At 60.5% G+C, this 56,889-nt stretch carries 48 protein-coding genes; 26 read left to right on the top strand and 22 right to left on the bottom strand.

All coding sequences use genetic code 11. The annotated features are described in order from the left end of the window. The 3 genes from GSM73_RS02115 to nudK all read left to right on the top strand — a co-directional run. The coding region (locus GSM73_RS02115; protein ID WP_256676650.1) for a tripartite tricarboxylate transporter permease at positions 1-1,035 on the top strand (1,035 nt) is incomplete at its 5' end. 121 nt (positions 1,036-1,156) lie between these two features. Then, a complete protein-coding gene (locus tag GSM73_RS02110; protein WP_160891506.1) occupies positions 1,157-2,584 on the top strand; it encodes an FAD-binding oxidoreductase in 1,428 nt (475 codons plus the stop codon). Positions 2,585-2,679: 95 nt separating this feature from the next. Beyond that, positions 2,680-3,273 carry a GDP-mannose pyrophosphatase NudK gene (gene nudK / locus GSM73_RS02105; protein ID WP_047226655.1) on the top strand — a complete coding sequence of 198 codons (594 nt, stop codon included), beginning with the start codon at positions 2,680-2,682 and terminating at the stop codon, positions 3,271-3,273. Between the two features lie 71 nt (positions 3,274-3,344). Here the strand turns inward: nudK and GSM73_RS02100 are convergent, their stop codons facing one another. Beyond that, the gene (locus GSM73_RS02100; protein WP_178129654.1) at positions 3,345-5,558 is read right to left on the bottom strand and encodes an LTA synthase family protein; all 2,214 of its coding nucleotides are present in this window, start codon (positions 5,556-5,558) and stop codon (positions 3,345-3,347) included. Between the two features lie 280 nt (positions 5,559-5,838). On the opposite strand from GSM73_RS02100, the gene GSM73_RS02095 reads away from it, so the two are divergent. Together GSM73_RS02095 and GSM73_RS02090 are read left to right on the top strand one after the other, a co-directional pair. Further along, a complete protein-coding gene (locus GSM73_RS02095) occupies positions 5,839-6,741 on the top strand; it encodes a LysR family transcriptional regulator (protein ID WP_047226657.1) in 903 nt (300 codons plus the stop codon). Positions 6,742-6,866: 125 nt separating this feature from the next. Then, positions 6,867-7,493 (top strand): glutathione S-transferase family protein, encoded by a 627-nt coding sequence (locus GSM73_RS02090; protein WP_160891442.1) that lies wholly within the window; start codon positions 6,867-6,869, stop codon positions 7,491-7,493. A gap of 58 nt (positions 7,494-7,551) precedes the next feature. Here GSM73_RS02090 and GSM73_RS02085 read toward each other — a convergent pair whose 3' ends face one another. The 8 genes from GSM73_RS02085 to GSM73_RS02050 are packed head-to-tail and all read right to left on the bottom strand — an operon-like array spanning position 7,552 to position 16,555. After that, positions 7,552-8,682 carry a glycosyltransferase family 4 protein gene (locus GSM73_RS02085; RefSeq protein ID WP_047226659.1) on the bottom strand — a complete coding sequence of 377 codons (1,131 nt, stop codon included), beginning with the start codon at positions 8,680-8,682 and terminating at the stop codon, positions 7,552-7,554. Further along, positions 8,683-9,813 carry a glycosyltransferase family 1 protein gene (locus tag GSM73_RS02080; RefSeq protein WP_076383173.1) on the bottom strand — a complete coding sequence of 377 codons (1,131 nt, stop codon included), beginning with the start codon at positions 9,811-9,813 and terminating at the stop codon, positions 8,683-8,685. Beyond that, positions 9,804-11,171 carry a glycosyltransferase family 1 protein gene (locus GSM73_RS02075; RefSeq protein ID WP_160891440.1) on the bottom strand — a complete coding sequence of 456 codons (1,368 nt, stop codon included), beginning with the start codon at positions 11,169-11,171 and terminating at the stop codon, positions 9,804-9,806. The genes GSM73_RS02080 and GSM73_RS02075 overlap by 10 nt, the downstream gene beginning before the upstream one ends. Further along, positions 11,168-12,433: an ABC transporter ATP-binding protein gene (locus GSM73_RS02070; RefSeq protein ID WP_047226662.1), complete on the bottom strand. Its 1,266-nt coding sequence runs from the start codon at positions 12,431-12,433 to the stop codon at positions 11,168-11,170. The genes GSM73_RS02075 and GSM73_RS02070 overlap by 4 nt, the downstream gene beginning before the upstream one ends. After that, entirely contained in the window at positions 12,433-13,230 is a 798-nt protein-coding gene (locus tag GSM73_RS02065) for an ABC transporter permease (protein WP_047226663.1), read from the bottom strand. The genes GSM73_RS02070 and GSM73_RS02065 overlap by 1 nt, the downstream gene beginning before the upstream one ends. Then, positions 13,230-14,672: a mannose-1-phosphate guanylyltransferase/mannose-6-phosphate isomerase gene (locus tag GSM73_RS02060; RefSeq protein WP_076383175.1), complete on the bottom strand. Its 1,443-nt coding sequence runs from the start codon at positions 14,670-14,672 to the stop codon at positions 13,230-13,232. The genes GSM73_RS02065 and GSM73_RS02060 overlap by 1 nt, the downstream gene beginning before the upstream one ends. A gap of 3 nt (positions 14,673-14,675) precedes the next feature. Continuing rightward, positions 14,676-15,644, bottom strand: coding sequence for a GDP-mannose 4,6-dehydratase (gene gmd, locus GSM73_RS02055; protein WP_160891438.1), 969 nt, complete (start codon positions 15,642-15,644; stop codon positions 14,676-14,678). Further along, positions 15,641-16,555, bottom strand: coding sequence for a GDP-mannose 4,6-dehydratase (locus tag GSM73_RS02050; protein ID WP_076383176.1), 915 nt, complete (start codon positions 16,553-16,555; stop codon positions 15,641-15,643). The genes gmd and GSM73_RS02050 overlap by 4 nt, the downstream gene beginning before the upstream one ends. A gap of 425 nt (positions 16,556-16,980) precedes the next feature. Here GSM73_RS02050 and GSM73_RS02045 point away from each other — a divergent pair, with 425 nt between their 5' ends. The 7 genes from GSM73_RS02045 to GSM73_RS02015 all read left to right on the top strand — a co-directional run bounded on the left by GSM73_RS02045 (position 16,981) and on the right by GSM73_RS02015 (position 26,104). Then, on the top strand, positions 16,981-18,576 hold the full coding sequence (locus tag GSM73_RS02045; RefSeq protein ID WP_160891436.1) for a glycosyltransferase: 1,596 nt from the start codon (positions 16,981-16,983) through the stop codon (positions 18,574-18,576). Then, on the top strand, positions 18,570-19,862 hold the full coding sequence (locus GSM73_RS02040; RefSeq protein WP_107323165.1) for a glycosyltransferase: 1,293 nt from the start codon (positions 18,570-18,572) through the stop codon (positions 19,860-19,862). The genes GSM73_RS02045 and GSM73_RS02040 overlap by 7 nt, the downstream gene beginning before the upstream one ends. Further along, positions 19,859-20,734, top strand: a complete 876-nt coding sequence (locus tag GSM73_RS02035) for a bifunctional 2-polyprenyl-6-hydroxyphenol methylase/3-demethylubiquinol 3-O-methyltransferase UbiG (protein WP_160891434.1) — start codon at positions 19,859-19,861, stop codon at positions 20,732-20,734. Before GSM73_RS02040 ends, GSM73_RS02035 begins: the two co-directional genes overlap by 4 nt. After that, positions 20,731-21,885, top strand: a complete 1,155-nt coding sequence (locus GSM73_RS02030) for an acyltransferase (protein ID WP_076383180.1) — start codon at positions 20,731-20,733, stop codon at positions 21,883-21,885. The genes GSM73_RS02035 and GSM73_RS02030 overlap by 4 nt, the downstream gene beginning before the upstream one ends. Further along, complete coding sequence (locus tag GSM73_RS02025) at positions 21,879-22,694, top strand: class I SAM-dependent methyltransferase (RefSeq protein ID WP_160891432.1); 816 nt, start codon at positions 21,879-21,881, stop codon at positions 22,692-22,694. The genes GSM73_RS02030 and GSM73_RS02025 overlap by 7 nt, the downstream gene beginning before the upstream one ends. A 79-nt stretch (positions 22,695-22,773) precedes the next feature. After that, positions 22,774-23,967 (top strand): DUF3142 domain-containing protein, encoded by a 1,194-nt coding sequence (locus GSM73_RS02020; RefSeq protein ID WP_076383182.1) that lies wholly within the window; start codon positions 22,774-22,776, stop codon positions 23,965-23,967. Next, complete coding sequence (locus GSM73_RS02015) at positions 23,954-26,104, top strand: hypothetical protein (protein ID WP_160891430.1); 2,151 nt, start codon at positions 23,954-23,956, stop codon at positions 26,102-26,104. The genes GSM73_RS02020 and GSM73_RS02015 overlap by 14 nt, the downstream gene beginning before the upstream one ends. 69 nt (positions 26,105-26,173) lie before the next feature. Here the strand turns inward: GSM73_RS02015 and lpdA are convergent, their stop codons facing one another. Further along, positions 26,174-27,574 carry a dihydrolipoyl dehydrogenase gene (gene lpdA, locus GSM73_RS02010; protein WP_160891428.1) on the bottom strand — a complete coding sequence of 467 codons (1,401 nt, stop codon included), beginning with the start codon at positions 27,572-27,574 and terminating at the stop codon, positions 26,174-26,176. A gap of 166 nt (positions 27,575-27,740) precedes the next feature. Here lpdA and hflK (GSM73_RS02005) point away from each other — a divergent pair, with 166 nt between their 5' ends. The 5 genes from hflK (GSM73_RS02005) (at position 27,741) to cfaB (ending at position 35,065) form a co-directional block, all read left to right on the top strand. Beyond that, positions 27,741-29,702: a protease modulator HflK gene (gene hflK, locus GSM73_RS02005; RefSeq protein ID WP_160891426.1), complete on the top strand. Its 1,962-nt coding sequence runs from the start codon at positions 27,741-27,743 to the stop codon at positions 29,700-29,702. Continuing rightward, positions 29,699-30,736 carry a protease modulator HflC gene (hflC, locus tag GSM73_RS02000; RefSeq protein WP_160891425.1) on the top strand — a complete coding sequence of 346 codons (1,038 nt, stop codon included), beginning with the start codon at positions 29,699-29,701 and terminating at the stop codon, positions 30,734-30,736. The genes hflK (GSM73_RS02005) and hflC overlap by 4 nt, the downstream gene beginning before the upstream one ends. Continuing rightward, positions 30,733-31,785 carry a protease modulator HflK gene (hflK, locus tag GSM73_RS01995; protein ID WP_160891424.1) on the top strand — a complete coding sequence of 351 codons (1,053 nt, stop codon included), beginning with the start codon at positions 30,733-30,735 and terminating at the stop codon, positions 31,783-31,785. Before hflC ends, hflK (GSM73_RS01995) begins: the two co-directional genes overlap by 4 nt. Then, positions 31,782-33,725 (top strand): cation-translocating P-type ATPase, encoded by a 1,944-nt coding sequence (locus GSM73_RS01990; RefSeq protein WP_160891423.1) that lies wholly within the window; start codon positions 31,782-31,784, stop codon positions 33,723-33,725. Before hflK (GSM73_RS01995) ends, GSM73_RS01990 begins: the two co-directional genes overlap by 4 nt. A gap of 152 nt (positions 33,726-33,877) precedes the next feature. Next, the gene (gene cfaB / locus GSM73_RS01985; protein WP_047226679.1) at positions 33,878-35,065 is read left to right on the top strand and encodes a C17 cyclopropane fatty acid synthase CfaB; all 1,188 of its coding nucleotides are present in this window, start codon (positions 33,878-33,880) and stop codon (positions 35,063-35,065) included. A gap of 15 nt (positions 35,066-35,080) precedes the next feature. Here the strand turns inward: cfaB and cls are convergent, their stop codons facing one another. After that, a complete protein-coding gene (gene cls, locus GSM73_RS01980) occupies positions 35,081-36,520 on the bottom strand; it encodes a cardiolipin synthase (protein ID WP_047226680.1) in 1,440 nt (479 codons plus the stop codon). Positions 36,521-36,661: 141 nt separating this feature from the next. On the opposite strand from cls, the gene GSM73_RS01975 reads away from it, so the two are divergent. Continuing rightward, entirely contained in the window at positions 36,662-37,183 is a 522-nt protein-coding gene (locus tag GSM73_RS01975) for a DUF3617 domain-containing protein (protein WP_139048682.1), read from the top strand. A 105-nt stretch (positions 37,184-37,288) separates the two neighbouring features. Here GSM73_RS01975 and GSM73_RS01970 read toward each other — a convergent pair whose 3' ends face one another. The 5 genes from GSM73_RS01970 to GSM73_RS26695 form a co-directional block, all read right to left on the bottom strand. Then, on the bottom strand, positions 37,289-38,164 hold the full coding sequence (locus tag GSM73_RS01970) for a metal ABC transporter substrate-binding protein (RefSeq protein ID WP_160891422.1): 876 nt from the start codon (positions 38,162-38,164) through the stop codon (positions 37,289-37,291). 11 nt (positions 38,165-38,175) lie between these two features. Next, on the bottom strand, positions 38,176-39,042 hold the full coding sequence (locus tag GSM73_RS01965) for a metal ABC transporter permease (RefSeq protein WP_047226683.1): 867 nt from the start codon (positions 39,040-39,042) through the stop codon (positions 38,176-38,178). Next, entirely contained in the window at positions 39,042-39,710 is a 669-nt protein-coding gene (locus tag GSM73_RS01960) for a metal ABC transporter ATP-binding protein (protein WP_076383190.1), read from the bottom strand. Before GSM73_RS01960 ends, GSM73_RS01965 begins: the two co-directional genes overlap by 1 nt. Further along, positions 39,707-40,603, bottom strand: a complete 897-nt coding sequence (gene folE2, locus GSM73_RS01955) for a GTP cyclohydrolase FolE2 (RefSeq protein ID WP_160891421.1) — start codon at positions 40,601-40,603, stop codon at positions 39,707-39,709. The genes GSM73_RS01960 and folE2 overlap by 4 nt, the downstream gene beginning before the upstream one ends. A gap of 127 nt (positions 40,604-40,730) precedes the next feature. Beyond that, positions 40,731-41,123 carry a glutamine synthetase gene (locus GSM73_RS26695; protein ID WP_076383192.1) on the bottom strand — a complete coding sequence of 131 codons (393 nt, stop codon included), beginning with the start codon at positions 41,121-41,123 and terminating at the stop codon, positions 40,731-40,733. 163 nt (positions 41,124-41,286) lie between these two features. Here GSM73_RS26695 and zigA point away from each other — a divergent pair, with 163 nt between their 5' ends. Then, entirely contained in the window at positions 41,287-42,495 is a 1,209-nt protein-coding gene (zigA, locus tag GSM73_RS01950) for a zinc metallochaperone GTPase ZigA (protein ID WP_160891420.1), read from the top strand. Next, positions 42,495-43,145 (top strand): DUF1826 domain-containing protein, encoded by a 651-nt coding sequence (locus GSM73_RS01945; protein WP_160891419.1) that lies wholly within the window; start codon positions 42,495-42,497, stop codon positions 43,143-43,145. The genes zigA and GSM73_RS01945 overlap by 1 nt, the downstream gene beginning before the upstream one ends. On the opposite strand, the gene GSM73_RS01940 is transcribed toward GSM73_RS01945, so the two are convergent. Further along, positions 43,142-43,495, bottom strand: coding sequence for a hypothetical protein (locus tag GSM73_RS01940; protein WP_047226688.1), 354 nt, complete (start codon positions 43,493-43,495; stop codon positions 43,142-43,144). The two genes, GSM73_RS01945 and GSM73_RS01940, sit on opposite strands and share 4 nt — an antisense overlap. Before the next feature lie 27 nt (positions 43,496-43,522). On the opposite strand from GSM73_RS01940, the gene GSM73_RS01935 reads away from it, so the two are divergent. Then, positions 43,523-44,488 (top strand): GTP-binding protein, encoded by a 966-nt coding sequence (locus GSM73_RS01935; RefSeq protein WP_160891418.1) that lies wholly within the window; start codon positions 43,523-43,525, stop codon positions 44,486-44,488. A gap of 12 nt (positions 44,489-44,500) precedes the next feature. Here the strand turns inward: GSM73_RS01935 and GSM73_RS01930 are convergent, their stop codons facing one another. Beyond that, positions 44,501-44,923 carry a DUF3301 domain-containing protein gene (locus tag GSM73_RS01930; RefSeq protein ID WP_047226690.1) on the bottom strand — a complete coding sequence of 141 codons (423 nt, stop codon included), beginning with the start codon at positions 44,921-44,923 and terminating at the stop codon, positions 44,501-44,503. Between the two features lie 119 nt (positions 44,924-45,042). Here GSM73_RS01930 and pdxY point away from each other — a divergent pair, with 119 nt between their 5' ends. Next, positions 45,043-45,915: a pyridoxal kinase PdxY gene (pdxY, locus tag GSM73_RS01925; protein WP_160891417.1), complete on the top strand. Its 873-nt coding sequence runs from the start codon at positions 45,043-45,045 to the stop codon at positions 45,913-45,915. A gap of 39 nt (positions 45,916-45,954) precedes the next feature. Here pdxY and GSM73_RS01920 read toward each other — a convergent pair whose 3' ends face one another. After that, positions 45,955-46,440 (bottom strand): acyl-CoA thioesterase, encoded by a 486-nt coding sequence (locus tag GSM73_RS01920; RefSeq protein ID WP_047226692.1) that lies wholly within the window; start codon positions 46,438-46,440, stop codon positions 45,955-45,957. A 255-nt stretch (positions 46,441-46,695) separates the two neighbouring features. Here GSM73_RS01920 and GSM73_RS01915 point away from each other — a divergent pair, with 255 nt between their 5' ends. Continuing rightward, on the top strand, positions 46,696-48,459 hold the full coding sequence (locus tag GSM73_RS01915) for a cation:proton antiporter (RefSeq protein WP_139048673.1): 1,764 nt from the start codon (positions 46,696-46,698) through the stop codon (positions 48,457-48,459). A 22-nt stretch (positions 48,460-48,481) separates the two neighbouring features. Here GSM73_RS01915 and GSM73_RS01910 read toward each other — a convergent pair whose 3' ends face one another. From GSM73_RS01910 to uvrD, 3 genes are all read right to left on the bottom strand, one after another. Continuing rightward, positions 48,482-48,889, bottom strand: coding sequence for an SMI1/KNR4 family protein (locus GSM73_RS01910; RefSeq protein WP_003187120.1), 408 nt, complete (start codon positions 48,887-48,889; stop codon positions 48,482-48,484). A gap of 138 nt (positions 48,890-49,027) precedes the next feature. After that, positions 49,028-49,903 carry a Tim44 domain-containing protein gene (locus GSM73_RS01905; RefSeq protein ID WP_047226694.1) on the bottom strand — a complete coding sequence of 292 codons (876 nt, stop codon included), beginning with the start codon at positions 49,901-49,903 and terminating at the stop codon, positions 49,028-49,030. Positions 49,904-50,211: 308 nt separating this feature from the next. After that, the gene (uvrD, locus tag GSM73_RS01900; RefSeq protein WP_047226695.1) at positions 50,212-52,395 is read right to left on the bottom strand and encodes a DNA helicase II; all 2,184 of its coding nucleotides are present in this window, start codon (positions 52,393-52,395) and stop codon (positions 50,212-50,214) included. 260 nt (positions 52,396-52,655) lie between these two features. On the opposite strand from uvrD, the gene GSM73_RS01895 reads away from it, so the two are divergent. The 3 genes from GSM73_RS01895 (at position 52,656) to GSM73_RS26495 (ending at position 56,878) form a co-directional block, all read left to right on the top strand. Then, the gene (locus GSM73_RS01895) at positions 52,656-55,529 is read left to right on the top strand and encodes a bifunctional diguanylate cyclase/phosphodiesterase (protein WP_160891416.1); all 2,874 of its coding nucleotides are present in this window, start codon (positions 52,656-52,658) and stop codon (positions 55,527-55,529) included. Between the two features lie 140 nt (positions 55,530-55,669). Continuing rightward, positions 55,670-56,536, top strand: coding sequence for a transcriptional regulator HexR (hexR, locus tag GSM73_RS01890; protein WP_003187110.1), 867 nt, complete (start codon positions 55,670-55,672; stop codon positions 56,534-56,536). Positions 56,537-56,668: 132 nt separating this feature from the next. Next, a complete protein-coding gene (locus GSM73_RS26495; RefSeq protein WP_047226697.1) occupies positions 56,669-56,878 on the top strand; it encodes a PA3496 family putative envelope integrity protein in 210 nt (69 codons plus the stop codon). The last annotated feature ends 11 nt before the right edge of the window (positions 56,879-56,889 follow it).

The following is a 56,889-nucleotide window of genomic DNA, read 5'->3' as shown; positions in this document are numbered from 1 at the left end:
TCGCTGGTCAAAGGGCTGTTCGCCGGCGCCTTGGGCTTTGCCTTTTCAACCGTCGGGATCGCCCCGGTCGACGCCATTCGGCGTTTCACGTTCGACCTGCCGAGTCTTAACGGTGGCTTCGCCATGCTTACCGTCATGATCGGCATGTTTGCGGTCTCCGAAGTGCTGAAATTCGCCGAGAGCGCCCGCTCAAGCCACCGTGCCAAGCCACAGAACATCAGCATGAAAGGCGTGAAAGGGTTTGGTTTTTCCATCAAGGAGTTCATCAGCCAATTGCCGAACGCGACCCGCTCGGCGTTCATCGGCCTGGGCATCGGGATCCTGCCGGGCATCGGCGCTGGTACCTCGAACATTGTTTCCTACATCGCGGCAAAAAAGCGCTCAAAGCACCCGGAAGAATTCGGTAAAGGCTCCATCGAGGGCGTGGTTGCCAGCGAAACCGCGAACAACGCCGGTATTGGCGGTGCGATGATCCCGCTTCTGACCCTGGGTATTCCCGGAGACACCACCACGGCGGTGATGCTTGGCGGCTTCATGATTCACGGCATCCAGCCTGGCCCGCTGTTGTTCATCAGTCAGGGATCGCTGGTCTACACCATCTTTGCCGCGCTGATTCTGGCTTCGTTGCTGATGTTGGTGCTGGAGTTCTACGGACTGCGCATCTTCATCAAGTTGCTGGCGGTGCCCAAGCACATTCTGTTGCCGATCATCCTGGTGCTCTGCGTAGTCGGTGCGTTCGGCCTCAACAGCCGCATCTTCGACGTCTGGGCGGTGCTGCTGTTCGGCCTGATGGGCTATGGCTTCGTCAAAGGTGGACTGCCGATTGCGCCGTTCATCATTGGCTTCATCCTCGGCCCTATGGCGGAAACCAACCTGCGGCGCGGTCTGATGCTCTCGGATGGCAACTTCAGTGGTTTCCTCACCACGCCGATCTCGGCGGTCTTCCTGGCCCTCGCAGCGGCGTCTGTCTCCTGGCACCTGGTGACGGTGATCCGTCACAAGAAAAGTGCCGCCATTGAGCTGATGCGCAGCTAGTTCATCTCAATCGGTCGCTTCCACTGCTGCAACGCACGATGTGCGCTGCAGCAGCCGAATTCAAACGCCGGAGACAGTCATGCAAAACCCCAATTCTCTCTCTTCGGCCGATCTCGACCCGATGGCCTGGGAGACGTTGATCCAAAGCGTCGAGCAAGTGGTCGGCGCGGCGGGGCTGGTGCGTGATCCTGAACTTATGCACAGCTACCTGACTGACTGGCGTAACGCTTACCAAGGCCGGGCCGCACTGGTGGTGCGCCCGGCCACAACCGAAGAAGTGGCGGCGGTGGTGCGGCTTTGCCATGACGCCGGGGTTGCCTTGGTGCCGCAGGGCGGCAATACCGGATTGTGCGGCGGCTCGATCCCGGATTCGTCTGGTCGTCAGGTGGTGCTGTCGTTGACCCGGATGAAGCGCATCCGCGAAATCGACCTGGCCAATGAAACCATAACGGTCGAGGCCGGGGTGATTCTGCAGCAGTTGCAAGAAGCCGCTAGCCAGGCCGGTCGCTTGTTCCCGCTGTCACTGGGGGCCGAAGGCAGTTGCACGGTGGGCGGCAATCTGGCCACCAATGCCGGCGGCACGGCCGTGCTGCGTTACGGCAACATGCGCGAGCTGACCCTGGGACTTGAGGTGGTATTGCCGGATGGACGTGTCTGGCACGGCTTGCGAGGTTTGCGCAAAGACAACACCGGCTACGACCTCAAGCATCTATTCATTGGCTCGGAAGGTACGCTTGGGATTATCACGGCGGCGGTGCTCAAGTTGTTTCCGGCCACCCATAGCACGGCCACCGCTTGGGTCGCACTGCCCACGCCGCAGGCCGCGGTGGACTTGATCGGGCATATTCGCAGCCTCTGCGCCGACCGTCTGACGGGCTTTGAGATGATGTCGCGCCAGAGCCTGGAGTTCGTCCTGGATCATGTGGCTGGTTGCAGTGACCCCTTGCAAGGGCCGCACCCGTGGTACGCCCTGATCGAATTGCGCGACACGGTGCCCGACGCACCTTTGGACCTGTTGCTTGAAAGCGGCCTGGGCCATGCATTTGAGACCGGGTGGGTGATCGATGCCGTGATCGCCAGCAACCAGACTCAGGCTGCGGCATTGTGGGCTCTGCGCGAAGGTATTTCCGAGGCGCAGAATCATGAAGGTCCGAGCCTCAAGCATGACATCAGCGTGCCCGTCAGCCAGATTCCGGCGTTCATCGAGCGTACCGATAGCGCCTTGCAACAGGCGTTTCCCGGCGTACGCATTGTTTCTTACGGTCACATGGGGGATGGCAACCTGCACTACAACATCAGCAAGCCGCTGGGCCATGCCGATGCCCCGTTCAAGGCCCAGGAACAAGCGATCATGCAGGTCATCTACCAGATGACGAGCGCTTTCAATGGCAGCATCAGTGCCGAACATGGTCTGGGGCAAGCCAAGCCGGACGCGGCGGCCCATTTCAAGGATCCGCTGGAGATCGAGTTGATGCGTGCCATCAAGCACACGCTGGATCCGACCGGGTTGATGAACCCCGGAAAGGTGTTTGCCACCGGGCTGGAGTGATCGATCCTGCCTCTGCTAGCCTGCCTCAATCATGGCAGGCCGTCGGCCTTTAGGGCCACTCTGCCGCTTTCAGACACTGGACATGGAACGGCTGAATGACTCAGATAAGCACCAAAGATCGCGTGCGCATCAAGAAAGTCGAAGTGCTCTCGGACAACTGGTACGTGCTGCGCAAAACTACCTACGACTACCTCGGCCGCGATGGCCAGTGGCGCGAACTGGCCCGCGAGACCTACGATCGGGGCAACGGCGCGACCATCCTGTTGTACAGCAAGGCCAAGCAAACCGTGGTGCTGACCCGGCAGTTCCGCTTCCCGGCCTTCGTCAATGACCACGATGGTCTGTTGATCGAAACCTGTGCCGGCCTGCTGGATAACGACGACCCGCACACCTGCATCCGCAAGGAAACCCAAGAGGAAACCGGCTATATCGTCCAGGATGTACGCAAGGTGTTCGAGGCATTCATGAGCCCAGGGTCGGTGACAGAACGCTTGCATTTTTTTGTCGGCGAATACTTCGACGAAGATAAACAGCATGAGGGCGGCGGGCTGGAAGCCGAGGGCGAGGAGATCGAAGTGTTGGAGATGTCTCTCGACAAGGCGCTGGGCATGATCGAAACCGGGGATATCTGCGACGGCAAGACCATCATGCTGTTGCAGTACGCCAAGCTGCATGGGTTGCTGGATTAGCCTGCTTCATTGATCAATTCAGCCCAGGACGATGTAAGGCGCAGCGTAGGTCATTGGCTGCGCGATTTCATTCAACTGGACTGGGCGTCACTGTCTTCCTGGACGAGGTTCAGGTAATCCGAGGGTTCTGTCTGCTCCGGCAGTTCGGTCACGACACTGAAGTCACTGATTTCGATGGCGCCCACCCCGTGCCCCAGCAGATGGAAAGAGAAGGCCTTGCGGGGTTGCGGGTTATCGAAACGGATGTTCATCACCAGCGGCTGTTCGGGCGTCACCGCCACTTCCGTCGGCAGGTCGATCGCTACATCCTGCTCGAACTCTTTGGCCTTGAGGGAAATATAGGCCGCATTGTCCGGACCCAGGGCGCGGATGGTCAGGCTGACGCGGGTCTGTGAGCCCTTGGGCATCTCCAGGTATTGGGCACCGATCAGGTTGTCGGTCCAGTCGTTGGTGATCTGGGCCGGAAGCGGGATTTGATCGGCGCTGCCAAACTGATAATGCTGGTTGAGCGGTGTATGGAGCAGGGTGCGGTCCAGGGCCGTGGCCCGCGCGCTGATCAACCTGGCCCGTTGACCGCTGTATTGCCCGCCGTAAGTGGCGCGCTGCGTGATGAAACCTTCGCTGGTGTAATAGCGGCAGCGCTGCAGGAAATCGCATTCGGTGAAAGTGCTCTTGCCATCGTGGTAGCGCAGCTTGCCGTTGGTGAACGACATGATTTCCCGGCCCGTTGCGTAGTCCCGGAACAACGAGCGACCGGACAATGACTTGGGCACTTTGAAACCGAAGTAATCGAGGACCGAGGCGCTCAGGTCCACATGACCGTAGACCCCCGACTTGACCCGGGGCAATGGCTCCGGCGCCAATGTCAGGTTGAAACCCCAGGATGACGCCAGGCGTACATCGTCGATGCCGTGGGATTCGTCCGAGGTGATGATCACCAGGGTGTCTTTCAGCACGCCTTGGCGTTCCAGCCCCGACATGAAGCTGTCCAGTGCGTCATCCAGGTAACCGACGGCCGCCTGCTTGGTGGTGTCGTAGCGTTGCAGGTAGTCATCCGGCGCTGAGTAGGGCTGGTGCGTGCCCACCGTCAGCAGCGTAAGCATCCAGGGCTTCTTTGCCTTTTGCAGTTGCCCGACGTAATCCAGCGCGCCCTCGAAGAATGTCTTGTCGTCCTTGCCCCAAGGGAATTCCAGATAGGCAGGTTTGGTGAACCAGTCCATGCCCAGGGTGGTGTCGAAGCCGATGTGCGGCATGATCCGGTCCTTGGCCATGAACCGCAGGCCCGCACCTTGCAGGAAGTGCGTGGAGAACCCGTTGCGGCGCAACTGGGCCGGCAGGCAGGCCTGGTTGCGCCGGCTCAGGTTCAACATCTCGACGCCTTTGGGCGTGCCGTCGTCGAATTTGTCGTAGTCGCCACACAGCATCGAATACAGGCCACGAATGGTCTGATGGTTGTGCAGGACGTAGTCGGGTGTATTCATGCCGCGCTTGGCCCAGGCACTGAGGTGCGGCATCAGGTCCTCCTGATAGCTGCTTTTCAGGGCCTGACGGTTGACGCCCACGTAGGCGCCAGGAACGCCTTCCAGGGTGATGATCAGGACGTTGCGGGCCCGGCCCGGTGCAGGCAGGATTTTCTGGCCTTCAAGATCGAGCCGGGTAAGCCCCTCCATGGGCGGGGTTTGAACCACTGCATCATCTTCAAGCCATAGCTGGGTACGATCCTGCCCGGCGGCAACGGCTGCCGTGACGAGTTGGTGGGGAAGATTGAACAGGTTCCATTGGTCTGCCTCACTGGGTCGCCAGGTTTGCACCACACTGTGGCTCAGCAAAAGCACTACCGGCAGCGCCCAGGCGTGGCGCGGCAAGCGAGGCGCCATATACAACCGGCGGGGCCATTGGACGATCAGCCAGACCATCAACGCGACCAGTTGCACCCCTGCCAGCCAGGGATGGGCGAAGCCGCCGCTGGTGGAGTTTTCGACGAATTGCGGGTCGGTCAGGTAATGCAGGTCCGATGGGGTGGGCATGCGCCCGACAGCACTGACCAGTTCGATGCTGGCCAGCGTCAGCATGCTCCAGATCAGCAAAATGGGTAATGCCACCCACCAGGGACGACGGTAAAGCAGCACGACCAGCAACCCGCCCATGCCCAGGTCAGACAGATAGCCCAGCGGATCGGACCATCCCAGCGAGAGGCGCAGGCCCATGGGGATGATTAATACACATCCGGCCAGGGCGATGAGAGGGGCAAGGGGGTGCGTGAAGCCGCGGTAAAAAACATTCACAAAAAGGGGCCTTCCGATGGACGCCAGTCAGGCACGCATCTTGTGGACACGGGCTTGCGAGCAAGCCCGTGTCCACAAGACCTACGCCATGGTTCGAGTCATTAAGTTGTCATGAAAGTATGCTCGATGGTACCAAGCATAGTCGCAATTGACCGGGTCGATGTGCCGATGCCCGATCGCGTTGCGCTGTGGTTCGCTGGCGCAGCCCCCTACAATGGCGGTGCGGCGCTGATTTGAGGTGCGCAGCCAACTTGTATCAAGGTTTCTCATTGGGGGATGAATGGACAGGTTTCAGGAAATGCAGGTTTTTGTCGCCGTGGCCCAGGACTCCGGTTTCTCGGCGGCTGCGCGACGCCTGGGCCTGTCGGCGGCCAGCGTCACACGCGCCGTGGCGGCGTTGGAGCAGCGTATCGGTACGCCCTTGCTGGTGCGCACCACCCGCAACGTATACCTGAGCGAAGCGGGCCAGCGCTTTCTCGAGGACTGCCGCCGAATTCTGGCGGATTTGCAGGAAGCCGAGGATTCAGCGGTCGGCAGTCACGCCCAGCCCCGCGGGCAATTGACGATTACCGCCCCGGTGCTGTTTGGTCAGTTGTTTGTCACGCCGGTGCTGGTCGATTACCTGCAGCAATTCCCCGAGGTCGGCATCAATGCCTTATTGCTGGACCGTATCGTCAGCATGGTCGAGGAGGGCATCGACATTGCCATACGCATTGGCGAGTTGCCCGACAGCAGTCAGCACGCCGTGCGTGTGGGTGAAGTACGACGGGTGGTTTGCGGTTCCCCTGATCTCTTCGCTCGCCATGGCCGACCCGCACACCCGCAGGATCTGGAGCACATGCCGGTAGTCGCCTCATCGGCCACCGGTCAGATCAGAAACTGGACGTTCATCGACGCAGGGCAACCGCTCTCTGTGCGACCCGCGCCGAGACTGGTGGTCACGGCCAACCAGGCCGCAATCACGGCGGCCTGTCAGGGGTTGGGGTTGACTCGGGTCTTGTCTTATCAGGTGGCGGGCAACGTTGCCAACGGGGAACTGGAGATCGTTCTGGCTGACTTCGAACTGCCGCCCCTGCCGATCCATGTGGTGTACCAAGGTGGACGCAAAGCGCCGGCGCGAGTACGCAGTTTTGTTGACTTTACCGTCCGTGCATTGCGTGAGCACCCGGCCTTGAAAGGCTGAGACATTGTTTCGCTGTTTGAAACAATGGATTGCATATTCGGGTGATTCTCTAGTCTTCAGTCGAAGCGGAAGATGACCCCATCGACGCCGTTCTGCTGATGGCGTCACTTGCAACGGAGTCGACCATGAATCCCATCAAGCTTTATCACTTTCCGCTTTCCGGCCACGCGCATCGCGTTCAGTTGATGCTTTCCTTGCTCGGGTTGCCCGTCGAGGTGGTTTTTGTTGACCTGGCCAAAGGCGAACAAAAACAGGCAGATTTCCTGGCCATTAATGCCTTTGGCCAAGTGCCGGTCATTGACGATGACGGTATGGTGCTGGCCGATTCCAACGCCATCCTGGTGTACCTGGCAAGCAAGTATGGCAAGGGTCGCTGGTTGCCAACGGATCCGGTCGGCGCCGCCCGGGTACAGCGCTGGTTGTCGGTGGCGGCCGGGCCGCTCCATGCGGGGCCGGCCGCGGCGCGATTGATTACGGTATTCGGCGCGCCTTACAACGCAGAGGAGGTGATCGCCCGTTCCCACAGCCTGCTCAAAGTCATGGATCAACACTTGAGCAGCAGCGCGTATCTGACAGGTGACGTTGCGACGATTGCCGATGTTGCCGGCTACAGCTACATCGCCCATGCCCCGGAGGGCAATGTGTCGCTGGAAGACTACCCCCACGTACGTGCATGGCTGGGGCGGATCGAGGCCTTGCCCGGGTTCGTCGGTATGCCGCGTACGGTTGCCGGGTTGCAACAGCACGCCTGAAAATGCACTGAGTCACCTTGAGGCGAGGGGATTTATCCACTCGCCTCATCGGTGAGTGTTACGCGTAGGAAAGCGCCTTTTGCTCCAGCAACGCCTCATACAGTTGCAGCCATTTGCGGCCCATCTCCTCGGAGGTGAACAACTGCCGGTAACGCTCTTCGGCCCTGATGCCCATTTCCCTGGCCTGTGCCGGGTTGTCCCACAGGGTACGCATCGCTTCCCGGAAAGCTTCGGGGTTGCTGGGGGGCACCACCAGGCCGGTTTCATTGTGGATATTGATGTAGCTGGTGCCGGTGCCGATCTCGCTGGAAATCATCGGTTTACCATACATCGCGCCTTCGAGCAGGGAGATGCCAAACGCTTCAGAGCGCAGGTGTGAAGGGAACACGATGGCGTAGCTCAGCTCCAGCAATGCCACCTTGTCTTCATCGTCCAGGCGTCCGAGGAAGTGCAGGTTGCGCAGGCCCAGCGCCTGTGCCTGGGCATGCAGTTCTTTCTCCAGCGGGCCTGCACCGACGATGACCACCGGATAATCCACGCCTTTGAGGGCGTCGAGCAGAATGTGCAGGCCCTTGTAATAACGCATCACCCCCACGAACAGAAAGAAGCGCTCGCCCAATTTCGCCTTCCACTGCGCGATGCGTTCAGCGTCACGCTGTGGATAACTGGCTTTGTTCAAGCCATAGGTAATGATCTGGGTCTTATCGCGGTACTCCTTGAGCACGTCGCTGGTATGCACATAGTTAGGTGATGCCGCGACGATGCGATCCGCGCCGTTCAAGAAGCGTCGCATCAGGGGGCGATACAGTTTCAGCAGGTGCCGCTGACGCACGATGTCCGAATGGTAGGTGACCACATAGGGTTTTTTCAGGGCGCTGCAAAAATGCACCAGGTCCATGAATGGCCAGGGGAAGTGGTAGTTGATTACGTCTGCTTCGGCAGCCAGCTCGCGGAATTTCTTGAAAACACTGTAGGAAAACCCGGTGGAGGCCAGTTGGAAGTCCATCCGGGCCTGATGAACCTTATGCTGTCGGATGCTGATCGGACCCGGCGCTGGATCGTTGCTCAGCGTCAGCACGGTGTTATCGATGCCCAATCGGTCACTGCTGTCGCACAGCTGGAAAATAACCTGTTCGATGCCGCCCATGGAGTCAGGCAGATAGGTTTTGTAAAAGTGCAGGACTCGCATTCAACCTCCCAGAACCTGGCGATACGCCTGGGCGGTCACCTGTGCACACCGTTGCCAGGAAAAAAGCGCTGCTTGTTGCAACCCGGCTTCACGACACGCCTGCCAATGCAGGCGATCTTCGATCAACTGGCCCATGGCTTCGCGCATGCCTTGGGGATCGTCGGGGTCGCAATAATTGCCGGCCGCCCCGGCCACTTCCGGCATCGCCGAGCAGCGGGTGGTAATCACCGGGGTGCCGCTGGCCATGGCTTCGAGCACCGGCAGGCCAAAGCCTTCATAGCGCGACGGAAAAATCAGTGCACGTGCCCCTGCCAATAGCTGGGCAACCTGTTCGTCGGGCAAGTAGCCCGCGAGACAAACATGACCTCCGGCCAGGGCATTTTTCAACTCGTCGCTGAGTTGTGCGCGCTGCCATCCGCTCATTCCTACGATGAACAAAGGGAAAGTCTGACGGACGGATTCAGGTAGCCTGGCGTGGGCGCGCAGGGCCAGCGACAGGTTCTTGCGTGGCTCCAGGGTGCCGACACACAGAAAATATCGGCCCGCTTCCAGCCCATGGGCTTTGAGAACCCCATCGATGGCTTCGGGTTCGCGTGGATGGAAACGTGCAGCAGCCCCCAGCGGGGCGACTCTCAAGCGTTCCGCGCAAAGGCCGAAGTGTTCTCGGGCTTCATCGGCGATGAACTGCGAGTCCGTCAGAATCAGCTGCGACTGCTCTACCGCACGGCTGAGCCGACGCTCGATTTCCCTCAGTCGTGCCGGTGGTTGCGTCTCGGGGTAGCGCAGGTGCGTCAGGTCATGCAGCGTCATCACCGTCGGCCCTTCGAAGGCCAGGGGCCACAGGCTCGGTTCGTGATACAGGTCGATGGCGCGGGAACGGCCCTGATCGAAGCGTTTCTGTTCCAGCCAGCGCCGCGCCCGATAGGCCCCCGGTACTTGGCGCAGCAAAGGTGTAAGCCGCGAGTAACCTGGCGTGGCCGCTTGCGGCAACTGCGAGCTCCAGCCCCAGCCGTGGAACAATGACAGCTGTACATCCGGCTCCTGGGCCAGGGCAGTAGCCAGTTCCGCCACGTAATGGCCGATGCCGGTGCGTGGCGCCTGGAGAATCCGGGCGTTCAGAGCTATTCGCATGCGGTTTCCCTGTCGAGGATCACTTCATCGATGTGTCGCTCGATTCGCTCCACCAATTGCGCACTGGCCTGGCGCCAGCTCAGCCAGTGCCATTTATCGAGGGGACGACTGGCCGGGAAAACCCCGCTGTTTTCCATACCGGTCACCAGGTCTGCCAGGCTCTGGGGATCTTCGAGATTGAAATAGGCCATGAATTCACCGCCGATTTCTCGAAATACCTCAATGTCGCTGCCCATCGCCGGCAAGCCGCGTTGCATGGCCTCCACCAGCGGCAGACCAAAGCCTTCAACGTAGGAGGGGAACACCAGCGCAGTGGCATTTTGGTAAGCGTGTTCCAGGCTATGGTCCGAAAGATTGTTGAACATAAACAGGCGGCTGTTGAGTTGCGGGTGACGCTTTATGCGCTCGATCAAGTCCTCACATTTCCAGCCAATTTTTCCGACGATGCATAACCTTGCCTTTGAGCCGGCAGCCCAGGCGCGTTCGAACGCATCGAGCAGGTAAGCGTGGTTCTTGCGTGGTTCGATGGTGCTGACCATCAGGAACACCGGTTCGGGCTGCGTGAATACTCGCAGCAGTTTGCTGTCGATGGCGCTGGTGGCATCCGCCAAATCCAGTTCGCTGCCCAAGTGGAAATAGTCGAACCAACGTTCACTGACCTGCTGTTCGCCAACGCGCTGCTCCATCTCCAGCCGAACCTGATCACGGATGGTGCTGGAGATCGCGATGTAACCGTCAGCGGTGCGGGCAATCCAGTCGAACCAATGATTGAATACCTTGACCAGGCCGGCGTCGCAGAACTGCGGATGGGTCAGGGGAATCAGGTCGTAGATCACCGATACAATCCCGACCCCATCGCGCTTGAGCTGTTCGGCCAGAGGAAAGAAATCGGCGTGCCAGGAAGAGTCCAGCAACACCAGCTGATCGCCGGGCCGGTGCTGCAATGGTACGCAGCGCGTCGGGACGTGCTGGCGTTTGAGCAAGCGATCGAGCACCCGGATCGGAATGCTCAGAAAGCCCAGGGCAAACAGCCGGCAGCCGAAGTACAACGCGTGGCGCGCCCATCGCGACTGGCTGAAGGGGCGTCGCCGTTCGAGCGTTCGATGCCTGAGCCAGAACAGGCTGGCGAATTGCTCCAGCTGTACCCGCAGGCTGACCAGATCCAGCCCCCTGGAGGGCAACGGGGCGAGGCTCTTCACTTCGTACAACTTGCCCCGCAGTATCACAACGGGGATGCATTCGTGCTCTGCCTCTCTGGCCGGCAGTTCGCGGATAACGTTGCGCACTACTCGCTGAATCCCGGAATTGGCTCTGGGATGTTCATACACGTAGGTGCATTCCATCAGCAGGCGAGTCATGGCAGTTCCTTTTGCGTCAGTTCCTCAACCGCTGGTAATGCCGTGCGCTGGATGCTGGTGCGGGCCTGCAGCCACGAACAGCCAACGAAATCTTCCTGGCGATTGTTGATGACGTGGAACACCAGCCCGTAGTCGCGCCATTCGAAGTTGCGGTCCAGGTGCGAATCCAGTCGGGACAGGCTCAGCGCGACAGAGTAATTGCCCTTGCCCAGGCGCATGTCGAAACTGAAACGGAAGGTGACGTGTTCGCCGGCCTTGAGGTCGGTCACGGCTTTATCCTGGCGATGGGTGTTGATGCCGTACATGGGCTGGCCGAGGCGGTCCTTGATCAGGAAACCCAGCACCAGCCGCTCGATGTCCTGGCGGATTTCGACCCGCACCTGCAACACCATCGGTTGGCCGATTTCGGCCACTTCCACCGGCTGGCCCTGACTGTTCAACAGCTGTACATCAACAATGCCGGCCTCGCCGGTGCCGGAGATGGTACGGACCTGGCCGTTGGCGAGCATTTCCTGGCGGACGATCTGGCCCTCGCGCTGGGCAAGCATTGCGTTGTAATAATCCATCACCTCTTCCGGCTTGCCGCGCATGGCCATGCGCCCGTGCTCCAGCAGGATGGCGGTGTCGCAGATCGACTGAATCGCCGAGCGGTCGTGGGACACGATCAGCAGCGTCGTACCGGCCTTGCGAAAACTGCGGATGCGCTCAAAGCTTTTATGCTGGAAGTAGGCGTCACCCACCGACAGGGCTTCATCGACGATCAGGATATCCGGGCGGCGGGCCGTGGCGACGCTGAAGGCCAGGCGCATTTGCATGCCACTGGAATAGGTGCGTACCGGCTGGTCGATGGCCGCGCCGATTTCGGCAAAACCTTCGATCTCAGGCATCAACGATTCGATTTCCTCCACCTGCATGCCCAGCAACTGCCCGGCCATGAAAGCGTTCTGGCGGCCGGTGAAGTCCGGGTGGAACCCCATGCCCAGCTCCAGCAACGCCGCGACGCGGCCACGCAATTGAATGTGGCCGCAGGTGGGTTGGGTGGTGCCGGTGATCATTTTGAGCAACGTGCTTTTGCCCGCGCCGTTGACCCCGACGATGCCGACGGCTTCACCGGGCTGGATCTCGAAATCGACGCCCTGCAGGACCCAGTGCAATTGATGACGCGGGCGGGAAAAGGGAATCAGCCATTCGAACAACCGGCTCCAACGGTTCGGATACTGCTTGTAGGCCTTGCCCAGGCCACTGACGCGTAAATGCCCCATCAGAGTTCATCCACCATTTCACCGCCGCGGCGTCGAAACATCCGCAAACCGGTGACGCACATCAGTAGGCCGATGACCAACAGCGGTGTCAGCGAACTCCAGACCGGCCACTGGTTGTAGAGAAACAGATTCTGGTAACTCTGCATCAGCGCTGTCATGGGGTTGAGGGCCAGCAGTTGCTGGATCGACGGCGGAAGGATGGTCATCGGGTAAACAATGGGCGTCAGCCAGAACCAGAATTGCAGGCAAATGCCAAACAGTTGCCCGACATCGCGAAAGAACACATTGAGAATCCCCAGCAACATGCCCAGCCCGGCGGCGAACATCACCTGCAGGGCCAGCAATGGCACCAGCGCCAGCAACGTCATCCCTGGCCAGCGGCCGGTGATCAACAGGAAACCGAGAAAAAGGCCGAGGATGATCGCGAAGTTGATCCCGGCGTTGAACAGCACAATCACCGGCAGGCAGATCCTGGGAAAGCTGATCTTCTTCAGCAGATTGGCGTTTTCCAGAAACATGCCCTGACTGCGGGTCGTGATCTCGGCGAAGAACCCCCAGGTCAGCAGCCCGGCGCAGAGGTAAACGCTGTAGGCCATGCCATCGTCCACCCCCGGCAGGCGGGCGCGCATGATGTGGGAAAAAATCACGGTGTAGACGAGGATCATCGACAGCGGGTTGAGCACGGTCCACAACGCGCCGAACAAAGAGTTGCGATAACGCGCCTGGAATTCGCGCTTGACGCTGCCGAGGACAAAACCGCGGTAGCTCCACAGCGCACGGTGCAAGGTCAGCAACATCAGACGGCCCTGCCGTAGTGATCCTCGAAGCGCACGATGTCGTCTTCTCCCAGGTACTCACCGCTCTGGACTTCGATGATCACCAGATCGATGACGCCGGGGTTCTCGAGCCGATGGCGGTGCCCGGCGGGGATGAACGTCGATTCGTTCTTGGCCACCAGATGAGCCTCCGAGCCATTGTTGGTGACCTTGGCCATGCCTTCGACGACCACCCAATGTTCGTTGCGGTGATGATGCATTTGCAGGGACAGCGCCGCGCCTGGCTTGACCACGATGCGCTTGATCTTGAAGCGCGGGCCTTGTTCCAGCACGGTGTAGCTGCCCCATGGACGGCTGACCGTGCGATGCAGGCGATAGGCTTCGTGTTCCTTGTCCTTGAGCTGGCGCGCGACGCGGCGCACATCCTGGGCCCGGTCGGAATGGGCGACGAGGATGGCGTCGGCGGTGTCGATGATGATCAGGTTTTCCACACCCAGCGCGGCCACCAACCGTCCCTCACTCTGGACATAGTTGTTCTGGCTGTCGATGAACAACGCCTCACCGCTGACGCGGTTGTTCTGTGCATCGGCGGGCACCAGATCGGCGACGGCACTCCAGGAGCCGATGTCGCTCCAGTCGAATGCGGCAGGGACCACCACCACATTACTGGAGCGCTCCATCAAGGCGTAGTCGATGGAGATGTCCGGCATTTCGGAAAAATGCGCGGCGGACAGTTCCTGTTGTACGCAACCTGATGTCTCCACGGCCGTGCTCGCGGCTATGCAGGCGCGAGCCTGTTCCAGCAACGCCGGGGCGTGGTTCTGCAATTCCGCCAACAGGGTTTTGACTGAAAAACAGAACATGCCCGAGTTCCACAGGAAACGGCCGCTTTCCAGATAGTGTGTTGCGGTTTGCAGGTCGGGTTTTTCGACGAAGCGCACGACCTTGGCAGCGCCCTGGGTATCCAGGGGTTTACCCCGTTCTATATAACCGAAGCCGGTTTCCGGTGTCGTGGGCAGTACACCGAAGGTCACCAGATAACCGCTTTTGGCCAGTTGCGTGGCATGCTCCACGCTAGCCTTGAAGGCCGCCTCGTTCTGGATCAGGTGGTCTGCGGGCATCACCATCAGGATGGCATCGTCACCGTGCAGGGCTTGCACCGCGAGCGTCGCCGTAGCGATGGCCGGCGCGGTGTTGCGGCCTGTCGGTTCAAGTACGAAATGGCCGCGATGGCGTGCCAGATGTGCGCTTTGGTAGTGGTCGCGGCTCTGAAAGTAATACTCGCGATTGGTCACGGTAACGATGTCGCCGCGGCCGTCGAACAACCCGGCGGCGCGTCGGTAGGTCTTGCTCAGCAGCGACTGGCCGTCAGGCAGGATCATGAAGGGTTTGGGATGGCCCTCGCGGGACATCGGCCACAACCTCGTGCCGGCACCGCCGGAGAGAATCATGGGAATCAGCATGGCCTACTCCTTGGCGACGCGTTTCATGTCCGCATCCATCATCATGCGGATCAGGGTGTCGAGGTCGGTCCGGGGTTTCCAGCCAAGAACCCGTTGGGCCTTGGCCGGGTTGCCGAGCAACACGTCCACCTCAGCCGGGCGGAAAAACGCCGGGTCGATCTTCACGAAGTCACGGTAGTCCAGGCCCACATGCTCGAAGGCTATCCTGCACATCTCGCGCACAGTGGTGGTCACGCCTGTGGCAACCACGTAATCGTCGGGTTTGTCCTGTTGCAACATCAGCCACATGGCTTCGACATAATCGCCGGCAAAACCCCAGTCGCGCTTGGTGTCGATATTGCCCAGGCGTAACTCCTGCTGTTTGCCTTGCTTGATGCGCGCAGCAGCGTCGGTGACTTTGCGCGTCACGAATTCGATGCCGCGCAGGGGCGATTCATGATTGAAAAGAATGCCGCTGCTGGCGTGCAGACCGAAGCTTTCGCGGTAATTGACGGTGATCCAGTGGCCGTACAGTTTCGCCACGCCATAGGGGCTGCGTGGATAGAACGGGGTGTGCTCATCCTGCTGCTCGGCCTGGATAAGGCCAAACATTTCGCTGGTGGACGCCTGGTAGAAACGGGTTTGAGGGCTGAACTGGCGAATGCCTTCGAGCAGGTGGGTCACCCCGAGGCCATCGACGATTCCCGTGGTCACCGGCTGGTTCCATGAAGCGGCGACGAAACTCTGCGCGGCCAGGTTATACACCTCGTCCGGCGCTGACTTGATCACGGCGCGTTGTACCGAGCAGGCATCGGCCATGTCGCCGTCCAGGTAAACAATGTCGTTCTCGATCCCGGTCTCGCGTAGCCGCCAGCGCGAATCGCTGCTTCGTCGGGCCACCAGGCCATGAACTTTGTAACGCTTGTCGAGCAGTAACTTGGCCAGATACGCGCCGTCCTGGCCGGTGATCCCTGTGATCAATGCACTTTTCATTCTTGTTGTACCCGTATCTCCCAGTCGGACAGGATCGCCCGCAAGGATTGTTGTGTTGTTGTTTCAGGCGTCCATCCCGTGGCCTGGCGTAGCTTGGCAGGGCTACCGCAGACGCGACGCTGTTCTGCGCGGCGAAGACGCGCAGGGTCCTGGATCAATTGCACATCGACCTGGGCGATGTCGCCCAATTGTTCGATCAGGCTGCGAATGCTTTGCTCGTGACCCGAGCAGATGTTGTAGGTCTGCCCCGGCGCGCCGTGATCCAGCAACGCCAGGTAGGCTGAAATCACATCGCCTACGTCAAGAAAGTCGCGGGTGACATCGATATCGCCCACTTGCAACTGGGCCGATTGCAGGCCCAGCTTGATGCGGCTGATCTGCCGGGCCGCGCTGGCGATGACGAAGCTGTCTTTCTGACCGGTGCCGATGTGGTTGAAAGGGCGGGCTACCAGTACCGGCCAGCCTTCGCTCATGCCCCATTGCAGGCTCAGCAGTTCGGCTGACAGCTTGCTGACGGCATAGGGGTTGCGCGGGGCAGGGGCGTGCAGTTCGGTAATGGGGAGCTGGGTTTCATTGACCTGGCCATACACATCACCAGAGCTGACATACAGAAATGTTCCGGTGAACCCCCGGGCCTTGAGGGCCTGGAGAAGATTCAAGGTGCCAAGCAGGTTGATTTGCAGGGTGCGGGCCGGATCGCGAAAGGCTTCGGGAACGAATGTCTGGCCTGCCAGGTGGATCACGGCATCGGGGATCTCGGGCCAGAGACCTTCCAGGGATCTACCGTCTGTCAGGTCATAACGGCTTGGGACGGACATCACCTGCCAACTGGAATTGGGGGCATCCAGGCGAGATTTGATGTGGCGTCCTACGAAACCGCCGAGGCCTGTTACGAACAGACGTTTTTTCAAGCACCAGCCCTCTCGATGCAAACTTCGTCTGGTGCGGATCTGAGTAGGATATTTCCGTAAGTTCGGAGAAACCCAGTTGAAAGTCAGCCCAGATGAAGCGTTTGTTGTAGTTGTTTGGTTGCCAATCTGTGCCAATTTCGAAGCAATTTCAACCATGTAAATCGTGACCGGTCAGTTCTCATATTTATAGCCGGTTTATTCTCATTCGCCTGTTCACGAACCCTTGGTTGATGTGGTTAGAATGCCCCTTGTCACGATCCCTGCGATGTCGATTTCAAGTCGAACCACGGGGCAAGGGCCACTAAAAACAAGAACGAGACGGGTACGCAGACAATCGACGAGCAACGGCCTCCTGGCCGGGCCGGTTCGTGAGTCGACCGTCATGAGGTGGAGTCGCCGGGATGGCCGCTCCATGATGGGATGCCATGAATTTCATTCTTTACTCGGACGTAAACGATCACTCCATCAGCCAGAGCCTCGGCCGCCCTGAGTACAGTTATTACTTCGTGCTCAAGGCTTATCGCCCCGTGCTGGAAAGCCTGGGCCGGGTGCATGTGGTGTCATCGGTCGCCGAGGTCGATCCGCTCTATCAAACGTTGCAGCAGGCGGGGCAGGACTGTCTGTTTCTCTCGTTTTCACCTCCCCACAAGACGCCCGTCGATCTGTTGTGCCCCATGGTCTGCGTGGTGGCCTGGGAGTTCGACTCGATCCCGGCCGAGCACTGGGATGACGACCTGCGCCATGACTGGAGCCGCACGCTGGCGCGCCATGGCCGGGTGATTACCCTGTCCAGCCACACGGCCGAGGCGATCCGTCGTACGTTGGGCGAGGATTTCCCGGTGCTGGTCTTGCCCACGCCGCTGTGGGAACGCTTCGCTGCGGTTCGTGAGCAATATCCCATCACACCGGTCAATCCGGGCACGCTCCTGCAGATCAAGGGCTGCATCATCGACAGCCGCCCCCTTGGGCTGTCGGCAGATGGCTTGATCGCTCCGCTTGCCGAAGGGGCATCGGGGAGGGCGTCCAGCGAACCTGCGGCCCTGACGTGGCGGCGCCGCGCTTTCATCTCCCGGCATTACCTGCGCGAAGTGCTGCGCGCCTTGACCGCAAAGGCTACCCAAGGGCCGTTGTGGCTGATCAAGCACAATCTGTTGTGCTGGTATCGCGAAGCGGTTCGCGACCTGGTGCCAGTGCCGGTGCGCATTTTGGTGAGCCGACTGATGAGAGGCCCGACGCGGCCTGTGCCAGGTGTCGTCGAGTCCACTCCAGAGTCGGCGTCACCGGAACATCCCCAAGCGGTGCTGCCGGATACCCATCGGGTGGTGGAAACCCAAGTCAGCGGGGTGGTCTATGTCAGCGTGTTCAACCCCGATGACGGTCGCAAGAACTGGCATCACTTGATCACGGCATTTTGTTGGGCGCTGCGGGACGTCGAGGACGCCACGCTGGTGCTGAAAATGACCCAGAACGACCTGTCGACCTACTACGTCGAGTTGCTCACGCTGCTGTCCCAGCTATCGCCGTTCAGCTGTCGGGTAGTGGTGATGCATGGCTATTTGGAGGACGAACAATTCGCCCGGTTGTACGGTGCGGCGAGTTTTTACGTCAATGCTTCGCGCTGCGAAGGCTTGTGCCTGCCGCTGATGGAGTTCATGTCTTGCGCGCGCCCGGCCATCGCGCCGGACCACACGGCGATGCGTGACTACATCGATAGCGAGGTGGCCTTTATCGTCAAATCCAGCCATGAACCCACCATCTGGCCGGAAGATTCGCGCATTTTGTACCGCACCCTGCGCCATCGGCCCGACTGGGGATCGCTGAAACTTGCTTACCAACAGAGCTACGCCATGGCCCGGCATCAGCCGCAGGCCTACCAGGCCATGGCGGTGGCGGCGAATGAGCGCATGCGTCGCTATTGCGGTTTTACCCCGGTGCAGCAGCGCCTGGTGGATTTCCTGGCCCCGCAAGGCCGTGCCGAGAGTGCGCCGCTGCTGGCCCAGGTGGGCTCCACATCATGCTGATCATCGTTTATTCGGAAACCAATCAGAGCAACATTCTGGCGAACCTCGGCAAACCCGAATACAGCTATTACTTCGTGCTCAAGGAGTTTCGCCCGGTACTGGAGCGGCTGGGACACGTCATTGAAGTGACCCGGCCGGAAGAAGAAGTCGATCAGCTATATGCCGATTGCCTGGGGCGCGGCGAGGATTGTGTCTTCCTGTCCTTTTCCCCGCCCCATCGCACAGATGCCCACTACGCCTGCCCGACGATTCCCGTCTTCGCCTGGGAGTTCAGCACCATTCCAACCGAAAGCTGGCAGGGTGAGCCGCGGCACGACTGGCGAGTGGTCCTTGGCGCGACCGGCATGGCGATTACCCATTCCAGCTTCACCGTCCACGCCGTGCGGGAGGTAATGGGGGCGGACTTCCCCATCGTTGCCATTGCCGCTCCGGTATGGGACCGGTTTTACGCGCGCGGTGCGGTGCTGGCCCAGCGACCTACGGTCGATCACATGCGCCTGCAGTTGCGCGGGCTGTTGATCGACAGCCGCACCGTCGACCTGCGGCCCTACGGCCCGCCAGCGCACCAGGCCGGTACGGCGCTGGTTTTTGATGCGCCGGCCCAGGATTGCGAGCTGCTTCTGGACGGAGTGGTGTATACGTCGGTCTTCAACCCTTACGATGGACGCAAGAACTGGAAGGACATGATAAGCGCATTTTGCGCGACGTTCCGCGACGTTCCTGACGCAACGCTGGTACTCAAGCTGACCCACCACGACGTCACCGCCGCTCTCAACGACATGCTGCACCATGTCTACAAGAACCAGTCATACCGTTGCCGCATCGTGCTGATCCACGGTTACCTGGCGGACGCGGACTACGAGCGGTTGGTGGAGGCCACTCGCTATGTGGTCAACTGCTCTTACGGCGAAGGCCAATGCTTGCCCCTGATGGAGTTCATGTCCTGCGGCCGGCCGGCGATTGCACCCGTGAACACGGCGATGGCCGATTACATCGACCACGACAATGCCTTCGTCGTCGAGTGCACCGAGGAACTGACTGCCTGGCCCCACGACCCGCGTGCAGCGTTTCGAACCCTGCGCTATGTCACCGATTGGGACTCGCTGTGCTCGGCCTATCGCGCCAGCTACGACGTGGCCAAAAACGACCCCGAGCGTTATCGCCGCATGTCGGCCCATGCCGTGCGCAGTCTGGAAACGTTCTGCAGCCAGGCCAACGCCGAGCAGCGTCTGCGGGTGTTTTTTGAACAGGTATTGGAGCGTCGCCGGAACGCGCAGCAGCCATGATCGGGCGGTTGCTGGCGTGGCTCAGGCCGCCCGTCGTACCTGCCGTGTCGCCATCGACTGGCGCCGTGTCGCCCCGTGACGTGGGCCTCTACGATGCAATGCTCGACGGCTGGTTTCTCAACGACAGCGGCGAGCTGCTCAAAGGCTTTGCTATCACCGCCCAGGACACCTTGTTGGACGTTGGTTGCGGGGAGGGCGTGGCGACCTTGTTTGCAGTACGCCAAGGCGCTTCAGTGATTTTTACCGACAGCGAGCACGACAAGGTGCGCAGCCTGGCCCGTCAGGTCGAGGCCCAGACCCGCGCGCCGTTTCTGGGTCTGGTCAGCAATAGCCTGCCGCTGCCGCTGGCCGATGGCTGCGCTGACAAAATCGTGTGCATGGAAGTGCTCGAGCATGTCGACCAACCCGAGCCGTTCATGGCCGAACTGGTGCGCATGGGTCGGCCAGGGGCGCAGTACCTGCTCAGCGTGCCGGCCCCGGTGGGTGAGCATTTACAGCAGGGCATCGCACCGCCGGGTTACTTCCAGTCTCCCAACCATGTGCAGATTTTCAGTGCCGAACGATTCGCTGCATTGGTGGAGGACGCGGGGCTGGTCATTGAGCATCGCCAGGCCAGCGGCTTTTTCTGGGTCATGGGCATGATTTTTTTCTGGGCCAGTGAACGCGCGGCCGGACGAGCCCTCGAGGGGGCGGTGCGTGACCGGATCCAGGCGCCTTACCCGCCGCTGATGGAGAGCTGGGCGAGTCTCTGGCAGGGCGTGCTGACACGACCCGATGGCCTGGCGATCAAGCAGGTCCTCGATCAATTCATGCCCAAGAGCCAGGTCATCATTGCCCGCAAACCTGATCCTGCCACCCGGAGCTCAGCATGAGCAGCAAGCGAATCATGGACATCGAGTTGTTGCGCGCCGTTGCGGTGATGGGCGTGTTGTTTCATCACGTACAAGGCATGCCGTTTCCCGGCGGATGGCCGCGTCTGTCGGCTCTTTCCGGTAGCTTCCAACTATGGTGGGGCGTGGATCTGTTCTTCGCGATATCGGGCTTTGTCATTGGCCGCAGTCTGATCCCGCAACTGCGCGGTTGTGACAATTCTCGGCAGTTCTGGGCCACCGCCCGCGAATTCTGGATTCGCCGGGCGTTTCGCCTGCTGCCGTCGGCGTGGCTCTGGTTGCTGCTGATGCTGCTGGCTGCGTTGTTTTTTAATCGTTCCGGTGCGTTTGGCAGTGTGCAAGCCAACGTACAGGCGACCCTGGCCGGTTTTCTGCAATTCGCCAATTTGCGTTTTGCTGATGCATTCATGCGGTATGAATATGGTGCGAGCTTTGTTTACTGGACGCTCTCGCTGGAAGAGCAGTTCTATTTGATTCTGCCGCTGCTGGTGTTCGTCTCGCGCCGGTATCTGGTCTGGGTGTTGCTGGCGGTGGTGCTGGTACAGTTTTTCACCTGGCGTGCGGTATGGCTCTCGGTGATCCGCACCGACGCCCTGGCCCTCGGCGTGCTGCTGTCGATCTGGAGCTTGCGGCACGGGTACGGGCGGTTCGAGCCCAAGTGGCTGCGCTGGCCCGGAGCGGGGATGTTGCTGATCGTCGTTTTGGGGGGCGTGATGGCGTGGATTGCCACTGAACACTTCAATCTGTCGTTCTACCGTCTTGGGGTCATCGCGCTGCTCAGTGCCGTGCTGGTATGGGTGGCCTCCTATGACCGGGACTATCTCCTGCCCCGCAGCCCTTTGAAAACCGCGTTGACCTGGGTTGGCAGCCGCTCCTACGGGATTTATCTGATCCACATCCCGGTGTTTTTCCTGCTGCGCGAGCTGTGGTTTCGTTTCGCCCCGTTGGAGTCGCCGGACATGGCGAGTGATCCCTGGCTGGCCCTTGCCTGTGCCTTGACGCTGATCGGGCTGTTGAGCGAACTCAACTACCGGATGGTTGAAATGCCCATGCGCCAGCGCGGAGCTCAACTGGTTGAACGCCTGCGTGCCGCCCGTCCCGTCCTTCCCGTCTCTGGAGCCCCTTCATGCTGAGCCTTTTGAAGAAACTCACCACGGGTACGCCCGCGCCCGCAACACCAGCGGCCGACAAGGTCGATCCCTATATGCTCGGGCTGCACGATGCGATGCTCAGCGGCTGGTTCAATCAGCAAACCGGAGAGCTGTTCAGCGGTTTCCCGGTTGCGCCTGAGGACATATTGCTGGACGTTGGCTGCGGCGACGGTGGCAACGTGCATTTTTGTGGCATGCGCGGGGCGAAGATTATCATCGCCGACATCGACGCGGCCAAGGTCGAGGCCACCCGCCAGCGCTTGAGCGACACTCCGGCGCGTGACGTCGAATGCCATGTGACCGACTGCAACCCGCTGCCCATTGCCGATGGTACGGTCACCCGCGTGGTGTCCACGGAAGTCATTGAGCATGTCGACGACCCGGCGCAGTTTCTCGCCGAGCTGGTCCGGGTCGGCCGGCCCGGCGCGCTGTACCTGTTGAGCGTGCCGCACCCCAGCTCCGAAGATCTGCAAAAAGACATCGCCGCGCCGGAGTATTTCCAGAAGCCCAACCACATTCGCATCATCAGTGAAGAGCAGTTCAAGGCGATGGTCAGCGAGGCCGGGCTGGAGGTGTTGAGCCACAGCCAGTACGGTTTCTACTGGTCGATGTGGATGCTGTTGTTCTGGGAAGCGAAAGTCGATTTCAGCAATGCCGACCACCCGTTGCTCAACCATTGGGCCGACACCTGGCAAGCGGTGCTCAATTCGCCACGCGGCGCGCAGATCAAGCAGGCGCTGGACGCGGTGGTGGCCAAGAGTCAGGTGATTATTGCGCGTAAGCCTGAATGACAGGGTGCCGAGGATGAATTCATTTGTGGCAGGTGCGGGAGGGGTTAATCTGCCAGCCTTTTTTGGGTGCTGAAACTCCATGGCTTTTCTTTTCCGGCTATCGCTGATCCTTGCCGCAGTGCTGTTAAGCGGCTGTGAACAGTCCCCGCCACCGGCTCTCGATCAACAACTCTATGTCTGGCAGCGCCAGTGGACGCCGGCTCACGTGCCGGCGCTGCAACAAAGCCACAGGGATTTTTCCAGCCTGCGCATTCTTGCCTTGCAGGCCTTTCCCCAGGCCGGCTGGAGCCGCGCGCGGATCGATGCGCAACTGCTCAAGGCTGACGGTCGACCGCTGATCGCAGTGATACGCCTGGACGGTCAGCTCAAATTTCTGGATCAGGACGATGTGATCGCGCAGATCCAGCAGCTGCTGAGCGACTGGCAAGCGCAAGGCCTGGCCCCAGTAGGGATCGAGATCGACCACGACGCCGGTAGTGCGCGACTGCCTGCCTATGGCGCATTTTTGAACCGCTTGCGGCAAGCCCTGCCCGCCACGCTGGGGCTGAGCATCACGGCATTACCTGCCTGGCTCGACAGCCCTGCGTTGCCAGGGCTGCTGCGGACGGTGGACAGCAGCGTGTTGCAGGTCCATGCGGTCAGTGATCCCCGGCAGGGGCTGTTCGACCCGAAACAGGCTTTGCGCTGGGCCGAACGCTGGAGCGGTGTTACCACGCGACCGTTCTATCTGGCCCTGCCAGCCTACGGCATGGCGCTGTTGACTCAGGACAGTGGTGTGCCGGTGGTTGAAAGTGAAGTGCCGATCGATCAAGGCGGCGAACGTCGTGAGCTGCTGGCCGACCCGCAGCAAGTGGCCGGGCTGGTGACAGAACTGCGGGCCGACCCGCCGACACATCTGGCCGGGCTGATCTGGTTTCGCCTGCCGCTGGCGGATGACCGACGTGCCTGGAGTTTGACCACCCTCGGTGCCGTTGCGCGGGGAGACCGCCTGGATAGTCGCCTGGCCTTGCGTGTGCGTGAACAGGACGGGCTTTACGATATTGAGTTGGTTAACCAGGGCAATCTCGACAGCCCCTGGCCCCAACGCCTGACCTTGGTCGTTGGCGCCTGCGACGGTGCCGATGCGCTGGCGGGGTACACGTTGCAACAAACTCCCGGACTGCTTACCTTCACCCGCATTCAGGAAGGCCGCCTGGCCGCCGGCGCCCAGCGTGCCGTTGGCTGGGCGCGCTGTACGAAAATTGACCAAGGAGGTTTCAATGTTCACCCGTAAGTGGCCCAGTCGTCTGCTCTGTCTGAGCCTCAGCCTGCCGTTGGGCCAGGTGCTGGCCTGCGGACCGGATTTCCCGATGCGCCTGCTGGATAACCGCAGCCAATCGCTGGCGGATCTGCCCGAAGGCAGCTTTCGCTTCGAGATCAGTCGCCTCGGCCACGCCATAGCCGGGCTCAAGTCGGCCTCCGATGCGACGGCCAACCCGGATCAGCGTTATGGTGATGTGCCTGCCTACGTCGAACAACGCAACAAGGCCGAACGGCTTGGCCTGACCCCGCCGCAGCAAGCGGTGGTGGAGCGGGTGCGGGCGCTGACCGACGTTCAGCAGGTCACCACCGAAGCGGCGAATCTGCCTGCCGAACTGCGGCTGTACGCGATCGGCGCGGCAGCCTTCAACGCCGGCGAGCATGCGCTGGCGGTCGATTCGTTCCGTCAGTTGCTCGCGTTGCCATCGCATGAGCGCCGGTTGCGCAGCACATGGGCCGCGTATTCCCTGGGACGGGCCTTGTTCGCCATGAGCAGCGAGGCGGGCAGCGGTGAACCGGCCGTATTGCTGGAGCAGGCTCAAGAGGCGTTCCGTCAGGCTCGTCAGTTGAGCATCAGTGGCTTCAGCGACCCGTTGGAGCTGGGTGTCGCCAGCCTCGGCGAAGAAGCCCGGGTTGCCTACACCCGTGACGATTGGAACAGTGCCATTGAACTCTACGCCAGCCAGAACCTGCTGGGCTCCGAGGTCGGCTACAGTTCGTTGAAACAATTGGTCGGTGACCTGAGCGAGCTGCCGGACGAGCAGTTGATGCGCCAGCTCAAAGGCAAAGCAGTGCAGCAACTGCTCACCGCTTCGTTGCTCAGCCGTATCGGTTGGTCATTCGGTGAGCAACCGGCCGGCGAGAAGCGGCTGGTCAAGTTGCTGCAAGCCAGCACCCGTGACAGTCTCGATAATGCCGATCGTCTGGCGGCGGTGAATTATCAGCAAGGCGATTATGCCGCCGCCAAGGCGTTCCTGGAAAAGGCCGGGGATAGCGGGCTGGCCTGGTGGCTGCGGGCCAAACTGGCGGTGCGCGAGGGTGACAAAGGCGCCGCGGCGGCGGCCTATGCCAAAGCCGCCCAGGCGTTTCCCAAAGACGAGTCGTGGGGCGAGCGACGCACGCCGGATTGGAATTACGAGTCCGTGCAACCCAAGTGCCGGGTCGAAGGCGAAAGCGCGATCCTGGCCTTGCAACGGGGCGATTACCTTCAAGCCTTCGATCAGCTCTACCGCAGCCAGAGCATTTATTGGTATGACGCCGCTACGGTCGCTGAGCGGGTGCTGACCGTCGACGAGCTCAAGCAGTACGTCGATGCTCAAGTCCCGGCGGTGCCGCCGTTGAGCCAGCAGGATCGCGACAATTACGTGCAACTGCCGGTGGCCGCGAACCTGCGCAATCTGCTGGGGCGTCGCTTGCTGCGAGAAGGACGTTACGACGAGGCGCCGGACTACTTCGACAACGTCGAGCTACAGAACCAGGCCCGAGCGTATGGGCAGTTGCGCCAGGAGGCCGAGTCCAGGTGGTGGCCCACTCGACGGGCCGAGGCGTATTTCAATGCGTCCTGGTTCGCGCGTACCCACGGTATGGAACTGCTCGGTTACGAGATGGCACCGGACTACGCTACCTTTGGCGGCAACTATAGCCTTGAACCCGCCGACCTGAAGGTCGGACCGCTGATCAGCGAAGGCGAGTGGCAACGCCAGCAGGCCAGCGCCGCGCAACCGGACGCGCGTTATCACTATCGTTTTGTCGCCACGGCGTTGGCGAGCCAGGCGGCCGATAACCTGCCCCATACCAGCCATGCGTTTGCGGCGGTGCTGTGCGCCGCGGTGGGGTACAACTCCAGCCTGGCGGAGCAACGCGCGCTGTATCAACGTTATGTGCAGCACGGCCCTTACGTGGAGTGGGCCTGGGATTTTGGCCGCCACTGCCCTTATCCTGATTTTGGCAACGCGGACAAACGCTACGTGACCCAGGCGCTGGAGCCGATTCGTTCGGTGTTGCGGCCCTATAAGGTTTGGCTGCAAATAACCGGTGGCCTGCTGGTGGTGGCGCTGGGGCTGGGATTGATCAGCCGTCGCCAGCGCAAGGCCCGGATTTCGGCTCGTTAAGCTTTGTAGACATCCACAACACGCGGGGAGCAAGCCTTGCTCCCCGCGTGTTGTGGATAAGTTCACGCATTACATCTGTGTCGCCATCCCTTCCACATTCATCGCCGCCTGGCGCAAGGCTTCCGAGCGGGTAGGGTGCGGATGACAGGTCAAGGCGATGTCCTGGGCTGAGGCACTGAACTCCATGGCGACGCAGTATTCCCCGATCATCTCGCTGACGCTTGGCCCCACTAGGTGTACGCCGAGGATTTCATCGGTCCGTTCATCGGCCAGTACTTTGGCGAAACCTTCGGTCTCGTGGTTGATCTTCGCCCGGCTGTTGGCCGTGAACGGAAACTTCCCGACCTTGTAGGCGCGGCCTTCAGCCTTGAGCTGTTCTTCGGTCTTGCCGACGCTGGCCAGTTCTGGACGGGTGTAGATAACGTTGGGGATCAGGTCATAGTTGACCTCGCCGGCCTTGCCGACGATCTGTTCGATGCAGGCCATGGCCTCGTCTTCCGCCTTGTGGGCCAGCATCGGACCGGATGTCACGTCGCCGATCACCCACACGCCGGGCGCTTCGGTGCGGTGGCCGTTGTTGGCGAGCAGGCCGCGTTTGTCGGTGCTGAGGCCGACGTTCTCAAGCCCCAGCCCCTGGGTATACGGCCGACGGCCAATGGCGACCAGCACATAATCTGCGTCCATGAGCTGCGTCTCGCCGCCCGCTGCAGGCTCAACCTGCAATTGCACGCCGCTGGCCGAAGACGTGGCGCCGGTGACTTTGGAACTCAGTTTGAACTGGATGCCTTGTTTGGCCAGGGCCCGTTGCAAGGTCTTGCCGGCCTCGCCATCCACGCCAGGACAGACGCGATCGAGGTATTCCACCACCGTGACCTCAGCGCCCAGGCGCCGCCAGACCGAACCCAATTCGAGGCCGATGACACCTGCGCCGATCACCACCAGATGACGCGGCACTTCACTCAAGGACAATGCACCGGTGGAGTCGAGGATGCGCTGGTTATCGATCTCCACACCCGGCAGGGGAGTGGGCTCGGAACCGGTGGCGATGACGATGTCCTTGGCGCTCAGTGTGGTCTTGCCGCCGTCTTCACCAGTGACCGTCACTGTGCCGGGCCCGTCGATGTGGCCCCAGCCCTTGATCCATTCGACCTTGTTCTTGCGAAACAGGAACTCGATACCCTTGGTCAGGCCTGCCACGCTCTCGTCCTTCTGCTTCATCATTTGAGCGAGGTTGAGGGTGGGGCTGACTTCGATGCCCAGATTGGCGAATGGCGTTCCCATGGCCGCTTCGTACAGCTCCGAGGCGTGGAGCAATGCTTTGGAGGGCATGCAACCGACGTTCAGGCAGGTGCCGCCCAAGGTGGCTCGGCCCTCGACACAGGCGGCCTTCAAGCCCAACTGTCCGGCGCGAATCGCCGCGTTATACCCACCGGGGCCACCGCCCAGAATGATCACGTCGTAGTTGCTCATGGCGCTTCTCCCGCTCTGCTTGAGAAAAATTATGATCGTAATATGTGCGTTCTCGAATATCTCGGTCAAGGGCCAGGGTCGAGAATTTGCGAGAAGGTGCTCAAACATAAATTTCACAAGAGCCGTTATAAGGTAACGATATGTAACAGAGCCGCGTCGGGGTGGTATGCAAATCGATCTTGATGTCGAGGGGGCAGAGGTGGCCCAGTTGCCGCGGTTCCAGCAGGCGCTCTTTCAGGGGCGTCGCTTGAGGCGGATCGCCTTCGGGTTGGGTGGCGTAGCGAGCCTGGGTCTGGTGGTGGCGTTTTTCATCGGGTTGTTCTCGCCGCAGTCGGTGTGGCCGCCGCTGCTGGTCAGTCAAAGTGCCGGAGTATGGGTGCTGGTGGCGGGTCTGCAATCGGCCTGGTGGATCACCCAGTGGCGGGGCAGGGCGCTGATGCCGGTTATGGATATCCCGGTTTCTGAAACCCCGCCAGTGGATGACCATGGCTGGTATGAGTGCCTGCTGGATCGAATCAGTGTCCGTTGGATCGCCCTGCTCAAGCACATCGGCGGCCCCACATTGTGGCTGCTCGGTTGGGCACTCCTGGTGCTGTTCAGTCTGGAGCAAACCTGGAACCTGGAATTACCTGCGACCGAGCTCGGCGTGTCGGCCAGTGTGGGAGCGGTGCTCTCTTTGCTGCTGGCGTTCGGGTTGTTGGTGTTGGAGCGTCAGTGGGTCCAGCAATCCCCTCAGCCATGGCCGGAGGCCCAGGCGCTGGCTCAGCTGACCCGGGTGGCGATTGTCGTACTGGTGCTGGGCGCCTTGTGCGTGCTGTTCGCCGCACAAACGTCCATCTGGCCGGTGCGCCTGGCCGTGCTGATGGGGGTGCTGCCGGCTCTGGTGGCGGCGGAATTGTTACTGCGCGCATTGCTGTCGTTGTTCAGCCCGCGCCGGGATTCCCTGGAGCCATCATTGCTGGGCCGAAGTGTCATCGCCGAGTTGCTGCGCTGGCCGCCACAGCCGTTGTCGGCGCTGCAACATGAGCTGCACAGTCATTTCGGTATCGACTTGCGTCAGATCTGGGCGTTCAGCTACATGCGTCGCGCCTTTTTGCCGGTGGTGGCGCTAGTGTCCTTGGTGGGGTGGCTGCTGACTGGTGTGCATGAGGTTCCGTTGCAAGGGCGGGGCATCTACGAGCGCTTTGGTAAACCGGTGGAAGTATTCGGCCCTGGCCTGCAAGTCGGCTTGCCGTGGCCGTTGGGCAGGGTGTTGAACGTCGAGAACGGCGTCGTGCATGAACTGGCCACCAGCGTCGGCGGCAACCGGATGGTTACCGAGGCTGATTCAGTGGAAGGACCGGCACCCGCGGCTGCCAATCGATTGTGGGACGCCAGTCATGTGAACGAAAAATCCCAAGTCATTGCCAGCCGCCGAGCCGACCAGCAGAGCTTCCAGATCGTCAACATGGACGTGCGTTTCGTCTATCGCATCGGCCTCACCGACGCGGCGGCACTGGCGGCCACCTACAACAGTGCCGATGTGCCCGCGCTGATCGGCAGCACCGCCAGCCGCGTTCTGGTGCATGAGTTCGCCTCGCGGACGCTCGATGGTTTGCTGGGTGTCGATCGGGTCAGTCTGGCGGATGAAATCGGCCGTGCAGTACAGGCTGACTTGCAGAGGCTCGACAGCGGTGTGGAAATTCTGGCAACGGTGGTCGAAGCGATTCATCCGCCGGCCGGCGCCGCCAATGCCTATCACGGCGTGCAAGCGGCGCAGATTGGCGCCCAGGCCCTGATCGCCCGGGAGCGTGGTGCCGCAGCGCAGCAGACTAACCAGGCGCAGTTGCAAGCCAGCATCGTCCATGACCAGGCTCAAGCCACCGCCCGAGAAATCAATGCGACCGCCCAAGCCGCCGACTTGCGCTTTAACGCCGAACGCCAAGCCTACGCAACGGCTGGCCATGCTTTTGTGCTGGAGCAATACCTCAGCCAGCTAAGCCAGGGACTTGGCAATGCAAAGCTGCTGATTCTCGATCATCGCCTGGGGGCTGGGAGCAACGCGCCCACCCTCGATTTGCGTACGTTCACGCTGCCGGCGGATCCCGCCTCGCCACCTAACCCTGTCCAGCCAGGAGCTGCCCATTGAGCCAGTCTTCTTCACATGATCACCATGATCATCCCGGTCACGCTCATGCCGGCCACCACCATCACCATGGGCATCATCACCATCATGACGATCCACATGTGGCCGGCCCGTTTCCTTGGGGCCGGATGGGCTGGGCGGCACTGCTGGTGGCGTTTGCTATCGCTGCCGCCAGCCTGGTGCAAGTGCGCTCGGGCGAGGCGACGGTCATAACCCGTTTCGGCAATCCGGCGCGGGTGCTGCTGCAACCGGGTCTGAACTGGCGCTGGCCGGCACCGTTCGAAGCGGCGATCCCGGTGGACCTGCGATTACGCACCACCTCCAGCGGGCTGCAGGACGTGGGTACCCGCGACGGATTGCGGATCATTGTTCAGGCCTACGTGGCGTGGCAGGTGCAGGGTGACCCGCAAAACGTTCAGCGCTTTATGCGTGCGGTGCAGAATCAACCGGATGAAGCTGCACGGCAGATTCGCACGTTCGTTGGTTCAGCCTTGGAAACCACCGCCGCCAGTTTTGATTTGGCCAGCTTGGTCAATACCGATGCCAGCCAGGTGCGCATCGCCGATTTCGAAGCTCAGTTGCGGCAGCAGATTGATCAACAATTGCTCAGCACCTACGGCGTTCGGGTGCTGCAAGTTGGCATCGAGCGCTTGACCTTACCGTCGGTGACGCTGACTGCGACGGTGGACCGCATGCGCGCTGAGCGTGAAACCATTGCTACTGAGCGCACCGCCATTGGCAAGCGTGAAGCGGCGCAGATTCGTTCTGCCGCAGAGCGTGATGCGAGGATTCTTCAGGCCGATGCAAAGGTGAAAGCGGCTGAGATCGAGGCGCAGTCCCGTGTTGAAGCTGCCGGGATCTATAGCAAGGCATACGCCGGGTCCCCCCAGCTCTACAACCTTCTACGCTCGCTGGACACCTTGGGAACGATTGTTTCCCCGGGTACGAAACTGATTTTGCGCACCGACGCCGCACCGTTTCGCGCCTTGGTAGAGGGCCCACCATCCGTGGAACGTTTAGGTGGAACACGGCCATGAGTTTGGTTCCACGTGGAACAAATACCTCCGTCAGCCCCTGGATTCAGGCCGGACGGCTAGCCTTTCTGGCGCTCTATGCCGTCACGGTTTTAGCCGCGCTGGCCTGGGCATTTTCAAATGTGCGACAGATTGATCCGCAGAGTCGTGCAGTGATCCTGCGTTTCGGCGCCCTGGATCGAGTCCAGAATGCCGGCCTGTTGCTTGCTTGGCCTCGTCCGGTGGAACACGTGATCTTGCTGCCAGCGGCGGATCGGGTCCTGGAGCGGCGGGTGGAAAACCTGCTACGTTCGGATGCGGCTTTGCAGGCTGATCGCGTCGCCAGTTTTGCCACACCGGTCAGCGATGCACTGGCCGGTTCTGGCTATCTATTGACCGGTGATGCGGGTGTGGTGCAGCTGGATGTGCGGGTGTTCTACAAAGTCAGTGAGCCCTATGCCTTCGTTGTACAGGGCGAGCATGTGTTGCCGGCGCTGGACCGGTTGGTCACCCGCAGCGCCATAAGCCTTACTGCAGCACGGGACCTGGATACGATTCTCGTGGCTCGTCCCGAATTGATCGGCCGCGATAACCAGGCGGCCGAACGTCGTGAACGCTTGCGCAGTGATCTGCTCCAGGGCATCAATCGACGCTTGGCCGATCTTGCCGCGACAGGGCAGGGGCTAGGGATTGAGGTGGTGCGCGTCGATGTGCAATCGAGCCTTCCGGGCCCTGCGGTGAGTGCGTTCAATGCGGTACTGACCGCTAGCCAGCAGGCAGACCAAGCCGTGGCGAACGCCCGCACCGAAGCCGAGAAACTGACCCAGACCGCCCGCGAGGACGCCGACCGTGCCCTTCAGATTGCCCATGCTCAGGCCAGTGAACGGCTCGCCAAAGCCTCGGCTGACACTGCTACGGTCCTCAGCCTGGCGAAGACTCAGGAGAGCGATCCTCAGATGTTGCTACGTCTTTATCGTGAACGTATCCCCGGGATTCTTCGCCAGGCCGGTTCAGTGACAACGGTCGATCCGCAAGACGATTCCCGCCTGATCATTCAGGGAGCTGAGCAATGAACGCCGAAACCCTCACCGCGCCCATGTTGTCTTCCAGTGAACAGCGTACGGTTGCGCGGCAACTGACGCTGGCGATGATTGCCCTCGGTCTGCTCGCGTTGGGTCTGGTATGGCGCGGATGGGCACCAGAGCAGAATGCTGTCAGTCAATTACTGTGGGGATTGGCCTCCGTGCTGGTGGCTGTACCGGTGATGCGTTCGGCCTGGTACAGCCTGCGATATCCGAGCCTGCATGGCGTCACCGATCAACTGATTGCCCTGGCCATGCTCGGCGCTTGGGCCACGGGGGATTTGCTGACGGCTGCGCTGTTGCCGATCATCATGACCTTTGGTCACGTGCTGGAGGAGCGCAGCGTCCTCGGTTCCCAGGAAGCCATCGATGCCCTCGCCCAACTGACCCGAAGCCAGGGGCGCAAGGTTCAGGCCGACGGCTCGATAATTGAAGTCGACAACGCCACGCTCCAACCCGGCGATGTGGTGGAGGTGCGCGCCGGTGATCGGGTGCCGGCGGATGGTCGGGTCCTGTCTGGCCAGGCCAGTCTCGACACCGCGCCCATTACGGGTGAATCGGTGCCGTTGGAGGCGCTGGTGGGCACTGAGGTTTTTGGGGGCGCGATCAACCTCGATGGCCTGCTACGCCTGGAAGTGACTCGCACGGGGGATGAGTCGACGCTGGGCAGAGTCATTGCCCTGATGCAAAACGCCGAGCGTTCCAAGCCGCCCATCACCCGGTTGCTTGAACGGTACGCCGCCAGCTATCTGGTGCTGGTGTTGCTGTTGGCGGCGGTGACCTGGTTCGTTACAAACGACGCCCAGGCGATGCTGGCGGTGTTGGTGGCAGCGTGTCCTTGCGCACTGGTCCTGTCAGCTCCGGCGACGGCGGTTGCCGGCATCGCAGTCGCGGCGCGTCATGGAATCCTGATCCGTAGTGCGGCCTTCCTGGAGGAACTGGCGGACCTGACCTCGCTGGTCGTCGACAAAACGGGCACGCTCACCCACGGCATCCTTCGCCTGCAATCCATCGACAGCGTCCGCGAGCATGAATCCTTTCTGCTGCCATTGGCCGCCAGCCTCGGTTCGGCCAGCAGCCATCCGGTCAGTCGTGCGTTGGCTGGGTTGGTGGCGCCGGAAAAATATCTGCCGCTGACCGAAATCCACGAACACCAAGGGTTGGGTGTGGTGGCGATGACCGACCAAGGTGAGGCGGCTCTTGGTCGGGCTGAGTTGTTCGCCCGGTTGGGGATCGAGACTTCGCCGATCCCTGACCATGACGGACCTATTGCCGGCCTGGCCTTGGGTGGAACGTTCATCGCCTGGCTGTTGTTGGCCGACAGCACCAAGCCGGAAGCGCGCCAGGCCATGGCTGAGTTGCGGGCGCTGGGCCTGGGGCGCCAGTTGTTGCTGACCGGGGACCGCCAGAGCGTAGCCAACAGACTGGCGCGGGAAATCGGTATTGGCGAAGTGCAGGCTCACGCTTTGCCTGAAGACAAACTTAAACGGGTCATAGCCGAGATCGACCACGGCTTGCGACCCATGGTGGTGGGGGATGGCATCAATGATTCCCTGGCGCTCAAGGCCGGAGTAGTGGGCATAGCGATGGGGGCGGGTGGCTCGGACATCGCGCTTGCGTCGGCGGACATTGTATTGATCGGCAGTGACCTGCGCCGCCTCGGCACTTGCGTGCGCCTGAGTCGTCGATGCAGGCGCACGTTGCAGGTCAACGTGATCATCGGGTTGGGCTGGACGCTGGCGATCATCGCTTTCGCCGCATTCGGTTGGCTTGGCGCGGCTGGGGCGATGATCGCGGCATTGCTGCATAACGTGAGCACGTTGCTGGTCTTGGGCAATGCCGGGCGTCTTTTGCGGTTTCAGGAACCGTTGTTGAAAATCGAGACCCTCGACCAAAGGGGAATTTCGGCGAACTGTAGGCCATACTCATAGTCAGCTACGCAGAGGGTGTACCCCTTCAGGGAGTTACTGGTTAGAACAGTAGATGTGGAAGGCGATAGAAAAAGGCTATAAATTCGATAGCCTGCTATTTTTCTAGGATGGTCTACCCTCATTTCAGTCGTCTGAAACAAGGGGGATATCTCATGCTCGCGCAACTTCCACCGGCCTTACAGAATCTGCATTTACCGCTTCGGCTGCGGCTCTGGGACGGCCATGAGTTTACGTTGGGTGCCGACCCCAGCGTCACGATCGTGGTCAAGGACCCACAAATGGTCGCGCAATTCACCCACCCCAGTCTGAACGCGCTGGGTGCGGCGTTTGTAGAAGGCAAGCTGGAACTCGAAGGTTCGATCAACGAAGTCATTCGCGTCTGTGATGAACTGAGTCAGGCGCTGATGGAAGACGATGGCGCGAATCAACCCGTGCGTTCAGTTCATGACAAGGAAACCGACGCCAAGGCGATTTCCTATCATTACGACCTTTCCAACGCGTTCTATCAGCTGTGGCTCGACAGCGACATGGCTTATTCCTGTGCCTATTTCGAGACCGGTAGCGAAACCCTCGAACAAGCCCAGCAAGCCAAATTCCGCCATCTGTGTCGCAAACTGCGTCTGCAACCCGGTGATTATCTGCTGGATGTGGGGTGCGGATGGGGTGGTTTGGCCCGTTACGCTGCCCGGGAATTCGGCGCCAGGGTCTTCGGCATTACCCTCAGCCAGGCGCAACTGACCCTCGCTCGGGAACGGGTCAAGGCGCAGGGGTTGGAGGATCAAGTGGAGTTGCAGTTGCTCGACTATCGGGACCTGCCCCAGGACGGTCGCTTCGACAAGGTGGTCAGCGTCGGCATGTTCGAGCATGTCGGTCATGCCAATCTCCAGCAGTACTGCAAAACGCTTTTCGGCGCGGTCCGCGAGGGTGGCTTGGTGATGAACCATGGCATCACCGCCAAGCACACTGATGGCCGCCCGGTCGGACGTGGCGCGGGCGAGTTCATTGAGAAGTATGTGTTCCCCAATGGCGAGCTGCCGCACCTGTCGATGATTTCCGCCCAGATCAGCGAAGCGGGGTTGGAGATTGTCGATGTGGAAAGCCTGCGCATGCATTACGCCCGCACGCTCGATCATTGGAGTGAGCGACTGGAAGACAACCTTGAGGCCGCCGCCAAAGAAGTGCCGGAGCAAGCGCTACGGATCTGGCGCCTTTATCTGGCCGGATGCGCCTACGCATTCGCCAAGGGGTGGATCAACCTGCACCAGATCCTGGCGGTGAAGACGCACGCCGATGGCAGCCATGAATTGCCTTGGACTCGCGACGACATCTATACCCCTTGATCAGATGTGTGCCACTTAGAGTATCGGGGAAATAAGCCGGGCGATCCGCATGCCGATCTTCTGCAGGCGGTGGGTCTCCCGGCTTTCCTGTTTGTCTATTTCCAGCGCTTGGGCGAAGTCGTCCTCGAGCATCTGCTCGACCTGAGTAGCGAACGAAATATCCACGGTCAGTAGCATCACCTCGAAGTTGAGCCGGAACGAACGATTGTCCAGGTTGGCGCTGCCGATGGCGCTGATTTCCCGGTCAATCAGCACGACTTTCTGGTGCAGGAAGCCCGGCTCATAACGAAACACCCGCACGCCGGCCCGTACGGCTTCGAACGCGTACAGGCTCGACGCCGCGTAGACGACCTTATGGTCCGGGCGTGAGGGCAGCAAGATGCGCACGTCTACCCCGCGCAATACCGCCAGGCGCAACGCAGCGAATACCGCTTCATCAGGAATGAAGTACGGCGTGGTGATCCAGACACGTTCGCTGGCCGCATGGATCGCTTCGACAAAAAACAGTGAACAGGTTTCGTACGCGTCGGCCGGGCCGCTGGCCAGCAACTGGCAGAGTACGCCATCATCCGGGTACGCGTCCGGCAGGATGAGCGGCGGCAATGAGCGGGCCGCCCAGAACCAGTCTTCAGCAAACGACTCTTGCATGCTCGCCACGACGGGCCCGCGTACTTCCACATGGGTATCGCGCCATGGCGCCAAGGGCGGCTTTTCACCCATGTACTCATCGCCCACGTTATGGCCGCCAACGAAACCCAAGACGCCGTCCACCGCGACGATTTTGCGATGGTTGCGAAAATTGACCTGGAATCGGTTGAGCCAGCCGCTACGGGTGGCGAAGGCTTTGACATGGACCCCGCCATCACGCAAAGCCTGGACGTAGCGGTGGGGCAGGGAATGGCTGCCAATGCGGTCATACAGCAGATACACCGCAACACCTTCGGCGGCTTTCTTCAGGAGCAGCGTTTTCAGACGTTGACCGAGGCGGTCGTCGTGGATGATGAAAAACTGAATCAGCACGGCTTCCCGGGCACTCTCAATGGCCTCGAAAATCGCCTCGAATGTGGCGAAGCCATTGATGAGCAAGCGCACCTGGTTGTTCGCCAGGCACGGCGTGCGGCCCAGCTTGGGCATCGCCCGTAACGAGGCGTAGGCCTCAGAGGCGCGGGCGGCGAGGGCTTCTTCGACCCATGGCCGCCAGTTCAGCTCGGAAACCGCTTTGCGCATTTCTTCGTTGGCTTGCCGGCGCGCCTTGATATAGCCGTCGAACGTGCTCCGGCCGAAAACCAGATAGGGAATCAATGTCAGGTAGGGGATAAATACCAACGACAGGGCCCAGGCGATGGAACCCTGAGCGGTGCGCACCGTAAGCACCGCGTGAACGGCGGCGATGGAACCCAGAGTGTGAAGCAGTGCGATCAGGTAACCGAAAACATGCGGGCCGAAGTAATCCATGGGGCAGCCTTGCTCCTGAAGTTTCAATGCTTAACAGACCATGTTCCACGACGGATGTCGCTAATTAATTCACTCCTGCCGAGCCTGAACCGAAGCCTGTGGGAGACGTCTAACGGCCACCTGTCCTCTGGAGTGCTTGTGATGAAAGTTTGTCTGCTGGGTTTGGCCCTGACGGTTGGTTTGTCGGTTTCTGTGGCGGCTCAGGCGCAGATGCTTCAACCAGGGTTGTGGGAACTGACTACAAGCAATATGAAGGTCGACAACCAGAATCTGCCGGACCTGCAACTGATTCTTGGCCAACTGCAAAACCAGATAACCCCGGAGCAACGGGCGATGCTGGAAAAGCAGGGCATCACCATGGGTGGCAAGGGTATTCGCGTATGCCTGACCCCGGAGCAGGTCCAGACCAATGACATTCCGCTGCAAGACCCGCAATCGGGGTGCAAGCAGCAGATCACCGAGCGCACCGGCAATCAGTGGAAGTTTCGTTTCAGTTGTCCGAAAGCCCAAGGCAATGGGGTCGCGACATTCCAGAGTGATCGGGAATTCACTACGGCGGTGAACGGCACATTCAATGCCACCGGCATCCAGCAGAACGGCAGCCTGGACACTCGCGCCGTGTGGCTGGGGCAGGATTGCGGGACGGTCAAGCCGAGGGCTTGAATCCCGCTCTGGCGTACATGAGCTGGTTGATCTGTGGCAGCAAGGCTCGTGCGCGTCGCGAGCAAGCTTTGCTCCCACGGAAGTTCGTTCAAGGGCGCTTGCAAATCATGGCCGGCGCAACGCGTCGTACAACGTATTCAGGTTGTACTCGAACAGCCCGATGAAGGTACTGGCCGGCCCGCTGGCCGCCAGCGCATCGGAGTACAGCGTGCCGCCGATGTGCGCACCGCTTTCAGCCGCTATCTGCTTGAGCAGGCGCGCGTCCTTGATGTTCTCCATGAACACGGCTTTTACTTTTGCTTGGCGTATCTGGGTAATCAGCGCCGCGACATCGGCGGCCGAGGGCTCCCGTTCAGTGGACAGCCTCTGGGGCGCGATAAACTCAATGCCATAGGCCTGTCCCAGGTAGCCGAAGGCATCGTGGGACGTCACGATCCTGCGATTGCCCGGTGGCAAGGCACCAAGCTTGGCCTTGGCATCGGCGAGCAGCGCATAGATCTTTTTCAGATACGCCTGGCTGTTACGTTCGTAGTCGGCCTGGTGGGCCGGGTCGGCGGTCTCCAGCGCCTTGGTGATGTTCCTGACGTACAGCTCGGCGTTTGCCAGGTTATGCCAGGCATGCGGGTCGGGGACGGTCTCGCCCTCTTCATCCAGCGAACGAGGAATAACGCCGCGACTGGCGCTGATCACCGGTGCGCTGGTTTCGGTGCTGGTGACCAGGCGATCCAGCCACGGTTCAAAACCCAGACCATTCTTGATGATCAGTTTGGCGCTGAGCAACGCCTTGGCGTCGTCTGGGGTGGGTTCGTAAGTGTGAGCATCCGCGTCCGGCCCCACCAGGTTGGTGATCTGGATATGCTCGCCGCCGACCTCTTGGGTCATGTCGGCAAGGATGCTGAAGCTGGTCACCACTTGGAGCTTTTCGGCTGCAGACGTGGATAAGGACAGCATCAGACTGAACAGCACGAGCAGAACGCGCATCGGGAAACACCTCATTGGGATGTGAGTAAAGGCGGGCGACGCAGCAAACCGTGCACCGGACCGAACACTACGGACAGCAGATACAACGCGCCCGCCACCAGTACGATGGCCGGCCCGCTGGGTAGCGAGAAGTGGAATGACAACAGCAGTCCGAGCCACACCGACACACATCCAAGCAGCGCCGCGACTCCCATCAGAACCGGCAAACGGCGGCTCCAGAATCGTGAAGCGGCAGCCGGCAACATCATCAAACCGACCACCATCAGTGCACCGATGGCCTGGAAGCCGATGACCAGATTCAGCACGACCAAGGTCAGAAATACGCCATGGGCCAGTGGGCCCAGCCGACTGACGGTTTGCAGGAAAAGAGGGTCCAGGGTGTCGAGCAACAGCGGTCGGTAAATCAGCGCCATCGCGAGCAGGCTGACCCCCGAAACCCAGAGCATGCCGGTAAGTGTCGGGCCATCTACCGCCAGCGCGGAGCCGAACAACAGGTGCAGCAAGTCCAGGCGTTTGCCGGCCATACCAAGAATCAACACACCGGCGGCCAGGGAAATGGGATAGATCGCCGCAAGGCTGGCGTCTTCCCGCAGACCGGTGCGACGGGTAATCCAGGCTGCCACCCCGGCCATGCTCAAGCCTGCACCGAGTCCGCCCAGCGTCAGGGCTGGCAGGCTCAGCCCGGCAAACCAGAAACCCAGTGCGGCTCCGGGCAAGATGCCATGAGCGACGGCGTCGCCTATCAGGCTCATGCGTCGCAGAATCAAAAACACCCCAAGCGGTGCCGTGCTGCACGCCAATACCAGGCCGCCCAGCAGCGCCCGGCGCATGAAGACAAATTCCTGAAAGGGTTGCCAGAGATGGGTGGCCGCGAGCATCAGGCCACCTGCGTGAGGGGTTGTTGGGAAATCAAATCGACACTGCGGCCCAGCGTGCAACCGGCCTGGCTGACCAATAGTGTATGAGGAATATGTTGGCGCACCGCAGCGAGATCATGACAAACCACCACCAGGGTGCGGCCTTCGGCATGCCAGCCGTGAAGGTGTTTCCACAGTAGCGCCTGGCCTTGTTCGTCGAGGGCGGCGTGGGGTTCGTCGAGCAACAGCAGGGGCGCTTCAGCCAAACTCAAACGGGCGAGAAGGGCGCGTTGCAACTCGCCTCCCGACAACGCCATCAACGAGCGATGCTCCAGGCCATCCAACGCCCAGTCTTGCAGTACGGCTTTCAAGCGATGGCGGCGCATCGCTGGCGTGTGTCTGCTCCCCCAGGATCCCGCCGCCACCAACTCTTGCAAGCTGATTGGAAATTGCCGATCCAGATGTTGCTGTTGCGCCAGAAACGAGACGCTGCCGCGACGTGGAACATCCAGCACGACTTTGCCGGATAGGGGTTTTTGCAGGCCCGCCAGCACTTTCAGCAGGCTGCTTTTGCCCGCACCGTTGGCTCCGACGATGGCCGTCAGGCTTCCCGCCGGCCGCTCTATGTTCAACGGGGGTGTGAGGGGGTGGCCCGGGGCGCCCCAGCGCAATGACTGGCAACGAATCACAGTGCCTCCCTGACCCAACGGCTTTGTGCCACAGCGTCATGGGCATGCAAACTTTCGGCGTGCACCACTCGCACATCGAGGGAGGCGATATCGGGGGATCGCCTCAAAGCCATGCTCAGCCGCCGCGCGGCGTCTTCACAGAACATTAGGTTTTGACCATTGGCGAGGGCGAAGGCTTGTTCGTCTGCCCGTTTCACGGCGGTTTGTACGGCCGTGCCGAGGGCTGCTTCGGCTTCGTTGATGAGCGACAGCAGCGGCAATTCGTCGACGTCGCTGTTCAGTCTCAGCTTCACCGTGGCCGTGCTGCGTTGACTGTGAGGCGTGGCGAGGATGCCTTTTGATGAGCCTAGCCAGGCCAGGACTCCGGCGTGCTCGAGCGCTTTATTGGCAAAGTCGTCTACAAATTGCTGCTGGATTAACTGACGAGCGAGCGCGGCCGAGCAAGGGCAGGTGGACGAGTAGGCAATCTGAATGGTCAGTTCCACGTGGAACACATCATTTTTCAGGTGGGCCTCGACGCTGACCGGATAGCGCTTCCAGCCAGCCAGTGGGCTGACTAGCGCAGGGCGCTTGAACAGTAGATCGGTACAAATGCTCAGCGAGGCGGCGTCGGACAGACCGGCGTGACTGTCGAGGAATTGCTGGAGGATTCGGCGTAACAGCATGGGAGACAGCGCTGCGCTTTCGAGCAGCTCCAGCGCCAGGTACAAGCGTGACATATGGATGCCTCGGGCTTCACCGTCGTCAAGGCTGACACCGGCATCAGCGATCGCGTTAAGACGCTGACCGTCGATCAATACGGGTACCGCGATGCCGCACATGCCTACCCAGTCAAGGGCCAAGGCCTGGCGCGAAGCCTGCGCGGCAACGTCCGGCAGAGTGAACGCATTCATATTCAAGGTCCGTCATAGGTACACAACAAACGTTATACTATAACAGTGTGTTCGACGAGCACTAGTTCATGAACGCAGTTTCATTTTGCTGGGTGTGAGGGCTTTTCGTACCGTTCCACGTGAAACATCAGCGTGGTGCGTCCTGGCAACCGCTTATGCGTCCGCATAAAAATTTCCCAGTGCTTCCACCCGAGCTCGAGAAACGGTTGAGTGTCGTCCAACCTACGCGCCGGCTGTATCCCACCCAGGTCTCTCCGTCAGAAGCTATTCCGGTAAAGAACGTCAGCTGGCCATAGCGGCTAGTGGTTTGTGCCCAATAGCGGCGGCCATTTACTTCAAATCCACGGAGATACAGGGTGTTTCCGGCCGTCATGACGCTGTAGGCATTACCTTGCCCATCGACACAGGCCAGTAAATTCGCGCTGCGAGTGCAGTTTGCCAACATAGGGCTCTGGGCTGAAGCATCTAGCGCCAATAGCAGCATCGGGCTTGCGAATACGAATTTCAGAAAACTGCGCATGTTTTTTACTTCAGACCGGTGGAGCCGAGAGGCTGGTTAAATGTTGTTGTTATACTATAACATTAAAAAGGCTTAGACCTTGAACCGAACCCAAGCCTGAAGAAAAGAGCCGCGACATGCATTCAACCGCATCAGCGCGGCGCGCCCGATGAGGATATACCTGGTGCCCAATCGTCTCCCTGTAACCGTGCTGTCCGGATTTCTCGGCGCCGGTAAAAGCACACTGCTCAATTACGTCCTGCGCAATCGCGACAACCTGCGCGTCGCGGTGATCGTCAACGATATGAGCGAGATCAACATCGATGGCAGCGAAGTCCAGCGAGATGTCACCCTAAGCCGGTCTGAAGAGAAACTGGTGGAGATGAGTAACGGCTGCATTTGCTGCACGTTGCGTGAAGACCTGCTGGAAGAAGTCGGCCAGCTCGCCAGGGAAGGCCGTTTCGACTATCTGCTGATCGAGTCCACGGGGATTTCCGAACCCTTGCCGGTGGCGGAAACCTTTACTTTTCGTGATGAACAAGGCCGCAGCCTGGCGGATGTGGCACGGCTGGACACGATGGTAACGGTGGTCGATGGGGTCAATTTCCTGCTGGATTTCCAGGCGGCCGAAAGCCTCGCTTCACGCGGCGAAACCCTGGGGGAGGAGGATGAGCGTTCCATTACTGATCTGTTGATTGAGCAGATCGAGTTCGCCGATGTGATTCTGATCAGCAAAATCGACCTGATTGGCCGTCACGAACGGGAGGAGTTGATCGCGATTCTGGAACGGCTCAACGCCCAGGCGCAGATCATTCCCATGGTTATGGGCCAAGTACCGCAGGAAAAGATCCTCGACACAGGCCTTTTCGACTTCGAGCGCGCGGCTCAAGCACCGGGCTGGCTGCAGGAGCTGCGCGGTGAGCACGTGCCCGAAACAGAAGAATACGGCATCGCTTCGGCAGCTTACCGGGCGCGCAGGCCGTTTCATCCCCAGCGTTTTTTCAGTTTTATCGACCGTCCGTGGACCAATGGCAAGCTCCTGCGCTCCAAGGGCTTCTTCTGGCTGGCCAGCAAACATGAGGAAGCGGGCAGTTGGTCCCAGGCCGGCGGCTTGATGCGACATGGATTCGCTGGGCGCTGGTGGCGGTTCGTGCCGAAAAGCCAATGGCCGCAAGATGAGGAAAGCACCGCAGCCATCCTGAAAAACTGGCTTCCCGCCACCGGTGATTGCCGGCAGGAGCTGGTATTCATCGGCCAGAATATCGACTTCACGCAACTGACCGCCAAGCTGGACGCTTGCCTGCTCAGTGACGCGGAAATGGCCCTGGGTGTCGACAGTTGGCGTTTGCTGCCGGATCCGTTCGGCCCTTGGCATGACGAGGCCGCAGCGTGATGCTGGCGCCCAGTCCGAAGCGGGAAGTGCCGGTACGCCAGGTTCAGGGCGATACCCCGCGGATCCTGACGCAAATTCTGGACGACGATACCAACCTGGCGGTCTGGCAACGTCAACTGCCGGCGCACATCAGTGATTTTGCGGCAATGGTGCTTTCCATGGATCAGCCTCTGGCCGAATCGCGGGTGCTCGACCTGCCGCACGAGGACGCGCAACCGGCACTGGACGGTCTCGCCGCAGGCTTTGGCGATCTGCATGGCTATGAAGGCTTCATCACCGATGTCTCCTGGCTGGTCAGTGCGTTTGCCTGCCTGCTGGGCGCCAAACGTGTCGGTCTGCGCCTGCGAGCGCTGGACAAGGCCATGTGCCCGCGTTTTCACGTCGACCATGTGCCGGTACGGCTGATCACCACGTACGCTGGCGCGGGCAGCCAGTGGCTAAAGGAAGGTGTGATGGATCGTCGATGTCTGGGGCAACCTGACGCTGAACCGGGTGACCCGCATGCGGTTCAGCAGTTTGCCTGTGGCGATGTGGCGCTGCTCAAAGGCGAGAAGTGGCATGGTAATGAGGGCATGGGCATGATCCATCGCTCGCCGCAGCTGGCGCCGGGGGAGCGGCGATTGATCCTGACTCTGGACTGGCTCGCTTAAGGTTTGAGCCAGTTGCCCTGACTTTGTCCTTCACAGAACGGCTGCAAATAGGCCGCATCGCTGGCTACGCCGTAATAGTGAATATCCTGGCGGTAGGGCATATTGGCGACCTGGGCATTGCTGCAGATGCCAAACGCGCCGCCAGGGCATTGATCGACGTACTGTACCTCGACTTTTTGTCCGGCAAGGTTTGGCTGGCAGAAGCCGTCGGCGAACAGTTTCTGCGGAATATTGCGGTTCTGCTGGCAGACTTTTACATCGAGCCGTTCTGCCTGGCTATGCACGACACAAGCCTGGGCCAGCGCCTGGTTCGACGTCAGCGCCAATAAAAAACAGCCAATCAACCGCATGTTCACCTCCCTCGAAAGCCGCCGATTATGTTGCAGAACATTCCCACCCACGTCATCGCAGGCCCTTTGGGGGCTGGCAAGACCAGCCTGATCAAGCAATTGCTGGCGCAGCGCCCGGCGAATGAGCGCTGGGCGGTGCTGATCAACGAGTTTGGTCAAATCGGCCTGGACGCGGCGTTGCTGACCCAGACTGCCGATGGTATCGCACTGGGCGAAGTGGCCGGGGGCTGTTTGTGTTGCGTCAACGGCGCGCCATTTCAGATCGGCCTCGCTCGTTTACTGCGCAAGGCGCGCCCGGATCGACTGTTTATCGAGCCCTCCGGCCTGGGCCATCCGGCGCAGTTGATGCGGCAACTGAACGAAACGCCATGGCTCGGCGTGCTGGCGGTTCAGCCTTGCGTGTTGGTGCTCGATGCCCGAGCGATGGCGGATGGCACGCCGTTGCCCGACGCGCAACGGCAAACTCTGGCCGATGCAGGGTTGGTGGTGCTGAACAAATCCGAGCACTTGAGCGAAACCGAACGCCTGGGCATCACCGCGCAACTGCCGGAGATTGCCCTGTACTGGACCCGACAGGCAGCCTTGCCGATCGATCGGCTGCCAGGTCTTGCGGCTCGCGGAAGCGGGATTGTGGCTAACGTGAGTCTGCCCAGGGAGGTGGGACAGATGCCGGCCGTCTGGACCGACCCAACATCGCCCATCTGCCTGTATCAGCAACAGGAAGGCGGCTGGAGTATTGGCTGGCGCTGGCATCCGAGTCAGCGACTGGACACGGCGACGTTGACGCGCTGGCTGCAAGGCTGGGGCTGGAAGCGGGCGAAGATGGTTATCCACAGCGCCGATGGCTGGGTTTCAGCCAATGCGCTGGAGGGCGCGACGCTGCGGTGGCAGGCCAGCGAGTGGCGCCAGGACTCACGAATCGAATTGATTTTTGATGAGCCTCAAGACGTGGCAGCGCTGCAAGCCGGCCTGGCTAACTGTCGGTGCCCGTGAGTCAGCCTTGCTTCAAGGCTTCCATTTGTTGTGTTCCTGGCGCCACTGACTCAACTCGATGACTTCGGCCCTGGGCCTGGTCTGGACCGGTTCGATCGGTGTCGGCGCTGACTCTTCGAACGGCATTGGGTAAGGCGCCAGCTCGATTTGCGCGCTGTGGGCCCCGAACTGGGTAATGGTGCCCGAATGGCGCGATTCACCCGTGACGGTGAATTCGAAGTTATAGATACGGGCCAGGCGCCGGCGTCCGCTGGCGTCTTTGACGAACCCAATCTTTTTCAGCGCCACGTTGCCGTCCAGCAGCTCGATCTTGAGGTTGGCGCAATGTTGCATGACCCTCGCCAACGCTCGTTCGCGCAAACCATGGTTGTGCCACAGCCAGGCGCCGGCGGTAGCCAACAGCATCAGCACGAAAATATTTCCAAGGGTCAGCATGAACGAAGTGCTCCTACAAGTTGCTGTCAGCTTAACTGTGTCCCCGGTCTGTCGTACAGGTTGCGTTTAGTCGCATACTGCGCGGCTTGAATTTCATTCGTTTTACGGAAACATCCCGCATGAAACGTACCCCTCATCTGCTTGCCATCCAGTCCCACGTGGTCTTCGGTCACGCCGGTAACAGCGCTTCAGTCTTTCCGATGCAACGGGTGGGGGTGAACGTGTGGCCGCTCAACACCGTACAATTTTCCAATCACACTCAGTACGGACAGTGGACCGGCGACGTGCTTGCCTCTGAGCAGATACCGGCATTGGTAGAGGGGATCGCCGCAATCGGCGAGCTGGGCAATTGTGACGGGGTGTTGTCCGGTTACCTGGGCAGCGCCGCCCAAGGGCAGGCGATTCTGGCGGGCGTGGCGCGAATCAAGGCGTGCAATCCCAAGGCAATTTATTTGTGTGATCCGGTCATGGGGCATCCGGAGAAGGGTTGCATCGTGGCGCCCGAGGTGAGCGATTTTCTCCTGGAGGAAGCGGCTGGTGTGGCGGACATCATGTGCCCGAACCAGCTGGAGCTGGACAGTTTTTCGGGACGCAAGGCGCAGTCGCTGCTGGACTGCCTGGCCATGGCTCGCGCGCTCCTGGCCCGTGGACCCAAAGCGATACTCGTCAAACACCTGGCCTATCCGGGAAAGCCGGAGGACAGCTTCGAAATGTTGTTGGTAACCGCCGACGGTAGCTGGCACCTGCGTCGTCCATTACTCGCATTCCCTCGTCAGCCGGTGGGGGTGGGAGACTTGACCTCGGGGCTGTTCCTGGCGCGAGTGGTGCTGGGAGACAGCCTGGTGGCGGCGCTCGAATTCACTGCCGCAGCCGTACATGAAGTACTGCTGGAAACCCAGGCGTGTGCCAGTTACGAGTTGGAACTGGTACGCGCCCAGGACCGGATCACCCATCCGAGGGTAAGGTTCGAAGCTGTACCGATCAGCCTCTGATCAACGCGAATCCCTGTGGGTGCGAGCCGGGCGGATCTGTTAAGGGCCGTCGGCTTTGATTTCCTGATAGCGCCTCTCCAGCTCCTGGCGAATTTGCCGACGCTGCTGGGCTTGTTCGTAACGGCGTTTTTCTTCGCTGTTCTGCGGTTGCAATGGCGGGACGGCGGCGGGTTTGCGCTGATCGTCCACCGCAACCATGGTGAAGAAGCAGCTGTTGGTGTGGCGCACCGAGCGTTCACGAATGTTTTCGGTCACGACTTTGATGCCCACTTCCATTGACGTGTTACCGGTGTAGTTCACCGACGCCAGAAACGTCACCAGCTCGCCGACATGAATCGGCTCGCGGAAAATCACCTGGTCAACCGACAGCGTCACTACATAGCGCCCGGCGTAGCGGCTGGCGCAGGCGTAGGCGACTTCGTCGAGGTACTTGAGCAGGGTGCCGCCATGCACATTGCCAGAGAAGTTGGCCATATCGGGGGTCATCAGCACCGTCATCGACAGCTGGGCGTTTCCGGGTTCCATAACGTACTCACGGTTCAAGGCAGCAATTTCGGGAGTGCACCTCTGCGGGTGCTGGAAGGTTTTCAAACTACCAGTATCGGGACGCTGCGCCTGTGGCAGCCGTCACGCTCCGGTGGATCTGTTTCCATATATTGCACTGTCTTTTTGTCGGAAGTCGCGGTGGTACCCTTCAAAAGCCCCTTGCGAGGGTATTTCCTACAAAGGAAACGGACTCGTCCAGCTCTGTGATGAGTCATTTGAACAGGGAGCCCCACCATGCATGCCATCAGTTTTATTCAAGACCTGGCGATCATCATGATGGCAGCGGGGCTGGTCACCGTACTCTTTCATCGTTTCAAACAACCCGTGGTGCTGGGTTACATCGTTGCAGGCTTCATCATCGGCCCGCATACGCCGCCTTTCGGTTTTATCCATGACGAAGAGACGATCAAGACCCTGGCCGAGTTGGGGGTCATCTTCCTCATGTTTTATCTGGGCCTGGAGTTCAGCCTGCGCAAGTTGTTCAAGGTGGGCGCCACGGCGTTCATCGCGGCGTTTCTCGAAATTGTGTTGATGATCTGGATCGGCTACGAAATCGGGCGCTGGTTCGACTGGAACACCATGGACTCGTTGTTCCTCGGGGCGATCCTGGCTATCTCCTCGACCACCATCATCGTCAAGGCTCTCAATGACCTGAAGATGAAGAACGAGCGCTTTGCGCAACTGATCTTCGGGGTCCTGATCGTCGAAGACATCCTGGGCATCGGCATTATCGCCTTGCTGTCGAGCATCGCTGTCAGCGGGACGGTCAGCTCCGGCGAAGTGTTCTCCACGGTCGGCAAATTGTCGTTATTCATGATTGTCGCCCTGGTGATCGGCATATTGCTGGTGCCCAGGCTGCTGGCTTACGTGGCGAAGTTCGACAGCGACGAGATGTTGCTGATCACCGTGCTGGGCCTGTGTTTCGGCTTTTGCCTGCTGGTGGTCAAGCTGGAATACAGCATGGTGCTGGGAGCGTTTCTGATCGGCGCGATCATGGCCGAGTCGCGGCAGTTGCTGAAAATCGAACGGCTGGTGGAGCCGGTACGCGACTTGTTCAGCGCAATCTTCTTCGTCGCCATCGGCCTGATGCTCGATCCGGTCATATTGCTCCAATACGCTTGGCCGATTGCCGTGATTACCGCCGCAGTGGTGCTGGGCAAGATGCTCTCTTGCGGCCTCGGTGCTTTTATTGCCGGCAACGACGGGAGGACCTCGCTGCGAGTCGGGATGGGCCTTTCGCAGATCGGCGAATTTTCCTTCATCATCGCATCGCTGGGGATGACCTTGCAGGTCACCAGCGATTTCCTTTATCCGGTAGCGGTCGCGGTTTCGGTACTGACCACTCTGCTGACCCCGTACCTGATCCGGGCCGCCGACCCTTTATCGGTCAGGCTGGCTGCCGTTATGCCACAACGGCTGTCGAGGGTACTGGGAATGTATGGCGAGTGGCTTCGCAGCATTCAACCCCAAGGGGAGGGGGCGCTGGTGGCCGCCATGATCCGGCGGATTTTGCTGCAGGTGGGCATCAATCTGGCGCTGGTCATCGCGATTTTTATCGCCGGTGGCTACTTTGCCGAACAGATGTCGGCCTACCTGCAAGCCTGGATCAGCGACCCGAGTTGGCACAAAGCACTGATCTGGGGCGGGGCGTTGTTGTTGTCGCTGCCGTTTTTGATTGCCGCGTATCGCAAGCTCAAGGCGTTGTCGATGCTGCTGGCGGAAATGGGCGTGAAGCCGGAGATGGCCGGCCGTCACACCCAGCGCGTGCGTCGAGTGATCGCAGAAGTGATCCCGATCCTCTCGCTGCTGATGATTTTCCTGCTCTTGGCAGCCTTGTCGGCCAGTATTCTGCCGACCAACAAGTTGCTGGTACTGATCGCGGTGGTGGCCACGGTCGTGGCGGCATTGCTCTGGCGCTGGTTCGTCCGCCTGCATACGCGGATGCAGGTGGCCTTGCTGGAGACCCTGGACAATCACAAGGAATCGTCCGGGCATTGACCGGCGGCGGGCGTGCGGCGGATCAGCTTTCCAGCCAGACGTCCCGGGCCCAGTGCCAGACCGATTCCCAGGTTTCTTCGGCAATCAGCTCTTCTTCGGCCTGCCACAACACCACGGTCCCGTCTTCTTCGACGCAGTAATAGTCGTCGCCGTCCTGGCAGATCGGGATCAGGCTACGGTCGACACCGGCATCCCAGGCGTTGGCGGCCACATCTGGCAGATAGGTGTGGGACTGCGGATCGGTGACGGTCACGGGTTCCAGGCTGCCGTAGACAACATCGCTGACCGTCAGCAAAAACTCTCTGAATACGAACGGAATATCGATGAACAGCTGCTCTTCGATCTCCACCAGCAAGTCTTCGTCAGGTAACTCCAGTGGAACCGGCACGGGTTCGTTGGCTTCACGCAATTGTTCGATGATTTCTTCCACGTCCGGGATCCTCTTTCTCGATGGCGCGGTTTATATGGAGCGGTTTATACAGTAGCTCGCTATAGATGCAACCGCGAAATAGAAAACCCCGGCCTGAGCCGGGGTTCTTTTATTTCAACATGCAAAACGCGCAGAGGTTCAACCGTTCTGGCGGATACCGGCCACCAGCCAAGGCTGGTCATCGCCCTGGGGACGTTCCATGTTCCAGCTTTCGCTGAACGCTTCGCCTTTGTCGAAGCGCGAGTCCTTCGACACACCGCTGAAGGTCAGGGTGGCGATGGTCTTGTCGGCGCGATCATCGACACCGTCCAGCTGTACTTGCAGATTGTCGATGTAGGTCGACTGGAAGCCATCGCCCAGTTCGGCCCGCTCGCGCTTGAGGAATTCCAGCAGTTGCGGGGTCACGAACTCAGAGATCTTGTCCATTTCGTTCGCATCCCAGTGTTGCTGCAGGGACATGAAATGGTTGCGCGCCGCTTCGATGAAGCGCTCTTCGTTGAACCAGGCTGGCGCATTGATCACCGGTCGAGCAGCCACCGGTGCTGCCGAACCGCCGAAGATCGAACCACTGGCCGGTTGCTGGTTGAACACCTCACGTTGCATCGGCGCATGACCGGCCGGAGCCAGTTGCTCCTGCTGCTTGCGACGACGGGCGGCAATGAAGCGGAAGACCAGGAAGGCGATGACCGCCATGATCAGGATGTCGAAGATCTGCATGCCCTGGAAGCCGTCGCCCATGAACATGGAGGCGAGCAGGCCACCGGCGGCGATGCCGGCCAGGGGGCCGAGCCAGCGCGAAGCACCGCTGGCTTTGGTGGCGGCGCCAGCCGCACCGGCCGCGCCCGCAGTAGCCGCGGTAGAGCCGGCCGCAGAGGACGGCGCCATCTGGCTGGTCTGGTGGGTCGGGGCAGCGCCCGAACTTTTACCACCGCCAAAGCGCTTGGCGGCATTGGCGTCGATGGCCATCGTCAGGCCGATGCACAACGCCATGGCGATGCTAAGAAAACGTTTCATATAAGGGCATTCCCATTTGTGGATAGCACGCGCGCCATGTTGCACAGGTGAACTGTTGCTGGCTAGCGGCAGAGTGTTTCGGGCTTTTGCGTGACAGGTTAGGTTCAGCTTCAGCCGCGCAAGAGGGCTTGTTGGCTTTTGGCTGTAGGAAAGGGGGACAAGTTCTATCGGAAAGGCAGCAGGCGTGAGCAATCCGACCTGTGGGAGCGAGCCTGCTCGCGATCGCGGTGGGTCAGTCACTGTCAATGTTGCCTGATCCACTGCTATCGCGAGCAGGCTCGCTCCCACATAAAAAGCTTTCAGAACGCCTAGATCGCTTCCAACTTGGCATACCCCAGCATCAGCCACTTGCTGCCTTCGCTGAAGTTCACCTGAACCCGGGCCTGGGCGCCGGCGCCTTCGAAGTTGAGGATCACGCCATCGCCGAACACCGAATGTCGCACGGTCTGGCCGAGACTGAAGCCGGTTTCCGGGATGTCGCTGCCGCCAAACAGACTGCTGGTGCTTTGCTGCTGGCCGCCGCCGAACGGACGGCTGACGCTGTTGGACAGCCGCACCTCCTGAATCAGGCCTTTGGGCACTTCACGGACGAAGCGCGACACCTTGTTGTAGGTTTCGCTGCCGTACAGGCGTCGGGTCTCGGCGTACGTCAACACCAGGTTCTGCATGGCGCGGGTGATGCCAACGTAGGCCAGGCGTCGTTCCTCTTCCAAGCGTCCCGGCTCTTCCAGGCTCATCTTGTGCGGGAACAGGCCTTCTTCCATTCCCACCAGGAACACGTAGGGGAATTCCAGACCCTTGGCACTGTGCAGGGTCATCAACTGGATGCTGTCTTCATGCTCGTCGGCCTGGGTGTCGCCGGCCTCCAGAGAGGCGTGGCCCAGGAAGGCCGACAGTGGCGAAAGCTCTTCGTCTTCCTCGGTGTTCTCGAAGTTGCGTGCGGCGCTGACCAGTTCCTCGAGGTTTTCCACCCGGGCCTGGCCTTTCTCGCCCTTTTCCGCCTCGTGGTAGGCGATAAGGCCGGACTGCTCGATAACGGTCTGAGTCATCAAATGCAGCGGCATGTCCGTGCACTTGGTGGCCAGGTCGTCGATCAGGTCCATGAACGCCTTCAGCGCACCGGCGGCGCGGCCGGTCATGCCCTTGTTGGTGACTAACTGGCGCATGGCTTCCCACATCGACACATGGCTGTGGCGCGCGTGGTCGCGAATCGCTTCGACGGTTTTCTCGCCAATGCCCCGGGTCGGGACGTTGATCACCCGCTCCAGGGCCGCGTCGTTGCCGCGTCCTTCGAGCAGGCGCAGGTAGGCCATGGCGTTCTTGATTTCGGCGCGCTCGAAGAAGCGCTGGCCGCCATAGATGCGGTACGGGATACGTTCGCGCAACAGGGCTTCTTCCAACACCCGGGATTGGGCGTTGGAGCGATACAGGATGGCGATGTCGCTGCGGGCCAGACCGGTTTTCAGCGCGCTTTCGATGGTTTCCACCACGTAGCGGGCTTCATCGTGTTCGTTGAAGGCGGCATAGAGGTTGATCGCTTCGCCTTCGCCGCCGTCGGTCCACAGCTCTTTACCCAGGCGCCCGGTATTGTTGGCGATCAGGGCGTTGGCGGCTTTGAGAATGCCGGCGGTGGAGCGGTAGTTCTGTTCCAGGCGGATCACTTGGGCGTCAGGAAAGTCCGCCGAATACTGATGAATATTCTCGATTTTGGCGCCGCGCCAGCCGTAGATCGACTGGTCGTCATCGCCCACCACCATCAGGCTGTCGCCGCCCTTGGCCAGCAGGCGCAACCAGGCGTATTGCACGGCGTTGGTGTCCTGGAACTCGTCCACCAGCACATGCCGGAAGCGCTTCTGATAGTGCGCCAGCAGGCCTGGGTGATCGCGCCACAGGTCCAGTGCGCGCAGCAGCAGCTCGGAGAAGTCGATCACGCCAGCCCGCTGACACGCCGCCTCGTAGGCTTCATAGATGCTGCGCATGGTCGCCAGGAACAGATCGCCGCTGGCCTGGATGTGTTGCGGGCGCAGGCCTTCGTCTTTCTGGCCGTTGATGAACCACTGGGCCTGACGGGCCGGCCAGCGCTGTTCATCCAGGCCCAGCTCACGGATCACCCGCTTGACCAGCCGCTGCTGGTCGTCGCTGTCGAGAATCTGGAAAGTCTGGCTAAGGCCGGCTTCCTGCCAATGCGCCCGCAACAAGCGGTGCGCCAGGCCGTGGAAGGTGCCGACCCACATGCCGGCCGGGTTGATGCCCATCAGTTGCTCGATGCGATGGCGCATCTCGGCAGCGGCCTTGTTGGTGAACGTCACCGACAGGATCGAATGGGGCGAGGCGTTCTCGACCTGGATCAACCAGGCGATACGGTGCACCAGCACCCGGGTTTTACCGGAGCCGGCACCGGCCAGGACTAACTGACGACCCACGGAGGCCGCTACGGCCTGGCGTTGGGCATCGTTGAGGGAGTTCAGCAGAAGGGAGAGATCATCGCGCATCGGGGCATTCTAGGGTGCGGCGGCAGCCCGGGCAAACCGAGCTTTGCCCCAGCCGATAAAAGACCGGTCGGTGATGACCGGTCGGTCATGGGCCACAGGCATTGGCCGGGCTCGCTTGAAGGGCTCGCGACCCAATGAAATAGCGACTTTTTCAGCATTTTTATGAGCTTGGGCAGTGTGGGATGGCCGTTGCCTTGTGTATGCTCGCTGCATGTTTCGGGTTCTCCATGCTCCGCTGAATAAGAACAAGAACAGTGCCTATGACCCTAAATTCCGATCTGGCGGGCCCCTGTGTGGAGCCACGGATCATCTGCAAGCAGTACGCCACGGAAATGGCGGTCGAACGCACAAGGCTGTTGTATCAGGGTTCGCTGCTGCCCACGCTGTTCATGTTGGTCAACGGCCTGGTTTGCGCCGCGTTGTTGTGGGGGCCTTCGCGTCATTTTCAGGTCAGCGTCTGGCTGGTCTGGTTGCTCTCGCTGGTTGCGCTACGGGTCATTCAGGTGGCGGCCTTCGATTCGGCGATACCCAGCCGCCAGGCGCACCCGATATGGTTGCGAATGTTTTTGCTCGGCTCGGCGATGACCGGACTGACATTGGCCGGAGCGGGTATTGCACTGGTACCGGCCGACAGCTTCCAGCAACAGGCCTGGGTGTTCGGCCTGATTGGCGCGGCCACCTTGTCAGCCAGCGTTGCCTATGCCGTGAGCCTTCCGGCATTTTTGTCCTTTACCTTACCGTGCCTGTTGCCGGCCATTGGTTATCTCTTCTGGGGCGGCGATGAGCAGCAGCGCGGATGGGGCTGGCTCGGACTGGTCGTACTCGTCTCGCTCAGCGTGGTGGCCTGGCAGGTCAACCGGTTGATACAAAGTGGCATGCTGCGAAGGTTCCAGAATCAGGCGCTGATCGAGCATTTGCAGCAGGCGCAAGCGCGTAGCGCACAGCTCAACGAGGCACTTGGCCGCGAAGTCGAACAACGCCGCAGCGCCGAGGAAAAACTGCGGTCGGCCCAGGTAGGGCTGGAGGCGCGCGTGGTACAGCGCAGCCTCGAGTTGGAGGCGACCAGCCAGGCCCTGAGCAAGAGCGAAGCCCGTCTTGACCTGGCGCTCAAGGCCAGTGAGTTGGGGCTCTGGGATTGGAACCTGCAAACCGACGAAGTCCATCACACTCAGCTCAAGGAACTGTTCGGCCTGGAGCCTGAGTACATCACAGCGATGCTCAGTCACCTGACCCCGCGTCTGCACCCTCAAGACGTGCCGGCCCTCAAACGCGCCCTCGTTGAGCACCTCAAAGGCCGCAGCGAGGACTACCAGATCGAATACCGCGTACGTCACGGCGATGGCCATTGGGTCTGGATCGAAGACCGCGGTCGGGCTGTGGAGCGCAGCCCGAGTGGCCGAGTGTTGCGCATGGTCGGCACCCGGCGAGACATCAGCACCCGTAAAGAACTCGAGCAACAGCGCCAATTGGCGGCCACGGTTTTCGAGGCCGCCAGCGAAGGCATTGTGATTTTTGACCCGCATTACGCACTGCTGGCCGCCAATCAGGCGTTCACGCGGGTCACCGGTTTTAATATCGATGACATGCTGGGGCGCAATGTCGTCGATTTGCCCTGCAGTCGTGATGCCCGCCGGCACTACCCGATCATCCGCCAGGCGCTCAAGCAACACGGCACCTGGCAAGGTGAACTGGTGGAGGCCCGGGCCAATGGCGAGTTGTATCCCCAGTGGCTGCAACTGAACGTGGTGCGCGATGTTCGGGGACATGTGAGCCATATCGTGGGCTTCTTCGCCGATCTTTCGGCCCGGCGCGAGTCCGAAGAGCGAATGCGCTACCTGACCCATTACGACGAGCTCACCGGGCTGGCGAACCGCTCATTATTCCGCGAGCGCCTGCACGAAGCCCATCAACGGGTGCGTCAGGGCGGCCGACGCAGCCTGGCATTGCTGCATATCGACCTGGACCGTTTCAAGCTCCTTAACGATAGCCTCGGCCATGATGTTGCTGACCAACTGTTGCAGAAGATGGCCCGCCGCCTGATCAATGCGTTGCCTGAAGCGGACACCATCGCCCGCTTGTCCGGCGATGAGTTCGCCGTGTTGTTCGATGCCTACGGCAACCTTTCCAGCCTGGCGCGGGTGGCGACCCGCCTGTCCGCCAAGCTGCGCCTGCCGCTAACCATCGAGGGCCACGAACTGGTGGTCAGCGCCTCGATCGGCATCAGCATGTTGCCCGACAATGCGAGGGAGATTTCCACGCTGGTCAGTCAGGCGAACATGGCCATGCAACATGCCAAGCATTTGGGCGGCAACAATTTCCAGTTCTATACCGACAGCCTCCAGGCCAGCACGCTGGAGCGCCTGCAACTGGAGAATCAGCTGCGCAAGGCCCTCGAAGAACAGCAGTTGAAGGTTTTCTATCAACCCAAACTGTGCCTGGCGACCGGCCGTCTGAACGCTGCCGAGGCGTTGGTGCGTTGGGATCATCCGGTCATGGGCCGAGTTCCGCCGGGAGACTTCATCAGCCTGGCCGAAGAGACCGGGCTGATCGGGCCGATCGGCGAGTTCGTGTTGCGCCAGGCCTGTTGGCAGGCGTGCCAATGGCAGCGTGAGGGGCTGGCGCCGATCAGGGTGTCGGTCAACCTGTCGGTGCATCAGTTGCGCCAAGGCAAGCTGGTCAGCCTGGTTCGGCAAGTGCTGGAGGAAACCGGTCTGGCGCCGCAATACCTGGAACTGGAACTGACTGAAAGCCAGTTGCTCGACAGCGTTGAGCACATCATCGCGACGTTCCAGCAATTGCGCGACCTCGGGGTCAAGCTGGCGATCGATGACTTTGGTACCGGCTATTCGTCTCTGAGTTATCTCAAACGCATCCCTGTGGATTACGTGAAAATCGATCAGGCGTTCATTCGTGGGCTGACGGAGGGTAGCGAAGACGCGGCCATTACCCGGGCAATCATTGCAATGGCCCATGGGTTGTCGCTCAAAGTGGTGGCCGAAGGCGTCGAGCGGCCAGAGCAGCTCGAGTTTCTGAAAGCCGAACAATGTGATGAGGTTCAGGGCTATCTCATCAGCCGACCGGTTGAAGCACAAGGGTTGGCCGCGCTGTTATGGGCTAATCGGGATGATTGCTAGCCCGCCGTTGCTACATGGCGTGCATGCGGCATGAAACCGGGAGATTGAGTTACGGATTGGGCGGGCAAAAAGCCGATTCTTGTAGTATAACTACAAGCTTGCTACATCCCGGCTTCTGCCAATAACAAGAGTCCAATCCCTTGAACCTGTTGCAACACATCGCCCAGTCACGCCATCTGCTGCGCAAGTCGGAGCTGAAAGTCGCCGATCACGTATTGCTTGATCCTGCGGCCGTGATGCACAGCTCCATGGCCGATCTTGCCCACAGCGTCGGCATCAGCGAACCGACCATTGTGCGTTTCTGCCGAGCCATCGGTTGTTCGGGTTTCCAGGACCTGAAACTCAAGCTGGCGCAAAGCCTCGCCGCGGGTGCGAGCTTCGGCCAGTTTGCGATCCATGAAGACGATTCGGTCGCCGACTACAGCCTGAAAATCTTCGACACGACCCTGCATACGCTGATGGAGGTTCGCGAGAAGCTTGATCCGGTGGCGTTGCAAAAAGCCGTCACGGCCATGTCCCAGGCCCAGCGTGTCGAGTTCTATGGTTTCGGTGCTTCGGGCGCGGTGGCGGCCGATGCCCAGCACAAGTTCTTCCGGTTGCTGCTGACGGCCGCGGCCTATTCCGACCCGCACATGCAGGCGATGTCGGCGGTCACGCTGAAGCCCACCGACGTGGCGATCTGCATTTCCCAGTCGGGCCGTTCCAAGGATCTGCTGATCACCGCCAACCTGGTGCGCGAAAGCGGCGCCTCGTTGATCACCTTGTGCCCGAGCCAGACGCCATTGGCCGAGCTGTCCACGGTGAACCTGGCCATCGACGTGCATGAAGACACGGAGATCTACACGCCGTTGACCTCGCGCATCGCCCATCTGGTGGTGATCGATGTGCTGGCGATGGGCGTCGCCATGGCGCGCGGCCCAAGTTTGGTCAATCACCTCAAGAGCGTGAAACGCAGCCTGCGCAGCTTGCGGTTGTCACCCAAGTCGGTGAAAGCGCTGGACGATTGACCGCTGGTCTTGAAGTTGGGGCATCTGTGGCGAGGGGATCTGCGAATTCATCGTTCTGTAACGCTCGCGCCGCCAAACCGTCATCGCGCGCCTTCATCGTAAAGCTCCCGTATACGTCTTGGGAGTCTCGACATGACCCAGTCCTACGAAGAACGCAGCGCCGTCAAAACCCGTCGTCAGCAGGAAGACCAGCGCCGCATGGCGTTTCGTCGTGCCATCGAAGACCGCTGTGAGCAGCGCCAGCTGCTGGCCGAAATCAGCGAGTTTCCGGACGCAGCAGAATTCAACTATTGGCAGGCAACATCGGCGGCTTCCCGTCGAAACGCTCAACCAGGCCAATGATCTGAGCACGC

This window comes from Pseudomonas sp. PICF6 (assembly GCF_009831705.1).
GTDB lineage: Bacteria > Pseudomonadota > Gammaproteobacteria > Pseudomonadales > Pseudomonadaceae > Aquipseudomonas > Aquipseudomonas rhizophila.
This window is presented reverse-complemented; position numbering and strand designations above follow the sequence as displayed.

What these genes read in the sequence shown, in the direction of transcription:
- GSM73_RS02110 (WP_160891506.1), top strand. Translation starts at nt 1,157, where the DNA reads ATGGCCTGGGAGACGTTGATCCAAAGCGTCGAGCAAGTGGTCGGCGCG.
- nudK (WP_047226655.1), top strand. Translation starts at nt 2,680, where the DNA reads ATGACTCAGATAAGCACCAAAGATCGCGTGCGCATCAAGAAAGTCGAA.
- GSM73_RS02095 (WP_047226657.1), top strand. Translation starts at nt 5,839, where the DNA reads ATGGACAGGTTTCAGGAAATGCAGGTTTTTGTCGCCGTGGCCCAGGAC.
- GSM73_RS02090 (WP_160891442.1), top strand. Translation starts at nt 6,867, where the DNA reads ATGAATCCCATCAAGCTTTATCACTTTCCGCTTTCCGGCCACGCGCAT.
- GSM73_RS02085 (WP_047226659.1), bottom strand. Translation starts at nt 8,682, where the DNA reads ATGCGAGTCCTGCACTTTTACAAAACCTATCTGCCTGACTCCATGGGC.
- GSM73_RS02080 (WP_076383173.1), bottom strand. Translation starts at nt 9,813, where the DNA reads ATGCGAATAGCTCTGAACGCCCGGATTCTCCAGGCGCCACGCACCGGC.
- GSM73_RS02075 (WP_160891440.1), bottom strand. Translation starts at nt 11,171, where the DNA reads ATGACTCGCCTGCTGATGGAATGCACCTACGTGTATGAACATCCCAGA.
- GSM73_RS02070 (WP_047226662.1), bottom strand. Translation starts at nt 12,433, where the DNA reads ATGGGGCATTTACGCGTCAGTGGCCTGGGCAAGGCCTACAAGCAGTAT.
- GSM73_RS02065 (WP_047226663.1), bottom strand. Translation starts at nt 13,230, where the DNA reads ATGTTGCTGACCTTGCACCGTGCGCTGTGGAGCTACCGCGGTTTTGTC.
- GSM73_RS02060 (WP_076383175.1), bottom strand. Translation starts at nt 14,672, where the DNA reads ATGCTGATTCCCATGATTCTCTCCGGCGGTGCCGGCACGAGGTTGTGG.
- gmd (WP_160891438.1), bottom strand. Translation starts at nt 15,644, where the DNA reads ATGAAAAGTGCATTGATCACAGGGATCACCGGCCAGGACGGCGCGTAT.
- GSM73_RS02045 (WP_160891436.1), top strand. Translation starts at nt 16,981, where the DNA reads ATGAATTTCATTCTTTACTCGGACGTAAACGATCACTCCATCAGCCAG.
- GSM73_RS02040 (WP_107323165.1), top strand. Translation starts at nt 18,570, where the DNA reads ATGCTGATCATCGTTTATTCGGAAACCAATCAGAGCAACATTCTGGCG.
- GSM73_RS02035 (WP_160891434.1), top strand. Translation starts at nt 19,859, where the DNA reads ATGATCGGGCGGTTGCTGGCGTGGCTCAGGCCGCCCGTCGTACCTGCC.
- GSM73_RS02030 (WP_076383180.1), top strand. Translation starts at nt 20,731, where the DNA reads ATGAGCAGCAAGCGAATCATGGACATCGAGTTGTTGCGCGCCGTTGCG.
- GSM73_RS02025 (WP_160891432.1), top strand. Translation starts at nt 21,879, where the DNA reads ATGCTGAGCCTTTTGAAGAAACTCACCACGGGTACGCCCGCGCCCGCA.
- GSM73_RS02020 (WP_076383182.1), top strand. Translation starts at nt 22,774, where the DNA reads ATGGCTTTTCTTTTCCGGCTATCGCTGATCCTTGCCGCAGTGCTGTTA.
- GSM73_RS02015 (WP_160891430.1), top strand. Translation starts at nt 23,954, where the DNA reads ATGTTCACCCGTAAGTGGCCCAGTCGTCTGCTCTGTCTGAGCCTCAGC.
- lpdA (WP_160891428.1), bottom strand. Translation starts at nt 27,574, where the DNA reads ATGAGCAACTACGACGTGATCATTCTGGGCGGTGGCCCCGGTGGGTAT.
- hflK (WP_160891426.1), top strand. Translation starts at nt 27,741, where the DNA reads ATGCAAATCGATCTTGATGTCGAGGGGGCAGAGGTGGCCCAGTTGCCG.
- hflK (WP_160891424.1), top strand. Translation starts at nt 30,733, where the DNA reads ATGAGTTTGGTTCCACGTGGAACAAATACCTCCGTCAGCCCCTGGATT.
- GSM73_RS01990 (WP_160891423.1), top strand. Translation starts at nt 31,782, where the DNA reads ATGAACGCCGAAACCCTCACCGCGCCCATGTTGTCTTCCAGTGAACAG.
- cfaB (WP_047226679.1), top strand. Translation starts at nt 33,878, where the DNA reads ATGCTCGCGCAACTTCCACCGGCCTTACAGAATCTGCATTTACCGCTT.
- cls (WP_047226680.1), bottom strand. Translation starts at nt 36,520, where the DNA reads ATGGATTACTTCGGCCCGCATGTTTTCGGTTACCTGATCGCACTGCTT.
- GSM73_RS01975 (WP_139048682.1), top strand. Translation starts at nt 36,662, where the DNA reads ATGAAAGTTTGTCTGCTGGGTTTGGCCCTGACGGTTGGTTTGTCGGTT.
- GSM73_RS01970 (WP_160891422.1), bottom strand. Translation starts at nt 38,164, where the DNA reads ATGCGCGTTCTGCTCGTGCTGTTCAGTCTGATGCTGTCCTTATCCACG.
- GSM73_RS01965 (WP_047226683.1), bottom strand. Translation starts at nt 39,042, where the DNA reads ATGCTCGCGGCCACCCATCTCTGGCAACCCTTTCAGGAATTTGTCTTC.
- folE2 (WP_160891421.1), bottom strand. Translation starts at nt 40,603, where the DNA reads ATGAATGCGTTCACTCTGCCGGACGTTGCCGCGCAGGCTTCGCGCCAG.
- GSM73_RS26695 (WP_076383192.1), bottom strand. Translation starts at nt 41,123, where the DNA reads ATGCGCAGTTTTCTGAAATTCGTATTCGCAAGCCCGATGCTGCTATTG.
- GSM73_RS01945 (WP_160891419.1), top strand. Translation starts at nt 42,495, where the DNA reads ATGCTGGCGCCCAGTCCGAAGCGGGAAGTGCCGGTACGCCAGGTTCAG.
- GSM73_RS01940 (WP_047226688.1), bottom strand. Translation starts at nt 43,495, where the DNA reads ATGCGGTTGATTGGCTGTTTTTTATTGGCGCTGACGTCGAACCAGGCG.
- GSM73_RS01935 (WP_160891418.1), top strand. Translation starts at nt 43,523, where the DNA reads ATGTTGCAGAACATTCCCACCCACGTCATCGCAGGCCCTTTGGGGGCT.
- GSM73_RS01930 (WP_047226690.1), bottom strand. Translation starts at nt 44,923, where the DNA reads ATGCTGACCCTTGGAAATATTTTCGTGCTGATGCTGTTGGCTACCGCC.
- pdxY (WP_160891417.1), top strand. Translation starts at nt 45,043, where the DNA reads ATGAAACGTACCCCTCATCTGCTTGCCATCCAGTCCCACGTGGTCTTC.
- GSM73_RS01920 (WP_047226692.1), bottom strand. Translation starts at nt 46,440, where the DNA reads ATGGAACCCGGAAACGCCCAGCTGTCGATGACGGTGCTGATGACCCCC.
- GSM73_RS01915 (WP_139048673.1), top strand. Translation starts at nt 46,696, where the DNA reads ATGCATGCCATCAGTTTTATTCAAGACCTGGCGATCATCATGATGGCA.
- GSM73_RS01905 (WP_047226694.1), bottom strand. Translation starts at nt 49,903, where the DNA reads ATGAAACGTTTTCTTAGCATCGCCATGGCGTTGTGCATCGGCCTGACG.
- uvrD (WP_047226695.1), bottom strand. Translation starts at nt 52,395, where the DNA reads ATGCGCGATGATCTCTCCCTTCTGCTGAACTCCCTCAACGATGCCCAA.
- GSM73_RS01895 (WP_160891416.1), top strand. Translation starts at nt 52,656, where the DNA reads ATGACCCTAAATTCCGATCTGGCGGGCCCCTGTGTGGAGCCACGGATC.
- GSM73_RS26495 (WP_047226697.1), top strand. Translation starts at nt 56,669, where the DNA reads ATGACCCAGTCCTACGAAGAACGCAGCGCCGTCAAAACCCGTCGTCAG.